Source organism: Enterobacter sp. CFEC122 (assembly GCF_052983755.1).
The window spans coordinates 1-55,054 of the sequence record NZ_JBRIQR010000027.1 but is presented as its reverse complement, the minus strand read 5'-3'; the positions used below and the strand labels follow the sequence as shown (position 1 = coordinate 55,054).

The 55,054-nt window shown below is 53.4% G+C and carries 62 protein-coding genes (1 of these 62 cut by a window edge); 38 read left to right on the top strand and 24 right to left on the bottom strand.

Going from position 1 to position 55,054, the window contains the following annotated elements:
• The 9 genes from ptsG to ACVCAM_RS17990 form a co-directional block, all read left to right on the top strand.
• On the top strand, positions 1 to 348 hold the final stretch of the coding sequence (gene ptsG, locus ACVCAM_RS18030) for a PTS glucose transporter subunit IIBC (RefSeq protein ID WP_008500788.1). It extends 1,086 nt beyond the left edge of the window; the window shows 348 of its 1,434 coding nt (coding positions 1,087-1,434); its start codon lies off the left edge, out of view; its stop codon occupies positions 346 to 348.
• 246 nt (positions 349 to 594) lie between these two features.
• Entirely contained in the window at positions 595 to 954 is a 360-nt protein-coding gene (hinT, locus tag ACVCAM_RS18025) for a purine nucleoside phosphoramidase (RefSeq protein ID WP_008500786.1), read from the top strand.
• Between the two features lies 1 nt (position 955).
• Positions 956 to 1,330 carry a YcfL family protein gene (locus ACVCAM_RS18020; RefSeq protein WP_008500785.1) on the top strand — a complete coding sequence of 125 codons (375 nt, stop codon included), beginning with the start codon at positions 956 to 958 and terminating at the stop codon, positions 1,328 to 1,330.
• A gap of 10 nt (positions 1,331 to 1,340) precedes the next feature.
• Positions 1,341 to 1,988 carry a penicillin-binding protein activator LpoB gene (lpoB, locus tag ACVCAM_RS18015; protein ID WP_008500784.1) on the top strand — a complete coding sequence of 216 codons (648 nt, stop codon included), beginning with the start codon at positions 1,341 to 1,343 and terminating at the stop codon, positions 1,986 to 1,988.
• The gene (thiK, locus tag ACVCAM_RS18010; RefSeq protein ID WP_032667300.1) at positions 1,969 to 2,781 is read left to right on the top strand and encodes a thiamine kinase; all 813 of its coding nucleotides are present in this window, start codon (positions 1,969 to 1,971) and stop codon (positions 2,779 to 2,781) included. Before lpoB ends, thiK begins: the two co-directional genes overlap by 20 nt.
• A gap of 23 nt (positions 2,782 to 2,804) precedes the next feature.
• Complete coding sequence (gene nagZ, locus ACVCAM_RS18005; RefSeq protein ID WP_407223787.1) at positions 2,805 to 3,830, top strand: beta-N-acetylhexosaminidase; 1,026 nt, start codon at positions 2,805 to 2,807, stop codon at positions 3,828 to 3,830.
• 34 nt (positions 3,831 to 3,864) lie between these two features.
• Positions 3,865 to 4,407, top strand: coding sequence for an alpha/beta hydrolase YcfP (gene ycfP / locus ACVCAM_RS18000; protein ID WP_008500781.1), 543 nt, complete (start codon positions 3,865 to 3,867; stop codon positions 4,405 to 4,407).
• Between the two features lie 237 nt (positions 4,408 to 4,644).
• Entirely contained in the window at positions 4,645 to 5,949 is a 1,305-nt protein-coding gene (locus ACVCAM_RS17995) for an NAD(P)/FAD-dependent oxidoreductase (RefSeq protein ID WP_008500780.1), read from the top strand.
• A gap of 193 nt (positions 5,950 to 6,142) precedes the next feature.
• Positions 6,143 to 6,682 carry a glycine zipper 2TM domain-containing protein gene (locus tag ACVCAM_RS17990; RefSeq protein WP_008500779.1) on the top strand — a complete coding sequence of 180 codons (540 nt, stop codon included), beginning with the start codon at positions 6,143 to 6,145 and terminating at the stop codon, positions 6,680 to 6,682.
• A 60-nt stretch (positions 6,683 to 6,742) separates the two neighbouring features.
• On the opposite strand, the gene comR is transcribed toward ACVCAM_RS17990, so the two are convergent.
• Positions 6,743 to 7,378: a TetR family copper-responsive transcriptional repressor ComR gene (gene comR, locus ACVCAM_RS17985; protein ID WP_008500778.1), complete on the bottom strand. Its 636-nt coding sequence runs from the start codon at positions 7,376 to 7,378 to the stop codon at positions 6,743 to 6,745.
• Positions 7,379 to 7,622: 244 nt separating this feature from the next.
• Here comR and bhsA point away from each other — a divergent pair, with 244 nt between their 5' ends.
• Positions 7,623 to 7,880, top strand: a complete 258-nt coding sequence (gene bhsA / locus ACVCAM_RS17980; RefSeq protein WP_008500777.1) for a multiple stress resistance protein BhsA — start codon at positions 7,623 to 7,625, stop codon at positions 7,878 to 7,880.
• 75 nt (positions 7,881 to 7,955) lie between these two features.
• Here the strand turns inward: bhsA and ldtC are convergent, their stop codons facing one another.
• The 3 genes from ldtC to ACVCAM_RS17965 all read right to left on the bottom strand — a co-directional run bounded on the left by ldtC (position 7,956) and on the right by ACVCAM_RS17965 (position 13,734).
• Positions 7,956 to 8,921, bottom strand: a complete 966-nt coding sequence (gene ldtC, locus ACVCAM_RS17975; protein WP_025911795.1) for a L,D-transpeptidase LdtC — start codon at positions 8,919 to 8,921, stop codon at positions 7,956 to 7,958.
• A gap of 144 nt (positions 8,922 to 9,065) precedes the next feature.
• Complete coding sequence (gene mfd, locus ACVCAM_RS17970) at positions 9,066 to 12,512, bottom strand: transcription-repair coupling factor (RefSeq protein ID WP_447093637.1); 3,447 nt, start codon at positions 12,510 to 12,512, stop codon at positions 9,066 to 9,068.
• A 148-nt stretch (positions 12,513 to 12,660) separates the two neighbouring features.
• Positions 12,661 to 13,734 carry an acyltransferase family protein gene (locus ACVCAM_RS17965; RefSeq protein WP_407223237.1) on the bottom strand — a complete coding sequence of 358 codons (1,074 nt, stop codon included), beginning with the start codon at positions 13,732 to 13,734 and terminating at the stop codon, positions 12,661 to 12,663.
• A 256-nt stretch (positions 13,735 to 13,990) separates the two neighbouring features.
• Between ACVCAM_RS17965 and lolC the strand changes: the two genes are divergently transcribed.
• From lolC to cobB, 5 genes are read left to right on the top strand one after another with little or no spacing between them, the layout of a single operon-like run.
• Entirely contained in the window at positions 13,991 to 15,190 is a 1,200-nt protein-coding gene (gene lolC, locus ACVCAM_RS17960; protein ID WP_025911790.1) for a lipoprotein-releasing ABC transporter permease subunit LolC, read from the top strand.
• Positions 15,183 to 15,884, top strand: a complete 702-nt coding sequence (lolD, locus tag ACVCAM_RS17955) for a lipoprotein-releasing ABC transporter ATP-binding protein LolD (protein ID WP_008500772.1) — start codon at positions 15,183 to 15,185, stop codon at positions 15,882 to 15,884. The genes lolC and lolD overlap by 8 nt, the downstream gene beginning before the upstream one ends.
• Positions 15,884 to 17,128, top strand: coding sequence for a lipoprotein-releasing ABC transporter permease subunit LolE (gene lolE / locus ACVCAM_RS17950; RefSeq protein WP_008500771.1), 1,245 nt, complete (start codon positions 15,884 to 15,886; stop codon positions 17,126 to 17,128). Before lolD ends, lolE begins: the two co-directional genes overlap by 1 nt.
• A 53-nt stretch (positions 17,129 to 17,181) precedes the next feature.
• Positions 17,182 to 18,093: an N-acetylglucosamine kinase gene (gene nagK, locus ACVCAM_RS17945; RefSeq protein ID WP_407223238.1), complete on the top strand. Its 912-nt coding sequence runs from the start codon at positions 17,182 to 17,184 to the stop codon at positions 18,091 to 18,093.
• Positions 18,094 to 18,107: 14 nt separating this feature from the next.
• On the top strand, positions 18,108 to 18,929 hold the full coding sequence (gene cobB, locus ACVCAM_RS17940) for a Sir2 family NAD+-dependent deacetylase (protein WP_008500769.1): 822 nt from the start codon (positions 18,108 to 18,110) through the stop codon (positions 18,927 to 18,929).
• A 45-nt stretch (positions 18,930 to 18,974) separates the two neighbouring features.
• Here the strand turns inward: cobB and ACVCAM_RS17935 are convergent, their stop codons facing one another.
• The gene (locus ACVCAM_RS17935) at positions 18,975 to 20,906 is read right to left on the bottom strand and encodes a methyl-accepting chemotaxis protein (RefSeq protein WP_407223239.1); all 1,932 of its coding nucleotides are present in this window, start codon (positions 20,904 to 20,906) and stop codon (positions 18,975 to 18,977) included.
• Positions 20,907 to 21,142: 236 nt separating this feature from the next.
• On the opposite strand from ACVCAM_RS17935, the gene ACVCAM_RS17930 reads away from it, so the two are divergent.
• Positions 21,143 to 22,372 carry an EAL and HDOD domain-containing protein gene (locus ACVCAM_RS17930; protein ID WP_025911783.1) on the top strand — a complete coding sequence of 410 codons (1,230 nt, stop codon included), beginning with the start codon at positions 21,143 to 21,145 and terminating at the stop codon, positions 22,370 to 22,372.
• A 47-nt stretch (positions 22,373 to 22,419) separates the two neighbouring features.
• Here ACVCAM_RS17930 and potD read toward each other — a convergent pair whose 3' ends face one another.
• From potD to potA, 4 genes are read right to left on the bottom strand one after another with little or no spacing between them, the layout of a single operon-like run.
• Positions 22,420 to 23,454, bottom strand: a complete 1,035-nt coding sequence (gene potD, locus ACVCAM_RS17925) for a spermidine/putrescine ABC transporter substrate-binding protein PotD (protein ID WP_008500766.1) — start codon at positions 23,452 to 23,454, stop codon at positions 22,420 to 22,422.
• Complete coding sequence (gene potC / locus ACVCAM_RS17920; protein ID WP_008500765.1) at positions 23,451 to 24,242, bottom strand: spermidine/putrescine ABC transporter permease PotC; 792 nt, start codon at positions 24,240 to 24,242, stop codon at positions 23,451 to 23,453. The genes potD and potC overlap by 4 nt, the downstream gene beginning before the upstream one ends.
• Positions 24,239 to 25,096, bottom strand: coding sequence for a spermidine/putrescine ABC transporter permease PotB (gene potB, locus ACVCAM_RS17915; RefSeq protein ID WP_023343772.1), 858 nt, complete (start codon positions 25,094 to 25,096; stop codon positions 24,239 to 24,241). Before potB ends, potC begins: the two co-directional genes overlap by 4 nt.
• Positions 25,080 to 26,228 carry a spermidine/putrescine ABC transporter ATP-binding protein PotA gene (potA, locus tag ACVCAM_RS17910; protein ID WP_186436501.1) on the bottom strand — a complete coding sequence of 383 codons (1,149 nt, stop codon included), beginning with the start codon at positions 26,226 to 26,228 and terminating at the stop codon, positions 25,080 to 25,082. Before potA ends, potB begins: the two co-directional genes overlap by 17 nt.
• Before the next feature lie 237 nt (positions 26,229 to 26,465).
• Between potA and pepT the strand changes: the two genes are divergently transcribed.
• Together pepT and ACVCAM_RS17900 are read left to right on the top strand one after the other, a co-directional pair.
• Positions 26,466 to 27,689 (top strand): peptidase T, encoded by a 1,224-nt coding sequence (gene pepT / locus ACVCAM_RS17905; protein ID WP_023292767.1) that lies wholly within the window; start codon positions 26,466 to 26,468, stop codon positions 27,687 to 27,689.
• A 99-nt stretch (positions 27,690 to 27,788) separates the two neighbouring features.
• Entirely contained in the window at positions 27,789 to 28,280 is a 492-nt protein-coding gene (locus ACVCAM_RS17900) for an REP-associated tyrosine transposase (protein ID WP_032651359.1), read from the top strand.
• Positions 28,281 to 28,370: 90 nt separating this feature from the next.
• Here the strand turns inward: ACVCAM_RS17900 and ACVCAM_RS17895 are convergent, their stop codons facing one another.
• The 8 genes from ACVCAM_RS17895 to rluE form a co-directional block, all read right to left on the bottom strand.
• The gene (locus ACVCAM_RS17895) at positions 28,371 to 29,492 is read right to left on the bottom strand and encodes a ribosomal protein uL16 3-hydroxylase (protein ID WP_407223241.1); all 1,122 of its coding nucleotides are present in this window, start codon (positions 29,490 to 29,492) and stop codon (positions 28,371 to 28,373) included.
• A gap of 91 nt (positions 29,493 to 29,583) precedes the next feature.
• Positions 29,584 to 31,047, bottom strand: a complete 1,464-nt coding sequence (gene phoQ / locus ACVCAM_RS17890) for a two-component system sensor histidine kinase PhoQ (RefSeq protein WP_008500759.1) — start codon at positions 31,045 to 31,047, stop codon at positions 29,584 to 29,586.
• Positions 31,048 to 31,719, bottom strand: a complete 672-nt coding sequence (phoP, locus tag ACVCAM_RS17885) for a two-component system response regulator PhoP (RefSeq protein ID WP_039024729.1) — start codon at positions 31,717 to 31,719, stop codon at positions 31,048 to 31,050.
• Between the two features lie 123 nt (positions 31,720 to 31,842).
• The gene (purB, locus tag ACVCAM_RS17880; protein ID WP_045284973.1) at positions 31,843 to 33,213 is read right to left on the bottom strand and encodes an adenylosuccinate lyase; all 1,371 of its coding nucleotides are present in this window, start codon (positions 33,211 to 33,213) and stop codon (positions 31,843 to 31,845) included.
• A 19-nt stretch (positions 33,214 to 33,232) separates the two neighbouring features.
• Positions 33,233 to 33,862, bottom strand: a complete 630-nt coding sequence (gene hflD, locus ACVCAM_RS17875) for a high frequency lysogenization protein HflD (protein ID WP_008500756.1) — start codon at positions 33,860 to 33,862, stop codon at positions 33,233 to 33,235.
• A 28-nt stretch (positions 33,863 to 33,890) separates the two neighbouring features.
• The gene (mnmA, locus tag ACVCAM_RS17870; RefSeq protein WP_021241033.1) at positions 33,891 to 35,003 is read right to left on the bottom strand and encodes a tRNA 2-thiouridine(34) synthase MnmA; all 1,113 of its coding nucleotides are present in this window, start codon (positions 35,001 to 35,003) and stop codon (positions 33,891 to 33,893) included.
• Between the two features lie 40 nt (positions 35,004 to 35,043).
• Positions 35,044 to 35,517, bottom strand: coding sequence for an NUDIX hydrolase (locus ACVCAM_RS17865; RefSeq protein ID WP_025911756.1), 474 nt, complete (start codon positions 35,515 to 35,517; stop codon positions 35,044 to 35,046).
• 9 nt (positions 35,518 to 35,526) lie between these two features.
• Positions 35,527 to 36,180, bottom strand: a complete 654-nt coding sequence (rluE, locus tag ACVCAM_RS17860; protein WP_039024695.1) for a 23S rRNA pseudouridine(2457) synthase RluE — start codon at positions 36,178 to 36,180, stop codon at positions 35,527 to 35,529.
• Positions 36,181 to 36,297: 117 nt separating this feature from the next.
• Here rluE and icd point away from each other — a divergent pair, with 117 nt between their 5' ends.
• Together icd and ACVCAM_RS17850 are read left to right on the top strand one after the other, a co-directional pair.
• Complete coding sequence (gene icd, locus ACVCAM_RS17855) at positions 36,298 to 37,548, top strand: NADP-dependent isocitrate dehydrogenase (RefSeq protein WP_407223242.1); 1,251 nt, start codon at positions 36,298 to 36,300, stop codon at positions 37,546 to 37,548.
• 162 nt (positions 37,549 to 37,710) lie between these two features.
• Positions 37,711 to 38,442, top strand: coding sequence for a hypothetical protein (locus ACVCAM_RS17850; RefSeq protein WP_407223243.1), 732 nt, complete (start codon positions 37,711 to 37,713; stop codon positions 38,440 to 38,442).
• Positions 38,443 to 38,485: 43 nt separating this feature from the next.
• Here the strand turns inward: ACVCAM_RS17850 and ACVCAM_RS17845 are convergent, their stop codons facing one another.
• The 4 genes from ACVCAM_RS17845 to ACVCAM_RS17830 form a co-directional block, all read right to left on the bottom strand.
• Positions 38,486 to 39,853: a phage integrase Arm DNA-binding domain-containing protein gene (locus tag ACVCAM_RS17845; protein ID WP_407223244.1), complete on the bottom strand. Its 1,368-nt coding sequence runs from the start codon at positions 39,851 to 39,853 to the stop codon at positions 38,486 to 38,488.
• A 52-nt stretch (positions 39,854 to 39,905) separates the two neighbouring features.
• Entirely contained in the window at positions 39,906 to 42,389 is a 2,484-nt protein-coding gene (locus ACVCAM_RS17840) for a 3'-5' exoribonuclease domain-containing protein (RefSeq protein WP_447093636.1), read from the bottom strand.
• 176 nt (positions 42,390 to 42,565) lie between these two features.
• The gene (locus ACVCAM_RS17835; RefSeq protein ID WP_447093638.1) at positions 42,566 to 42,685 is read right to left on the bottom strand and encodes a DUF1482 family protein; all 120 of its coding nucleotides are present in this window, start codon (positions 42,683 to 42,685) and stop codon (positions 42,566 to 42,568) included.
• Positions 42,686 to 42,726: 41 nt separating this feature from the next.
• Positions 42,727 to 42,867 (bottom strand): hypothetical protein, encoded by a 141-nt coding sequence (locus ACVCAM_RS17830; protein WP_447093635.1) that lies wholly within the window; start codon positions 42,865 to 42,867, stop codon positions 42,727 to 42,729.
• Between the two features lie 120 nt (positions 42,868 to 42,987).
• Here ACVCAM_RS17830 and ACVCAM_RS17825 point away from each other — a divergent pair, with 120 nt between their 5' ends.
• On the top strand, positions 42,988 to 43,512 hold the full coding sequence (locus ACVCAM_RS17825) for a hypothetical protein (protein WP_438369066.1): 525 nt from the start codon (positions 42,988 to 42,990) through the stop codon (positions 43,510 to 43,512).
• Positions 43,513 to 43,837: 325 nt separating this feature from the next.
• Here ACVCAM_RS17825 and ACVCAM_RS17820 read toward each other — a convergent pair whose 3' ends face one another.
• Positions 43,838 to 44,275: a helix-turn-helix domain-containing protein gene (locus tag ACVCAM_RS17820; protein ID WP_080317437.1), complete on the bottom strand. Its 438-nt coding sequence runs from the start codon at positions 44,273 to 44,275 to the stop codon at positions 43,838 to 43,840.
• An 89-nt stretch (positions 44,276 to 44,364) separates the two neighbouring features.
• Here ACVCAM_RS17820 and ACVCAM_RS17815 point away from each other — a divergent pair, with 89 nt between their 5' ends.
• The 8 genes from ACVCAM_RS17815 to ACVCAM_RS17780 all read left to right on the top strand — a co-directional run bounded on the left by ACVCAM_RS17815 (position 44,365) and on the right by ACVCAM_RS17780 (position 48,586).
• Positions 44,365 to 44,595: a transcriptional regulator gene (locus tag ACVCAM_RS17815; protein WP_023292755.1), complete on the top strand. Its 231-nt coding sequence runs from the start codon at positions 44,365 to 44,367 to the stop codon at positions 44,593 to 44,595.
• A gap of 2 nt (positions 44,596 to 44,597) precedes the next feature.
• Complete coding sequence (locus ACVCAM_RS17810; protein ID WP_182278777.1) at positions 44,598 to 45,152, top strand: toxin YdaT family protein; 555 nt, start codon at positions 44,598 to 44,600, stop codon at positions 45,150 to 45,152.
• Positions 45,153 to 45,188: 36 nt separating this feature from the next.
• Positions 45,189 to 46,247, top strand: coding sequence for a DnaT-like ssDNA-binding domain-containing protein (locus ACVCAM_RS17805; protein WP_407222055.1), 1,059 nt, complete (start codon positions 45,189 to 45,191; stop codon positions 46,245 to 46,247).
• A complete protein-coding gene (locus ACVCAM_RS17800) occupies positions 46,159 to 46,704 on the top strand; it encodes a replication protein P (RefSeq protein ID WP_248211908.1) in 546 nt (181 codons plus the stop codon). The genes ACVCAM_RS17805 and ACVCAM_RS17800 overlap by 89 nt, the downstream gene beginning before the upstream one ends.
• A gap of 14 nt (positions 46,705 to 46,718) precedes the next feature.
• A complete protein-coding gene (locus tag ACVCAM_RS17795; RefSeq protein ID WP_248211907.1) occupies positions 46,719 to 47,138 on the top strand; it encodes a PerC family transcriptional regulator in 420 nt (139 codons plus the stop codon).
• Positions 47,139 to 47,141: 3 nt separating this feature from the next.
• Positions 47,142 to 47,393 carry a DUF977 family protein gene (locus ACVCAM_RS17790; protein ID WP_248211906.1) on the top strand — a complete coding sequence of 84 codons (252 nt, stop codon included), beginning with the start codon at positions 47,142 to 47,144 and terminating at the stop codon, positions 47,391 to 47,393.
• A 182-nt stretch (positions 47,394 to 47,575) separates the two neighbouring features.
• Positions 47,576 to 47,995 carry an ASCH domain-containing protein gene (locus ACVCAM_RS17785; RefSeq protein WP_126303413.1) on the top strand — a complete coding sequence of 140 codons (420 nt, stop codon included), beginning with the start codon at positions 47,576 to 47,578 and terminating at the stop codon, positions 47,993 to 47,995.
• A gap of 123 nt (positions 47,996 to 48,118) precedes the next feature.
• A complete protein-coding gene (locus ACVCAM_RS17780) occupies positions 48,119 to 48,586 on the top strand; it encodes a GNAT family N-acetyltransferase (RefSeq protein WP_447093634.1) in 468 nt (155 codons plus the stop codon).
• Between the two features lie 140 nt (positions 48,587 to 48,726).
• Here ACVCAM_RS17780 and ACVCAM_RS17775 read toward each other — a convergent pair whose 3' ends face one another.
• Positions 48,727 to 49,269 (bottom strand): GNAT family N-acetyltransferase, encoded by a 543-nt coding sequence (locus ACVCAM_RS17775; RefSeq protein WP_248211904.1) that lies wholly within the window; start codon positions 49,267 to 49,269, stop codon positions 48,727 to 48,729.
• 208 nt (positions 49,270 to 49,477) lie between these two features.
• Between ACVCAM_RS17775 and ACVCAM_RS17770 the strand changes: the two genes are divergently transcribed.
• The 9 genes from ACVCAM_RS17770 to lysC all read left to right on the top strand — a co-directional run bounded on the left by ACVCAM_RS17770 (position 49,478) and on the right by lysC (position 54,831).
• Positions 49,478 to 49,711, top strand: coding sequence for a DinI-like family protein (locus ACVCAM_RS17770; protein ID WP_232960494.1), 234 nt, complete (start codon positions 49,478 to 49,480; stop codon positions 49,709 to 49,711).
• Between the two features lie 415 nt (positions 49,712 to 50,126).
• Positions 50,127 to 50,327 carry a hypothetical protein gene (locus tag ACVCAM_RS17765; RefSeq protein ID WP_047174588.1) on the top strand — a complete coding sequence of 67 codons (201 nt, stop codon included), beginning with the start codon at positions 50,127 to 50,129 and terminating at the stop codon, positions 50,325 to 50,327.
• Positions 50,318 to 50,686, top strand: coding sequence for a RusA family crossover junction endodeoxyribonuclease (locus tag ACVCAM_RS17760; protein ID WP_447093633.1), 369 nt, complete (start codon positions 50,318 to 50,320; stop codon positions 50,684 to 50,686). The genes ACVCAM_RS17765 and ACVCAM_RS17760 overlap by 10 nt, the downstream gene beginning before the upstream one ends.
• A complete protein-coding gene (locus tag ACVCAM_RS17755; RefSeq protein ID WP_447093632.1) occupies positions 50,686 to 51,705 on the top strand; it encodes a DUF968 domain-containing protein in 1,020 nt (339 codons plus the stop codon). The genes ACVCAM_RS17760 and ACVCAM_RS17755 overlap by 1 nt, the downstream gene beginning before the upstream one ends.
• Positions 51,706 to 51,717: 12 nt before the next feature.
• Positions 51,718 to 52,323 carry a hypothetical protein gene (locus tag ACVCAM_RS17750; protein WP_048962524.1) on the top strand — a complete coding sequence of 202 codons (606 nt, stop codon included), beginning with the start codon at positions 51,718 to 51,720 and terminating at the stop codon, positions 52,321 to 52,323.
• 1,228 nt (positions 52,324 to 53,551) lie between these two features.
• Positions 53,552 to 53,767, top strand: a complete 216-nt coding sequence (locus tag ACVCAM_RS17745; RefSeq protein ID WP_023292747.1) for a class II holin family protein — start codon at positions 53,552 to 53,554, stop codon at positions 53,765 to 53,767.
• On the top strand, positions 53,767 to 54,303 hold the full coding sequence (locus ACVCAM_RS17740; RefSeq protein ID WP_074172825.1) for a lysozyme: 537 nt from the start codon (positions 53,767 to 53,769) through the stop codon (positions 54,301 to 54,303). Before ACVCAM_RS17745 ends, ACVCAM_RS17740 begins: the two co-directional genes overlap by 1 nt.
• Positions 54,300 to 54,689, top strand: a complete 390-nt coding sequence (locus tag ACVCAM_RS17735; RefSeq protein ID WP_032637667.1) for a DUF2570 domain-containing protein — start codon at positions 54,300 to 54,302, stop codon at positions 54,687 to 54,689. The genes ACVCAM_RS17740 and ACVCAM_RS17735 overlap by 4 nt, the downstream gene beginning before the upstream one ends.
• Positions 54,577 to 54,831 carry an Rz1-like lysis system protein LysC gene (gene lysC / locus ACVCAM_RS17730; protein ID WP_227010006.1) on the top strand — a complete coding sequence of 85 codons (255 nt, stop codon included), beginning with the start codon at positions 54,577 to 54,579 and terminating at the stop codon, positions 54,829 to 54,831. The genes ACVCAM_RS17735 and lysC overlap by 113 nt, the downstream gene beginning before the upstream one ends.
• Positions 54,832 to 54,870: 39 nt before the next feature.
• Here lysC and ACVCAM_RS17725 read toward each other — a convergent pair.
• The coding region (locus ACVCAM_RS17725) for a hypothetical protein (protein ID WP_447093631.1) at positions 54,871 to 55,054 on the bottom strand (184 nt) is incomplete at its 5' end.

Below are 55,054 nucleotides of genomic sequence, written 5' to 3'. Positions count from 1 at the left end.
TGCTATGCCGTTGTTTACTACACCATCTTCCGCGTGCTGATTAAAGCACTGGACCTGAAAACCCCAGGCCGTGAAGATGCGACAGAAGACAGCAAAGCGGGCGCGACCAGCGAAATGGCTCCGGCACTGGTTGCCGCGTTCGGCGGTAAAGAGAACATCACTAACCTGGACGCGTGCATCACTCGTCTGCGTGTGAGCGTTGCCGACGTCGCGAAAGTAGACCAGCCGGGTCTGAAAAAACTGGGCGCAGCGGGCGTGGTTGTTGCAGGTTCTGGTGTACAGGCAATTTTCGGTACGAAATCCGATAACCTGAAAACCGAAATGGATGAATACATCCGCAACAACTAAGCTGTGACCTGGGGAGACTAAGGCAGCCGAATGGCTGCCTTTTTTATTTCTGTCTTAAAAAAATGCAGCAGCACGCTTTAACGGTCACTCTTCGTTCAGCTGATGAACATTCAGGAAAGAAATCGAGGGAGGAGGTTGAAAGGACAGGAGAAACTCGCTCATACTCTTGAATTGTGTCACGCACTCAACCAGAGCGTGTGTTAACAGCAATTGCTCGCGCCAGATTAAACAAAAAAGGAAAAGGTCATGGCTGAAGAAACGATTTTCAGTAAAATTATCCGTCGCGAAATCCCGTCGGATATCGTCTATCAGGATGAACTGGTAACGGCTTTCCGGGATATTTCCCCTCAGGCCCCGACGCACGTCCTTATCATTCCCAATATTCTGATTCCGACCGTAAACGACGTAAAAACCGAGCATGAAGTGGCGTTAGGTCGTATGCTGACGGTGGCCGCGAAAATCGCTGAACAGGAAGGCATTGCAGAAGACGGTTACCGTCTGATCATGAACTGCAACCGTCATGGTGGCCAGGAAGTTTATCATATTCACATGCATCTGCTGGGTGGACGTCCTCTGGGGCCGATGCTGGCACATAAAGGTCTTTGATATGCGTAAAGGGCGTATTGCAGCGCTGGTATTGACGATGATGATTGTGGGGTGCAGCTCGCGCCCGGCGATCCCCGTGAACGATGAACAGACGCTGGTGATGGAATCCTCCGTGCTTGCCGCGGGCATCACGGCGCAACAACCCGTGCTGACCATCAGTGAAATCAATTCCTCTGCCTCCTCTACGCTCTTTAATGAAAGACATGAACCCGTGACGGTCCACTACCGTTTTTTCTGGTATGACGTAAGAGGTCTTGAAATGCATCCGCTGGAGGCGCCGCGCAGCGTCACCATTCCGGCCAGATCGTCGGTAACGCTCTATGGCAGCGCCAACTATCTGGGTGCGCATAAGGTGAGACTTTATCTTTATCTCTAAGGGGTGAACCTTGATTAAAAACTTGAGCCGCTATGCGCTCGTGACAGCTTTCGCGCTGTTCCTGGCGGGGTGTGTGACCCGAACTGAACAGCCAGCGCCTGTGGAAGAGGCGAAACCGGGCACTGAACAGCCGACACAGCCAACGCAGCCGCAGCCAACCGTGCCGTCTGTGCCGTCTATTCCGTCACAGCCTGGCCCGATTGAGCATCCGGACCAGACGTCGCAGCCCACGCCGCGCGTGCGCCATTACGACTGGAACGGCGCAATGCAGCCCATGGTCGGCAAAATGCTGCAGGCACAGGGCGTGACGGCAGGCAGCGTGTTGTTGGTCGATAGCGTGAACAACCGTACCAACGGTTCGCTGAACGCGGGTGAAGCGACAGAAACGCTGCGCAATGCGCTGGCAAACAACGGTAAGTTTACGCTGGTCTCGGCTCAGCAACTCGCGGTAGCCAAACAGCAGCTGGGCCTGTCGCCGCAGGATAGCCTCGGCACACGCAGCAAGGCGATCGGCATTGCCCGTAACGTTGGCGCACAGTATGTGCTGTACTCTAACGCCACCGGTAACGTGAATACACCGGCCCTGCAGATGCAGCTGATGCTGGTTCAGACAGGCGAAATTATCTGGTCAGGTAAAGGTGCGGTTACGCAACAATGACAGCACGCGTGAAGAGATTCTGACGCGCTATTTTCCTCAGTACCGCCTTATCGCGCCGCAGGCCCACTCCGGGCTTGGCGGCGCGAGTTGCATTATAGCGCAGGGGGAACGACGCCTGGTCTTGCGGCAACATCACGACCCCTATGCGCCTGCCTCCCATTTCCGTCGTCAGTTTCGCGCCCTGAGGCGTCTTCCGTCAGATCTCGTGCCTGCCCCCCGTTTTTTCAGAGAGAGCTGGATGGCCGTCGACTATCTGGACGGTGACGTGAAAAGCGCGCTGCCGGACACGCCGACGCTCGTGGCAATGCTGTATCATCTGCACCGGCAGCCACGTCTGGGATGGCGAATCACGCTATACCCGCTGCTTGAACGCTACTGGCAGCAGGCCGCGCCAGACAGACGCACTCCAGTGTGGCTGGCACATCTCAAGCGGTTGCGTAAAGCAGGCGAGCCGCAGCCGATTCGGCTATCGCCGCTGCACATGGATGTTCATGCCGGAAATATTGTGCATACGGCAGAGGGCATCAGGCTCATCGATTGGGAATACGCCGGAGATGGCGATGTGGCGCTTGAGCTGGCAGCAGTCTGGACGGAGAGTGACGACGCGCGGCAGACGCTTATCAGGAACTACGCCGAGGTGGCGCACATTGACGCCGACGCGCTGAGGCGTCAGGTCAAACGCTGGCGGCCATGGGTCGTCATGTTAATGGCTGGCTGGTTTGAAATGCGCTATCAGCAGTCAAGAGACAAACATTTTATTGCGCTGGCAGACGATGCCTGGCGTCAGTTATAAACGAAAGGATAAGAGAGGTGGATGTGGGTCCAGTCATGTTGGATGTAGAAGGGTTTGAACTGGATGCGGAGGAGCGTGAAATTCTGGCGCATCCGCTGGTGGGGGGCCTGATCCTGTTTACCCGCAACTATCACGATCCGGCGCAGCTGCGCGAGCTGGTGCGCCAGATCCGCGCCGCGTCGCGCAACCATCTGGTGGTCGCCGTCGATCAGGAAGGCGGCCGCGTGCAGCGCTTTCGCGAAGGGTTTACCCGCCTGCCGGCAGCCAAGTCTTTTGCCGCGCTGCTCGGCACGGAAGAGGGCGGGACACTGGCGCAGGAGGCCGGCTGGCTGATGGCCAGTGAAATGATTGCCATGGATATCGACATCAGTTTTGCCCCGGTTCTGGACGTGGGGCATATCAGCGCCGCCATTGGCGAGCGCTCGTACCATGACGATCCGCGCATTGCGCTGGCCATGGCGACCCGCTTCATTGACGGCATGCACGATGCCGGGATGAAAACCACCGGGAAACACTTCCCTGGCCACGGGGCGGTAACGGCGGACTCGCATAAAGAGACCCCGCGCGATCCGCGCCCGGAAGCGGAAATTCGCGCCAAAGATATGTCGGTGTTCAGGTCGCTTATCACCGACAACAAGCTGGATGCCATCATGCCTGCGCACGTGATTTACAGCGACGTTGACCCACGTCCTGCCAGCGGCTCTCCGCACTGGCTGAAAACCGTTCTGCGTCAGGAGCTGGGCTTCAATGGCGTGATTTTCTCTGACGATCTATCAATGGAAGGGGCGGCGATTATGGGCAGCTACGCTGAACGCGGCCAGGCGTCGCTGGATGCAGGTTGCGATATGATCCTGGTCTGCAATAATCGTAAAGGTGCCGTTAGCGTGCTGGATAACCTGTCGCCGATCAATGCAGAGCGTGTTACACAATTGTATCATAAAGGTTCATTTAGCCGTCAGGAGCTGATGGATTCGGCGCGCTGGAAGACGGTCAACGCCCGGCTTGAAGACCTGAATGAGCGCTGGCAGGCACATAAAGCCAGCCTGTAAACCCTCCCGGAAGGCGTAGCGTGGTGAGAAGACGATGATTATCTATTTACACGGTTTTGACTCAAACAGTCCTGGTAATCATGAGAAGGTGTTGCAGCTGCAGTTTATCGATCCGGATGTCCGGTTGATCAGCTACAGCACGCGCCATCCGAAGCATGATATGCAGCACCTGCTCAAAGAGGTGGACAAGATGTTGCAGCTCAACGTCGACGATCGCCCGCTGATTTGCGGCGTGGGGCTGGGCGGCTACTGGGCGGAGCGGATTGGCTTCCTGTGTGACATCCGCCAGGTCGTATTCAATCCCAACCTTTTCCCGAACGAGAACATGGAAGGCAAGATTGACCGCCCGGAAGAGTATGTCGATATTGCGACCAAGTGCGTCAGCAATTTTCGGGAAAAAAACCGTGACCGCTGCCTGGTGATCCTGTCGCGTAACGATGAGGCGCTCAACAGCCACCGGGCGGCAGAACTGCTGCATCATTACTATGAAATTGTCTGGGACGAAGAACAGACCCACAAGTTTAAGAATATCTCCCCGCATCTGCAGCGCATCAAAGCCTTTAAAACGCTGGGCTAAACCACAGCCTGCCACTTCAGAAACCCGGTCGCGAACGCGCACCGGGTTTCTTTTTGTCCAGAATTGTCTACTTTTAAGCCATCAAAACTTGATGCATATCAATTTTGGTATGACCAATGCGCCTGACGTGGTATTCTCAATGCACCTGAATGGTTTCAGTGCTGTAACCTGTTGTTAATTAAGGGTTATTTTTATAACTTTTAATTAACAATTGGTTAATAATTTGAGGGGGTCACGTTGACTACGCCATTGAAAAAGATAGTGATTGTAGGCGGTGGTGCTGGCGGGCTGGAGCTGGCGACACAGTTGGGTAAGAAGCTGGGGCGCGGTAAAAAAGCCAAAATCACGCTGGTGGATCGTAACCACAGCCACCTGTGGAAACCGCTGCTGCACGAAGTAGCGACCGGCTCTCTGGACGAGGGCGTGGACGCGCTCAGCTATCTGGCACACGCGCGCAACCATCATTTCCAGTTCCAGCTGGGCTCGGTGGTGGACATCAACCGTGAAAGCAAAACCATCACTCTGGCAGAACTGCGTGATGAAAAAGGGGAGCTGTTGGTTCCTGAGCGCAAGCTGCCGTACGACACCCTGGTCATGGCGCTGGGCAGTACCTCCAACGACTTCAACACGCCGGGCGTGAAAGAGCACTGTATCTTCCTCGATAACCCGCACCAGGCGCGTCGTTTCCATCAGGAAATGCTGAACCTGTTCCTGAAGTACACCAGCAATATGGGTGCGAACGGTAAGGTCAATATCGCCATTGTCGGCGGCGGTGCGACGGGTGTTGAGCTGTCCGCTGAGCTGCACAATGCGGTGAAGCAGCTGCACAGCTACGGTTACAAAGGGTTAACGAACGAAGCGCTGAACGTCACGCTGGTCGAAGCCGGTGAACGCATTCTGCCTGCGCTGCCTCCGCGTATTTCCGGTGCGGCGCACAATGAACTCACCAAGCTGGGCGTGCGGGTGCTGACGCAGACCATGGTGACCAGCGCCGACGAAGGCGGCCTGCACACCAAAGACGGCGAGTATATCAAAGCGGATCTGATGGTCTGGGCGGCAGGTATCAAAGCGCCTGACTTTATGAAAGATATCGGCGGCCTGGAAACCAACCGCATTAATCAGCTGGTCACGGAGCCAACGCTGCAAACCACGCGTGACCCTGAAATCTTTGCTATCGGTGACTGCGCCTCCTGCGCCCGTCCTGAAGGTGGATTCGTGCCGCCGCGCGCCCAGGCTGCACACCAGATGGCAAGCCTGGTCCTGCACAACATTCTGGCGCAGTACAAAGGCAAGCCAATGAAGGCCTATGTTTACAAAGACCACGGTTCTCTGGTGTCTCTGTCAAACTTCTCAACCGTCGGCAGCCTGATGGGCAACCTGATGCGCGGCTCGATGATGGTAGAAGGGCGCATTGCCCGCTTCGTGTACATCTCCCTGTACCGTATGCACCAGATTGCGCTGCACGGCTACTTCAAAACCGGGCTGATGATGCTGGTGGGCAGAATCAACCGCGTGATCCGTCCGCGTCTGAAGCTGCACTAATCTTTCACTCCCTCCGGGCTCTCCGGAGGGAGTTTTTAGCATGTCATGCTGTAGATCACAGTTTGACTGCTTAAGAGTTCTCCTAAATAGAATATATCTCCTCGCTATGCCCCTTTTTTGATCCTTTATCTGATTGGCGAAGCCGTGCCTCCATTGCAAAATTGTTACCAATAGCAACAAAGGAGGAAGTCCCGTGAATAAATCAATGTTGGCGGGTATAGGGATTGGCGTCGCGGCTGCGTTAGGTGTGGCTGCCGTTGCCAGTCTCAACGTATTAGACCGCGGCCCGCAGTATGCGCAGGTGGTTTCTGCTACACCGATTAAAGAAACGGTAAAAACGCCTCGTCAGGAGTGCCGTAACGTCTCCGTGACGCATCGTCGTCCGGTGCAGGATGAAAACCGTATCGCCGGTTCTGTTCTGGGTGCGGTAGCGGGTGGCGTGATTGGTCACCAGTTTGGCGGCGGCCGGGGTAAAGATGTAGCGACCGTGGTCGGCGCGCTGGGTGGCGGCTATGCCGGTAACCAGGTGCAGGGCGCGATGCAGGATAATGATACCTACACCACGACTCAGCAACGCTGCAAAACCGTCTATGACAAGTCGGAAAAAATGCTGGGTTATGACGTGACGTACAAAATTGGCGATCAGCAGGGCAAAATCCGCATGGATAAAGACCCGGGCACGCAAATTCCGCTCGATGGAAATGGCCAGCTGGTTCTGAATAACAAAGTGTAAAAAAGATGTTCTCTGAATTTAGCTCCTCATGCGCTCAGGCTGAGGAGCTTTTTTTTTGCTTCAGATTTTGAGGAGCTCAGGCCACAGCCGCAGCGTGGTGTCGCTGATATTCTGCAGTTTTTCCAGCGTTGCCCCTTCACGGGCGCTGATCGACATCCCCTGCAAAATACAGCTCAGGTATTGCGCCAGCAGCTGAGGGTTGCACTGTGCAGGGATTTCACCGCGCTGCTGCCGCTGAGCCAGAAAGGCGCTCAGCGTCTCCTCCTGCATGGCATGACGCGATTTCACCGTATTGGCAATCTCTTTCGAGGACGCCGCCAGGGTGGCAGAGGTGTTAATCATAAAGCAGCCCGCAGGCGTGTCCTTACTGGTGAAGCAGGTCGCGACGGCGGTGAAGTAATCCCGAAGCGCCTGTTCGACGCTTTTCTCTTCACAAAACAGCTGGGCTTCGTGTTTCGCCGCAAAGCGCGAAATGTATCTGTCCAGCACTGCCCTGAACAGCCCCTCTTTATTGGTAAATTCGGCATAGAGCGTCGGCGCTTTGGCGCCGGTGGCTTCTACCAGATCGGAAAGCGAGGTTGCTTCATACCCATGTTGCCAGAAGAGAGTCATGGCCTTATCAAGCGCTGCATCCCTGTCAAACACTTTTGGTCGGCCACGGCTTTTCTTTGCACAACTCGTGACGTCGGTTGTCATGTGCCGTTGGTCCTCTGTTGGTTTGTTGAATGACCATTATAAAAATAAACGCAAGTCACCACCAGCGCTGAATGCTTAAAAATAAATTAATCATATGAGTATGAAAAATAACGACTTTAAAATTAAGTTAACGACCATTATAAAATTATGTTGACGTGTGAGATTGATCACATTTATGATTTACCTATCGATCGTTAACTAAATAGCTAACGACCTCCAAATTCATCTGCTAAAGGTAAACATCATGAAAAACGTAAAAACCCTCATCGCTGCTGCTGTCCTGAGTTCACTCTCTTTCGCAAGCTTTGCGGCTGTACAGGTACAGTCCACCCCGGTCGATCAGCATAAAGTCGGGACGATCTCTGCCTCTGCCGGGACTAACCTGGGTTCACTGGAAGATCAGCTGGCGCAAAAAGCGCAAGAGATGGGTGCAAAATCTTACCGCATCACCTCTGTGACCGGTCCTAACACCCTGCACGGCACCGCCGTCATCTACAAATAAGCCGGGCATAAACCCTCATTTATGCCACTGCAATAAAAAACGCCCTGCTTAGCAGGGCGTTTATTTATTTATGATTTACATCGATTGCTGGATGACATCGTGATGCCGGGTGACGTCGGTCGGCATGCCTGAGCGGGCCTCCATTGCGCGCTCCATCACCTCGCTGTTGGTATTCGCATTCGTTTTAAAGCTTACCATCGCGGCATTCAGGTTGATGGGCAGCGTCTGCGGGTCATCGCCAATGTTTTTCGATAGCGGCTGGTGAATTTCAACCAGCCGCACGCCGCCCGGCTCCTCAGAAACCTTGATCGGCGTATTGATAATATTGACTTTCGTACCCGGCGTAACGACGTTAAACAGCGTTTTGATATCGTCATCGCGCAGACGAATGCAGCCGGAGCTGACGCGCATGCCGATGCCAAAGTCCGCGTTCGTTCCGTGCAGCAGGTAAACGCCGCCGTAGGCCGCCAGACGGATCGCGTGGTGACCCATCGGGTTATCCGGGCCTGCTGGCACCACGGCTGGAAGATCGATGCCCTGAGCTTTATACCGGGCACGAATATTGGCCGTTGGTGTCCAGGTTGGATTCGCGCGTTTATCCGAGACGGTCGTGACCATCGTCGGCGTCAGGGTGTCGCCGCCCAGCTGACCAATACCAATCGGGTAGACGGTCACCTCATTTTTACCCGGCGGGTAATAGTACAGACGCAGCTCCGCCAGATTTATGACGATCCCCTCACGCGGAGCGTCCGGCAGGATAGTCTGTAACGGGATAGTCAATACGCTGCCCGCGCGCGGGACGTAGGGGTCGACGCCAGGGTTCGCCTGCAGCAGGGCCAGAAAACCAACGTTATATTTTTTGGCAATGGCTTCCAGCGAACCGCCATTATTTTCAACCACATGAAAGCGGTTTTCCCCCACCACCTTGCTGCCGGGCGGAGGAAGGGGCCAGGTATTTGCGCGAGCGGGAAGTGCAACCGCAACGGTGGCTGCCAGCGCAAACAGGGTTAACCAGCGAGTCATACGCGAAGAGATCATCACCATAATCCATATAAATGATAAGGTTATTGTTTTATAAGGCGTTAACGATAATTATGGCGAATGGGTGTGTCGGGAAGATCGGGTGAAGTGCAAAGAGTTTGTAAATTGTCCCCCGTTAGCGCTGGGCTAACGGGGGAGGGGAGGTCAGGCGATCGCGTTCTCTTCCAGTTGGCGCATAAAGTTACGCACCCAGTCCATGCGGGTTTTGCGCTCCGTCAGCTCCTGGGTAAATTTCAGCCGCGTTGGGCCATCCAGACGGAAATGCTGCGGCTGTTTTTGCAGCAGACCGATGAGCCACATCGGGTTGACGTGGTTCTTCTCCGCGAACTCAATCACGCCGCCTTTTTCGTTGCCTTCAAGCTTGCGAATGCCCAGCTTCTGCGCCTGCTGGCGCAGGCGCGCGATATCCAGCAGATTTCGCGCCGCATCGGGCAGCAGACCAAAGCGGTCGATCAGCTCAACCTTAATCTCTTCCAGCTCGCTTTCCGTCTTCGCGCTGGCGATGCGCTTGTAGAACGACAGTCGGGTATTTACATCCGGAATGAAATCGTCCGGCAGCAGGGAAGGCATACGCAACTCGACCTCGGTCTGCTGGCTGGTGAGATCTTCCAGCGACGGCTCGCGCCCGGCCTTCAGGGCATCAACCGCGTTTTCCAGCAGTTCCATATAGAGCGAGAAGCCGATGGTCTCCATCGAGCCGCTCTGGTCCTCACCCAGCAGTTCACCGGCACCGCGGATCTCGAGATCGTGCGTGGCCAGCGCGAAGCCTGCACCGAGGTCTTCCAGCGAGGCGATGGCTTCCAGACGCTTCTGCGCATCGGTGGTCATCGCTTTCGGATGCGGCGTCAGCAGCCAGGCGTAGGCCTGATGGTGCGAACGCCCGACGCGGCCGCGCAGCTGGTGAAGCTGCGCCAGGCCAAAGTGATCCGCACGTTCAATGATGATGGTGTTCGCCGTCGGAATGTCGATCCCGGTTTCGATGATGGTGGTGCACACCAGCACGTTAAAGCGCTGATGGTGGAAGTCGTTCATCACCCGTTCCAGCTCGCGCTCGCGCATCTGCCCGTGACCGATAGCAATGCGCGCTTCCGGCACCAGCTCCGCCAGCCTGTCGGCGGCTTTCTGGATGTTTTCCACGTCGTTGTACAGGTAATAGACCTGACCCCCGCGCAGCACTTCACGCAGAATGGCCTCACGCACCACCAGATTATCGTATTCGCGGACGAAGGTTTTTACCGCCAGACGGCGCGCCGGCGGCGTGGCAATAATCGACAGATCGCGCATGCCGCTCATTGCCATGTTCAGGGTTCGCGGGATCGGCGTCGCGGTCAGGGTCAGGATATCGACGTCGGCGCGCATCGCTTTGATGCGTTCCTTATGACGCACCCCGAAGCGGTGCTCTTCGTCGACGATCAGCAGCCCCAAATCTTTCCACTTCACGTCGCTTTGCAGCAGCTTGTGTGTACCGATCAGAATGTCAATTTTGCCTTCGCTTGCCTGCTCCAGGATCTGCGTCTGCTCTTTGGTGCTGCGAAAACGTGACAGCATCTCGATGCGTACCGGCCAGTTGGCGAAGCGGTCGCGGAAGTTGTCGAAGTGCTGCTGAGCGAGCAGGGTGGTTGGCACCAGCACCGCCACCTGCTTGTTGTTTTCCACCGCAAGGAAGGCGGCGCGCATCGCCACTTCGGTTTTGCCGAAGCCGACGTCGCCGCACACTAAACGGTCCATCGCCAGCGGCTGGCACATGTCGCTCAGCACGGCGTTAATAGCCTGAGCCTGATCCGGCGTGGTTTCAAACGGGAAGCTGTCGCAGAACAGCTGATACTGTTCCTTATCATGCTTAAAGGCGAAGCCCTCTTTGGCCGCGCGCTGGGCGTAGATATCCAGCAGCTCGGCGGCCACGTCACGCACTTTTTCCGCGGCCTTCTGGCGCGCGCGCGCCCAGGCGTCGCCGCCCAGCTTGTGCAGCGGCGCGTTCTCTTCGGCACCGCCCGCGTAGCGGCTGATCAGATGCAGGGACGACACCGGGACATACAGTTTGGCGTCGTTAGCGTAGGTCAGCATCAGGTATTCACCTTTAATGCCGCCCGCCTCGAGCGTGGTCATCCCCTGATAGCGTCCAACGCCATGCTCCAGGTGAACAATCGGCTGGCCCGGATGCAGTTCGGCCAGGTTGCGGATCAGCGTGTCCGGGTTGATGGTTCGACGGCTGTCCTGACGACGGCGCGCGACGCGCTCGCCCAGCAGGTCGCTTTCGCAAATCAGCGCCAGGTTGTTGAGCGTGTCGATGAACCCATGCTCGGCGGCGCCAATCATCAGGTAACGGCCGTTTCCGGTCGCTTCGCTCAGGCGCAGGATGCGCTTCGGCGCCACCTTAATGCGTCCCAGCAGCTCACCTAACGCTTCGCGACGGCCTTCACTCTCAACGGAGAACACCACCGGGCCGGTAAAGGACTCCAGGAACTTGCGCAGATTATCCAGCGGGGATTTCTGCTGCGCCTGGACGGCCAGGTCCGGCAGCGTCCGGAAGGCGAGGTTGGTGTTGGCGGCCTTATCGGCAAGCGAATCGGTTTTCAGCTGCATGCGCGGCCAGCGCTTCAGCTCGGCGTTGAGCTCGTCGGTACGCAGCCACAGCGCTTCCGGCGGCAGCAGCGGACGCATCGGGTCAACGCCCCGGTTTTCGAAGCGAGCGCGGGTTTCGCTTTCAAAGCGGCTGGCGCTGGCGTCGATATCCCCGGTGTTAACAATCAGGGTATTCGCCGGGAAGTAGCTGAACAGGGCAGGGAGCGGCTCGCTGAAGAACAGCGGCTGCCAGTATTCAATCCCGGCAGGCAGCGTGCCTTTGCTGACCTGCTGATAAATATGTTCCGCGTCGCGCTTCACCTCGAACTTATCGCGCCACTGGCTGCGGAACAGTTCGATAGCGGTTTTGTCCGTCGGGAACTCATGCGCGGGCAGTAAATTGATGGACTCCACTTCCTCCAGCGTGCGCTGCGTATCGGCGTCGAAGACGTGCAGGCTGTCGATTTCATCATCGAAAAAGTCCAGACGATACGGCTGGTCGCTGCCCATCGGGTAAAGGTCGAGCAGCGCGCCGCGGGTCGCATATTCCCCGTGCTCCATCACCTGATCGACGTGGCGATACCCGGCGCCGTCAAGCTGCGCCCGCAGGGCATCACGGGACAGGCGCTGACCTTTTTTCATTACCAGCGCGTGACCGTGCAGGTAGCTGTGCGGACAGACGCGTTGCATCAGGGTGTTTACCGGCACAATCAGCACGCCGCGCTGCATGGTCGGGAGTTGATACAGCGTCGACAGGCGCGAGGAGATGATCTCCTGGTGCGGAGAGAAGCTGTCATAGGGCAGCGTTTCCCAGTCGGCTAGGCTGAACACCAGATTATCGGTGAACTGGCGAATTTCATCGTGCAGGCGCAGGGCGTTTTGCATATCCGGGGCAACCAGGATCACCGGGCCAGGATGACGCTCAGCAATTTCCGCCACCAGCGTGGCGCACGCTGCGCCCGTGAGTTCACCCAGCTGGCGCTGGTCGCCCGCTTTGACAGGCAAGGAATAACGATAGTGTTCAGGCATGGCTATGTCAGAGTCTCTTATGGATATACCAACAGTATTGGGGCATATCACTGATACGCAATGTCTTTATTATCCTCGATCGTTTTACATAAGCAAATCGTAACCGCACGGCGGGGTTATACGCCCCCGAAAGGGGGCGGAGAGGGCATTAACGGGTGGTCGGCGAGAGCGTAAGCGTCGAAGGCGGAGAAAAGAAAATGTCCCCGAACAGCGCGGTGGAGAGTTTACGCACCCCCAGCCCGGCCAGGGTACAGATAAGCAGGCTGGCAAACGGGTAGACCAGAATTAAGGTGAGTTCAGCCCAGAGCGGCCAGTACGCGGCATTCATCTCGCCAATCAGGAACAGGCTAAAGGCCTCAATGAGGATGCGGTGGGTGGTATAAATCGCAATGGTATTGGAGCCAATCACGTTCAGCAGGTTGTCAGGGTGAACGGCATAGCGCTGCTCAACGCTGTAGAACAGCTTCATGATCAGCACAATCGACAGCAAGGAGAGCAGCAGCGGAACGTTAGCAAACAACAGCACCACGGAGACGGCGGCGAAAGCGCCCGTTGCCAGCCAGGTGCGGCGCAGGTTTAGATTTTTCATCCATGCCATCAGCTCAGCGCCATACCACGCCCCGAGGCTGTAGTAGATCATGTTGCGGACCACGCTGTTCATTCCCCACCACGGCAGCGGCAGGAAGTTGATCGCGATGCTTGCCAGCGCCAGCAGTCCCAGCATCGGCAGCTTCCAGCGGCTCAGCAGTTTACACAACGTGAAGTAGACCACCAGGGCATACAGATACCACAGGCTGGTGCTGGCGGTGAGCATCCCTTGCACAAATCCCAGGAGCGAATCGGCGTAGGCCGCGTTCGACGAGGTGGTAACCTCGCGATCGGGCGCCAGCCAGGCGTTCAGGTGGGTCAGCGCCTGCCATTGCAGAATCCCCCACAGCGCCAGAACCCAGACAATGCTCCAGATTCGCTTGTCGAGGCTGGTTCGCCAGTCCACCTCGTCAATATAACGACGGATCAGATAGCCGGAGATAAAGAAAAAGACCGGCATACGGAAGGGGGCGAGATAGAGATTAAAATAGATCCAGCATTTGGCGAGAAGGCCAGAGAGCGGGCGTTGCAGCCCGATCAGGTGCGGATAAAACGTGATAACTGAATGGTAGATAACCACCAGGCAGATGCACAGCCCTTTTATCTGGTTAATCCATAATGCTTTTTGCTTCATTGTTCGCAACTACCTTATTGCCATAGACGAACGAGCAATTGTTGTTAAACGAAACCGGGCTGTAATGGGTAACAGTCTGTATCAGGAGGTTTTTCGGAAAAGGTGGAGGTTACGAGGTGCGGTTTCAGATATTAGTATCCTGATTTATCTGAATTTTTTGGAAAAATGATTACCAAAGCTTACGGTTTCAGTCATTTACGCTTAACGGATTCGCTTATATACTCGTGGGTCTGCTATCAGCAAACAGACGGACTTCATGTATCAACCTGTCGCACTCTTCATAGGCTTACGCTACATGCGTGGGCGCGCCGCGGACCGCTTCGGTCGCTTTGTCTCCTGGCTTTCGACTATTGGCATTACGCTTGGCGTGATGGCACTGGTGACGGTGCTTTCCGTCATGAATGGCTTCGAGCGCGAGCTGCAAAACAACATCCTGGGGCTGATGCCGCAGGCCGTACTCTCATCGACTAACGGTTCGGTTAACCCACAGCAGCTGCCGGAAAGCGCGGCGAAGTTACAGGGCGTCACGCGCGTTGCGCCACTGACCACCGGCGACGTGGTGCTGCAAAGCGCCCGCAGCGTGGCGGTCGGCGTGATGCTGGGTATCGACCCGGCACAAAAAGATCCGCTGACGCCGTATCTCGTTAACGTGAAGCAGACCGACCTGGAAGCCGGGAAATACAACGTGATTCTGGGTGAGCAGCTTGCCGGTCAGCTTGGCGTCAACCGTGGCGACCAGCTGCGCGTGATGGTGCCTTCAGCCAGCCAGTTTACGCCGATGGGGCGCCTGCCAAGCCAGCGCCTGTTCACCGTGATTGGGACCTTTGCCGCCAACAGTGAAGTCGATGGTTACCAGATGCTGGTTAACATTCAGGACGCGTCACGCCTGATGCGCTACCCGGCCGGCAATATCACCGGCTGGCGCCTGTGGCTCGACGCGCCGCTGAAGGTCGATACCCTCAGCCAGCAAAAACTGCCGGACGGCACCAAATGGCAGGACTGGCGCGAGCGTAAAGGCGAGCTGTTCCAGGCCGTGCGGATGGAGAAAAACATGATGGGGCTGCTGCTGAGCCTGATCGTCGCCGTGGCTGCTTTTAACATCATCACCTCGCTAGGGCTGATGGTGATGGAGAAGCAGGGCGAGGTCGCTATCCTGCAAACCCAGGGGCTGACGCCGCGGCAGATCATGGCCGTGTTTATGGTGCAGGGGGCCAGCGCCGGTATCATCGGCGCGCTGCTCGGGGCGGTGCTGGGTGCGCTGCTTGCCAGCCAGCTCAACAATTTAATGCCGATCATCGGCGCGCTGCTTGACGGCGCGGCGCTGCCGGTGGCCATCGAGCCGCTGCAGGTGGTCGGTATTGCGCTGGCCGCGATGGCCATTGCGCTGCTTTCTACGCTTTATCCTTCCTGGCGCGCTGCCGCCACTCAACCCGCTGAGGCTTTACGTTATGAATAAGATCCTGTTGCAATGCGACAACCTGTCCAAACGCTATCAGGAAGGCACTGTGCAAACCGACGTGCTGCACAATGTGAGCTTTAGCGTGGGTGAAGGCGAGATGATGGCGATTGTCGGCAGCTCCGGCTCCGGTAAGAGTACCTTATTACATCTGCTGGGCGGGCTGGATACCCCAACCAACGGCGACGTGATTTTCTCCGGCCAGCCGATGAGCAAAATGTCCTCGGCGGCGAAGGCAGAGCTGCGTAACCGCGAGCTGGGCTTTATCTACCAGTTCCACCACCTGCTGCCGGATTTCACGGCGCTGGAAAACGTGGCGATGCCGCTGCTGATTGGCAAAAAGAAACCGGCTGAGATTAACGCCCGCGCCAGCGACATGCTGAAAGCGGTAGGGCTGGGCCATCGCGGAAACCACCGTCCGTCGGAGCTGTCCGGCGGCGAGCGTCAGCGCGTGGCGATTGCCCGTGCGCTGGTCAACAACCCGCGTCTGGTGCTGGCGGATGAGCCTACCGGTAACCTGGACGCCCGCAACGCGGACAGTATTTTCCAGCTTCTGGGCGAGCTGAACGCCTCGCAGGGCACCGCGTTTCTGGTGGTGACCCACGATCTGCAGCTGGCAAAACGCATGGGGCGCCAGCTTGAGATGCGCGACGGCCATCTGAACGCGGAACTGACCCTGATGGGAGCAGAGTAATGGCGTCACCGTTATCGTTACTCATCGGTTTACGTTTTAGCCGCGGCCGCCGTCGCGGCGGCATGGTGTCGCTGATCTCCGTTATCTCGACCATCGGTATTGCGCTGGGTGTGGCGGTGCTGATCGTGGGCTTAAGCGCCATGAACGGCTTCGAGCGCGAGCTGAATAACCGTATTCTGGCGGTCGTGCCGCACGGGGAGATCGAACCGGTTAACCAGCCGTGGACTAACTGGAGCGACGCCCTGAACAAAGTGGAAAAAGTGCCCGGCATCGCCGCGGCTGCGCCCTACATTAACTTTACCGGGCTGGTGGAGAGCGGGGTAAACCTGCGCGCTATCCAGGTGAAAGGGGTGAATCCGACGCAGGAAGCGCGCCTCAGCGCGCTGCCGAACTACGTGCAGAACGGCGCGTGGGCCAACTTCAAGGCGGGCGAGCAGCAGATCATCATGGGTAAAGGCGTTGCTGATGCCCTGAAGGTGAAGCAGGGCGACTGGGTGTCAATCATGATCCCGAATGCCAGCGCCGATCACAAACTGCAGCAGCCAAAGCGCGTGCGCCTGCACGTTACCGGTATTCTTCAGCTGAGCGGTCAGCTTGACCACAGCTTTGCGATGGTGCCGATGGAGGATGCACGCCAGTATCTCGACATGGGCGACAGCGTGACGGGCATTGCCATTAAGGTGAACGACGTCTTTAACGCTAACAAACTGGTGCGCGACGCGGGCAGCGTGACCAATAACTATGTCTACATCAAAAGCTGGATCGGCACTTACGGCTATATGTACCGTGATATCCAGATGATCCGCGCCATTATGTATCTGGCGATGGTGCTGGTGATCGGTGTCGCGTGCTTTAATATCGTCTCGACGCTGGTGATGGCGGTCAAAGACAAGAGCGGCGACATCGCCGTGCTGCGTACCCTTGGGGCAAAAGACGGTCTTATTCGCGCCATTTTCGTCTGGTACGGTTTGCTGGCAGGACTGTTCGGCAGCCTGTGCGGCGTGGTGATTGGCGTGGTGGTTTCCCTGCAGCTAACGCCGATTATCAACGGGATTGAAAAGCTTATTGGTCACCAGTTCCTGTCGGGTGATATCTATTTTATTGACTTCCTGCCGTCTGAACTGCACTGGCTGGATGTTTTTTATGTGCTGCTTACAGCACTTTTACTGAGTCTGCTGGCAAGCTGGTATCCGGCGCGTCGCGCAAGCCGAATTGATCCGGCGAGGGTATTAAGTGGCCAGTAATTACGTCACGATCTAGCGGCTTTCGGGTCGCCAGATCGAAAGAGGAATGCGTTATGTATTATGGATTTGATATTGGCGGCACCAAGATTGCGCTCGGCGTGTTTGATAAAGACCTCAAACTGCAGTGGGAAACCCGCGTTCCCACGCCGCGCGACAGCTACGACGAATTTTTAACCGCCATTGCCGCGCTGGTGGCGCAGGCTGATGAACGCTTTGGCGTGAAAGGCAGCGTCGGCATTGGTATTCCGGGCATGCCGGAAACCGACGATGGTACGCTTTATGCGGCCAACGTGCCTGCCGCCAGCGGTAAACCGCTGCGCGCCGATCTCTCCGCGCTCCTTGAACGCGACGTGCGTTTAGATAACGACGCCAACTGCTTTGCGCTCTCCGAAGCCTGGGATGATGAGTTCCGTCAATATCCGCTGGTGATGGGGCTGATCCTCGGTACCGGCGTCGGCGGAGGAATCGTCATCAACGGTAAGCCCATCACCGGCCGCAGCTACATCACCGGCGAGTTTGGTCATATCCGCCTGCCGGTTGATGCGCTGGAGGTCGTCGGCCGTGATTTCCCGCTGACCCGCTGCGGCTGCGGGCAGCACGGCTGTATTGAGAACTACCTGTCAGGCCGCGGGTTTGCATGGCTTTACGAACACTTCTATCATCAGAAACTTGAGGCCCCTCAAATCATTACCCTGTGGGAGCAAGGGGATGCGCAGGCGCGTGAGCACGTCGAGCGCTATCTGGATCTGCTGGCGGTGTGTCTGGGCAATATTGTCACCATCGTCGACCCGGATCTGCTGGTGATCGGGGGAGGGCTCTCAAACTTTACCGCGATTACGGAACGGTTGTCCGGGCGTTTGCCCCGACATTTATTGCCGGTTGCCCGCGTGCCGCGTATTGAACGCGCGCGACACGGGGACGCAGGAGGCATGCGCGGAGCCGCATTCCTTCATCTCACCGATTAGTTTACGAGGTTTCTATGCTGTCGCGTCGCCAGGGTCGACTCAGCCGTTTTCGCAAAAATAAACGCCGCTTGCGTGAGCGCTTGCGTCAGCGGATCTTTTTTAGAGACAGAATGATGCCAGAAGCGATGGATAAACCCAGAGTGGTGGTGCTGACCGGGGCGGGGATCTCCGCCGAGTCAGGTATTCGAACCTTCCGCGCGGCGGACGGGCTGTGGGAAGAGCACCGCGTGGAGGATGTCGCCACGCCGGAAGGCTTTGCCCGCGACCCGGATCTCGTGCAGGCGTTTTACAACGCCCGCCGTCGTCAGCTTCAGCAGCCTGACGTCGCGCCGAATGCCGCGCATCTGGCGCTGGCGAAGCTGGAAGAGGCGCTGGGCGATCGTTTTCTGCTGGTGACGCAGAATATCGACAACCTGCATGAGCGAGCCGGTAACAGGAACATCATCCATATGCACGGCGAGCTGCTCAAGGTTCGCTGCGCATGGAGCGGTCAGGTGCTGGACTGGAAAGAGGACGTGCTGCCGGAGGATAAGTGCCACTGCTGCCAGTTCCCGTCGCGCCTGCGTCCGCACGTGGTCTGGTTCGGCGAAATGCCGCTGGGAATGGATGAGATCTACAGCGCGCTGGCGATGGCCGACGTGTTTATCGCCATCGGCACATCCGGCCATGTTTATCCGGCGGCGGGGTTTGTCCACGAAGCGCGGCTGCACGGTGCGCATACGGTTGAACTCAATCTTGAGCCGAGCCAGGTGGGCAGCGAGTTTGAAGAAAAACACTACGGCCTGGCAAGCACGGTTGTTCCGGAATTTGTCGACAAGCTGCTGAAAGGGCTGTAACGCTCATCGCGTGAAAAGGCACCCGTCCAGCGGGTGCTTTTTTATTTAAGAATGAAAGAACGCCAGCGTCTTCTCCAGCGATTTAGCCTGCTCGTCCAGCGAGAGCGCCGCCGCTGAGATCTGCTGAACCAGTGAAGCGTTCTGCTGGGTGGTGCTGTCCATCTGGTTGACGGCGGTACTGACCTGGCTAATCCCCCGATTCTGTTCGTCCAGCGCCTGAACAATGTCGTTGATGACCAGATGCACGTGCGACACCGCCTCAATCACCTGTTTCATCATTACGCCGGTCTCATTGACCAGCTCAACGCCTTTGCTGACGCGGCCTGAGGACTCGGCAATCAGCTGAGAGATCTCTTTGGCCGCGTTGGCGCTTCGCTGCGCAAGGTTGCGTACTTCACCTGCGACTACCGCGAAACCGCGTCCCTGTTCACCCGCGCGCGCCGCTTCAACGGCCGCATTCAGCGCCAGGATATTGGTCTGGAAGGCGATGCCATCGACGATACTGTTAATCTCACCGATCTTGCGCGCGCTCTCATCAATCTCGCCGATCACCACGACCACATCGTTCACCAGCGTTTCGCCATGCCCGGCAAGGCTCGCGGCGCGATCGGTCAGGGTGGTCGCCTTGTGGGCGTTGTCGGCATTGTTCTTCACCGTAACCGAAATCTCTTCCATGCTGGCAGCGGTTTCAACAATCGCCGCCGCCTGTTCCTCGGTACGCGAGGCGAGGTCAAGGTTGCCCGCCGAAATTTCGCTGGTCCCGCCGTGCACGGAGTGGCTGGCTTCGCTGATGTTGTCGACGATGCGCTTGAGCTGCGTCTGCATGGTGTGCAGGGCATAAAAAATGCTGTGGGTATCCCCGGATCGCACCGGGATGGTGTTGTTCAGATCCCCGCGGGCGACGGCCAGGGCGATCCCGGCGGCCTCGGAAGGTTCTCCCCCCACCGGACGATCAACCTTGCGGGTAAAGATCTGGGCCATCACCAGGCTAACCGCAACGATGCTTAACACCATCATGACGATGGCCTTCAGTAAAAATGCGCGCGCTTCGGCCATCACTTCGCTGACCGGGGTGATGATGGCGAGTTTCCACGGCGTCTGGCTATTGCCGACGGCGATCGCCTGCCAGGTGATAAATACCTCTTCTTTCAGCAGCGGATCGTTTACCCGAGTGACGTCATGTCCTGCAATGTGACCCGCGTAAGGCTTGCCTGCCGCACCTTTGTCCGGGCTGGACACCACGTTATTGCCCGCAGACAGGAGCAGGGCGTAGCCTGTGCCGTTCCACGGTTTAATGGCGCCAATCATGGACTGCAGTGTGGCGAGCGAGAAGTCAGAGGTGACTGAGCCCAGAAACTGACCGTCACGCATGATGGGGGCGGCAATTGAGGTGAGCATCACGTCCACGCCGTTGTAGGGGTAAATATAGGGTTCGATGATCACATCTTTATGCCGCTGTTTCGGCAACAGATAGTAATCGCCGCTGCCGGGCGTTTCGATGTCCGTCAGCAGGTGCAACGCCGGTTTGCCGGTGGCATCGCGGTCGACGTAGCGGGCGTAGCGCCCGGCAGGATCTTCACCGCTCTGACCGGCAAAGACGGCATCTTTATCGTCAAACGCGTTGGGCTCAAAGGCCATCGACATGGAGAGAAACGACGGGTGAGCCGAGAGGAAGTGGACGAGCAGCTGGTTCAGGCTCTGGCGGTCGGAAATGCCCGCTTCGCGCAGCGCGAGGCCACTGTTGCCCATATCCCGGGCGGCAGTCAGGGCAGAATCCAGCTGTTTGCTGACCTGTAAAGCGTGTACCTCGGCTATCTGGCGGATATGGTTTTTGGCCAGCACCTCTTGCTGCGCCATCCATTGCCACATCATAAACCCGATCGTTGCCGTAAAGCCCACCGTCACGGTGAGGAAAATGGACAATAGCATCAACGTCTTGACTCTTATTTTTTGTCTTCGGACCATGGCGTCTTTCATTCTCATCTCCCGTAATGTCGTGCATGTCGGGCAGGCACAAAGTACTTATCGGATATTTCATCCCCTTTCTGTAGAGCGAAGGATATATTTAATTTAAATCCAGACGGTTAATTCCCGTTAATTAGTGTGGATGCTTTTATTTTGTGCATTCAATCAAAATAGTGCTCGATAAAACTCGTTATCGTCGTGTAGAAAGAGGATGCTAATAAATATAAAGTGGTAGAGGAGGATGGGATATGTACGGATTTATCGCGCGACAACCCATTTTTAACCCTGAAATGAATACCGTAGCCTATGAGCTGCTTTTCAGAGACGGGATGACAAATCGTTTTCCGGATGTGTCGGCAGAATATGCCACGTCCAGGATGATATCAGATCAGTTCTTATGTGTGCCGTCCCAGCGCATTGCCGGGGCACATACGTCGTTTATTAATTTCCCTTCAAGGATGGTTATTGACCGCAGTGGAGAAGCGCTTGATAAAGAGAGCGTGGTGATTGAGATTCTTGAAGATGCTGTGCCGGGGGCCGAACTGCTGCAGGCCGTCAGGGAGATGAATGCGCACGGCTATCAGTTTGCGCTTGATGATTTCACCCTTGCGCCAGAATGGGATGTTTTTTTACCCTTTATTTCAATCCTGAAATTTGACGTCAGAAATTATACCTTAGCGCAAATTAAAGCGTATCTGAAAGTACGTAAACATCTGACCGGTCACATTAAATATCTTGCTGAAAAAATTGAGACTAAAGAAGAATTCAACCAATACAGAGACGAGGGATTTTCCCTTTTTCAGGGCTATTTTTTCTGCCGTCCCGAGGTCATTAAATATAAACGGCTGTCGCAAAATCAGCTGGCGATTTTTCGGCTGCAAATGGAGGTCGGACGCAATAAACCTGATTTTCGAATCATCGAGTCGTTGATAAAAACCGATCTCACGCTCTCTTATAAAATCATGCGCTATATGAAGCATACGGCGTTTAAACATGTCGGCGCCTGTAATTTCAGCAAGTTAACCCTGAGCGAGGTGCTCAGGTATCTTGGCGAAAACCAGCTCCGACGGTTTGTTGCCGTCGTGGTCCTCGCCAGTGCGGGCAATGACACCGTCAGCGAGCTTTACCCGCTGAGCATGATGCGCGGCAAATTCTGCGAACTGCTAGCTGAGACGATGAACGAACCTACTCTGGCTGAAAATGCGTTCATGTGCGGCCTGTTTTCTCTGCTCGATACCCTCCTGGAGCTTCCGATGGCAGAGCTGATGAAGCAAATTGCGGTGCCGCAGAGCGTGAGCAACGCGCTGTGCCATCAGGAGGGACGGTTAGCCGACATGATTAACCTCTGCCGTTACTATGAACAGCAGCGGTGGGACGAGGCGACCCGGATTCGACAGGCGCTGGGCCTGTCAGATGAAGAGGTGGTTGAGGCGATGCGAAAAGCGACGCTCTGGGCTGGAGAGAATACGGTCAGTTAATCCTTCCTCACGCCGCGCAGGCGGCGTGAGGAAGAACGCGATACCGGTTAGCGGCCCGCTTTTAACTTCTGGTAATACTCTTCGTAGAGCCGGCTGGCGTCGCCGACATCGTTCTGCCACTCACCTTTGCTGATGGTTTCCGCATCCGGGTAGAGCGACTTATCGTTAGCCACTTCAGGCTTCAGCAGCTTGCGTGCGGCCAGGTTTGGCGTCGGGTAGCCAATCGTCTCGGCAACCTGTTTCGCCACATCCGGGCGCAGCAGGAAGTTAATCAGCTTCAGCGCCCCATCCACATTTTTCGCGTTAGCCGGAATGGAGAGGCTGTCCATCCAGAAGATCCCGCCTTCTTTTGGCCAGACTACCTCAAGCGGCGTACCGGCCTGGCGGGCCACATACGCGGAGCCGTTCCACACCATCCCCAGGTTTACTTCGCCTTCCATATACGGGTTTGCAGGGTTATCAGAGTTGAATGCCGCCACGTTAGGCATCAGCTTTTTCAGCTCGGCATATGCCGCTTCAATCTCTTTAGGATCCGTCGTGTTGCCAGAGTAGCCAAGCTTGCGCAGCGCCACCTGGAAGACTTCGCGCGCGTCGTCGGTCAACAGCAGGCTGCCTTTGTATTGCGGTTTCCACAGATCGGCCCAGCTTGTCACCGATTTCGGATCGACGGCCTCGCTGTTAACGCCAATCGCGGTTGCCCCCCAGATATACGGAATGGAGTAGTCGTTATTTGGGTCAAACGGCTTGTTGAGCATCTCAGGATCGAGGTTTGAAAAATGGGTTAGCTTCGTTTTGTCGATCTTCTGGATCATGCCCTCTTTGCGCATTTTGTCGACAAAATAGGTGGACGGAACCACCAGATCGTACGCGCCATCTTTGTAGGTTTTGAGCTTGGCGTACATGGTTTCATTCGACTCGTAGGTCGAGTAGATCACCTTGATGCCCGTCTCCTTGGTGAACTGCTCCAGCAGGCCCGGCGGCACGTACTCGGTCCAGTTGTAGAAGTAGAGCGTTTTGCTGTCATCAGCGTGTGCGGCACCCATACCAAGCACCAGCGCCGCAGCGGCGAGCATTTTTTTCATTTCATTGTCCCCTGAGATTTTGTTTTATCACGAGCAATAACCTGGCTGGCGATCACCAGAACCAGCGAAAACACCAGCAGAATGGTCGCCAGCGCGTTCACCTCAGGTGAAACGCCGACTTTCACCATCGAATAAATTTTCAACGGCAGAATTTCATAGCTCGGCCCGGTCACGAAGGAGGAGACCACCACGTCATCCATCGACAGGGTAAAGCTCAGCAGCCATCCGGCCGCCACGGCGGGCATCGCCAGCGGCAGGATGATTTTGCGCAGGATGGTCATCTCGCTGGCGCCCAGATCCTTCGCCGCCTCCAGCATACGCACGTCGAACCCTTTCAGGCGTGCAAAGACCGTCACCACCACAAACGGCAGGCAGAAGGTGATATGGGAAAACAGCAGTGACCAGAAGCCAAGCTGAACGCCCAGCAGCATAAACAGCACCAGCAGCGAAATCGCCATCACGATGTCCGGGGACATCATCACCACAAACAGCATACCGCTGACGAACGGTTTTCCGCGGAATCGGTAGCGATACAACGCCACGGCGGTGAGCGAACCAATCAGCGTGGCGAAGGTGGCGGAGAAGATCGCCATCGTCAGTGAGTGCTGTGCGGCCTGCAGCAGGCTGTCGTTGTTCATCAGCAGGCTGTACCAGTCGGTGGTAAAGCCCTGCCAGTTAATCCCAAAGCGCGAGCTGTTAAACGAGTTCACGATCAAAATAATGATCGGGATATACAGGTAAGCGTAAATGGCGGTCATAAAACCGCCGCGAAGCAGTCGACCGATCATTCGAGTTCCACCTTCTTGTTCAGCAGCCGTGAGGCGCGCCAGTAAACCAGCAGCATCAGACCCATCACCACCGTCAATGTAATGCTGGTGGCGGAGCCGAACGGCCAGTCGCGAATGTTGAGGAACTGACTCTTGATCACATTCCCAATCAGCAGGTTTTTCGCGCCACCCATCAGGTCCGAAACGTAGAACAGACCCATGGCCGGAAGCATGACCAGCAGACAGCCCGCGATAATGCCGGGCATGGTCAGCGGAATGATAATGCGGATAAAGGTCTGGAACTTGCTGGCACCCAGATCTTTTGCCGCTTCCAGCAGCGGTTTATCCAGCTTCTCAATGCTGGAGTAGAGCGGCATCACCATAAACGGCAGCAGGATATAGACCAGACCCACAATTACCGCGCTCGGGGTAAACATGATGCGGATCGGCGTATCAATCACCCCCAGCCACAGCAGAAATTCATTGAGGTAGCCTTTGGTGCTGAGGAAGATTTTCAGCCCGTAGATGCGAATCAGCGAGTTGGTCCAGAACGGCACAATCAGCAGAAACAACAGCAGCGGACGCACCTTTTGCGGCAGACCCGCGAGGAACCATGCGAACGGATAACCCAGCACCAGGCAGGCAATGGTGGCAATCAGCGCCATATTGAGCGAATGCAGCAGCACGTCAAAATAGAGCGGATCGAGCAGGCGCGCGTAGTTGTCCAGCGTAAAAACCAGCGAAACGAAGTTTGTGTCGTCACGGGTCAGGAAGCTGGTGGCGATGATCATCAGGTTGGGTAAAAAGACAAACAACACAAGCCAACCGACGATCGTGGCAATCACCACATTCTGGAACTTACTTGTGTTCTTCATCAGCCAGTACAACCTCCCAGCTTTCTACCCAGTTGATAACCATTTTCTGGTCGAGAGAGTGGTCGAAGTCCGGGTCGTCCTCGTTAAAGAACTCGCTGACCATCACCATTTTGCCGTTCTCCAGCTCGACGACAGACTCCAGCGTCATCCCTTTGTAGTTGCGCTCGCGGATATAGCCGATTAACCCTTCGGCCTCGGCATTGCCGTGGATTTCATCGACGCGCAGATCTTCCGGGCGCAGCAGAACGTTGAGCTTTTGTCCCTTTTCGACGGGGAAATGCACCGTGATGGCGCACTCGCGTCCTTCGACGCACGCGCGAACGCGCTGGTCATCCAGACGCTCAATCACCGTGGCGTCGAAGATATTGATCTCACCAATGAAGCTGGCGACAAACAGATTTTTCGGCTCTTCGTAGATTTCACGCGGCGTGCCGTCCTGCTCGATTTTGCCGTCGCGCATCACCACGATGCGGTCGGACATGGTCAGGGCTTCTTCCTGGTCGTGGGTGACGAAGACAAAGGTAATGCCGAGCTTGCGCTGCAGGGCTTTAAGCTCGTTCTGCATCTGCTTGCGCAGCTTGTAATCCAGCGCGGAGAGGGATTCATCCAGCAGGAGCAGACGCGGCTTGTTGACCACGGCGCGGGCGATGGCCACGCGCTGCTGCTGGCCGCCGGAAAGCTGATGCGGTTTTCGCTGGGCAAACGTCTCGAGCTGCACCATGCGCAGGGCTTCGGTGACGCGCGGTTCGATCTCACTCGCCGGGGTTTTTTGCATCCGCAGGCCAAACGCCACGTTTTCAAACACGGTCATGTGCGGGAAGAGGGCATAGCTCTGAAAGACAGTGTTGACGTGGCGGTCTTCGGCGGGAACCTGGGTGATGTCCTGACTTTCAAGATGGATATGGCCGTTATCGACGCTTTCCAGCCCGGCGATAAGGCGCAGTACGGTGGTTTTGCCGCAGCCGGAGGGGCCAAGCAGCGTCAGAAACTCACCGTCATTGATGGTGAGAGTGAGGTCGGAAATGACGTCTTTGCCATCAAAACTTTTACGAATTCGTTCCAGTTGCACCAGCGGTGAACGTGAACGGGATTGTGTATTCAATTTTTGCGCTGTCCCATATAGACGCCTCAGGCAGCAGACTGAAGCGGGGTTTGTGTGTAACCACCTTGGTGACTCGTAATGAGGGCGGACATTCTACGGCAATCCCCCGCAATCGCCAATCCTTGTCACTGATTCATAAGCTACATTTACTAACGCACAACGATATAAACGGAAAATATTCTCGTTTGCGGGATAAAAGTGACCTGACGCAATATTTGCGTTTTGATGCTTATTGATAATGTTGTCACAAAAAGTGAGGGTGACTGCATGGATAAATTACTTGAGCGTTTTTTACAGTACGTTTCGCTGGATACCCAATCTAAGCCGGGTGTTCGCCAGGTGCCGAGCACCGAAGGCCAGTGGAAGCTATTAAACCTGCTTAAAGAGCAGCTTGACGCCATGGGGCTGGTCAACGTCACGTTAAGCGAGAAAGGCACTGTGATGGGAACGCTGCCGGCGAATGTCCCAGGCGACATTCCGGCGATTGGCTTTATCTCCCATGTCGACACCTCTCCGGATTTTAGCGGTAAACATGTGAACCCGCAGATTGTTGAAAACTACCGCGGCGGCGACATTGCGCTGGGCATTGGCGACGAAGTGCTCTCGCCCGTGATGTTCCCGGTGCTGCACCAGCTGCTCGGTCAGACGCTGATCACCACCGATGGTAAAACGCTGCTGGGGGCGGATGACAAAGCGGGCATCGCGGAGATCATGACGGCGCTGGCGGTGCTGAAGGGCAACGATATTCCGCACGGTGATATCCGCGTGGCCTTTACGCCGGATGAAGAGGTCGGCAAGGGCGCGAAGCACTTCGACGTGGACGCCTTTAACGCCCAGTGGGCCTACACCGTCGACGGTGGCGGCGTCGGTGAGCTGGAGTATGAAAACTTCAATGCCGCGTCAGTCACGATCAAAATTGTCGGCAACAACGTTCACCCAGGCTCTGCCAAAGGCGTCATGGTCAACGCGCTGTCGCTGGCGTCGCGTATTCATGCAGAAGTCCCGGCGGAAGAGAGCCCCGAACAGACCGAAGGGTATGAAGGTTTCTATCACCTGACCAGCATCAAAGGCACCGTGGACAGCGCGCAGATGCACTACATCATCCGCGATTTTGACCGTAAAGCCTTTGAGGCGCGCAAGCGTAAGATGATGGAGATCGCCAAGAAGGTGGGCAAGGGCCTGCATCCTGACTGCTATATTGAGCTCATTATCGAAGATAGCTATTACAATATGCGCGAGAAGGTGATGGCGCATCCGCATATTCTCGATATCGCCCAGCAGGCGATGCGCGACTGCGATATTGAACCGATATTAAAACCGATTCGCGGCGGTACCGACGGTTCTCAGCTGTCGTTTATGGGACTACCGTGCCCGAACCTCTTTACCGGTGGCTATAACTACCACGGTAAACATGAGTTTGTGACGCTGGAAGGGATGGAAAAGGCGGTGAAGGTGATAGTGCGGATCGCGGAGTTGACCGCTAAGCGGTAGCCGCTTTAAGCCGGGTGGCGGCTACGCCTTACCCGGCCTACGTTCAAATTGTAGGCCCGGTAAGCGCAGCGCCACCGGGCAGAAAGGCAAGGAGTGCCCATGTCAAACTACCGTCGCCATTACGTCCCCGGTGGCACCTGGTTTTTCACCGTTAACCTGCAAAACCGTCAGAGCGATTTGCTTACCCGCCATATCGATAGCCTGCGTTCCGCCACCTCAACGGTTAAGCGTGCGAAGCCCTTCACCATCAACGCGTGGGTTATTTTGCCTGAACATATGCACTGTATCTGGACCCTACCGGACGGGGACAGTGATTTTTCCGCCCGCTGGCGGGATATCAAAAAGACATTCAGCCGCAGCATCGACATGCGCTATATCTGGCAGCCACGATTCTGGGAGCACACTATCCGCAACGAAGAGGACTACCGGCGACATGTGGATTACATTTATATCAATCCGCTGAAGCACGGCTATGTGGGTAAAGTCAGCGACTGGCCGTATTCAACGTTTCATCGGGACGTGGCTGAAGGGTTGTATCCGGTGGATTGGGCAGGAGAGATTGAGGATTTTGCCGCGGGGGAGCGGAAGTGAAAAGCCGGGTGGCGGCTACGCCTTACCCGGCCTACAAAAGCTCGATCCCGTAGGCCCGGTAAGCGCAGCGCCACCGGGCACTAAAGCGACTCAGTCCTCAAAGAACCAGTACCCGCTGTTGACCAGCGCGGCCAGCATCGCGAGGAAGGACGGGTCTTCCAGCGCATCGCCAAAGGTATCAGCAGTCAGCACCAGATGGCTGGCAATCGCTTCCAGCGCCGGTCGGTGCGGTGAGTCCAGCTTCTCGCCGTTGACGAACACGTCCTCACCAATGCGCAGCACGCGCAACCCGCCCAGGCGCGTCAGCTTGTCGCCTTGCTGAAGCGCATCGTAAATCTCGTCCGCCTGATACGGCGGCTCCGGAGGCGCAACGTCCAGCTCGTGGCGGGACTGGCTAATAAACTCGCCAAACCACTGACGGAAATGTTCCGGCTCGTTGATCAGATCCAGCATCATGCCACGAAGCTTATCCAGCTCCGCGGGCAGGATGTCTCCCGGGTGCTCACGCGCAGGCACGTCGGGATCGCTGTAACGATAGCTGCCCAGCTCGCGCTGCAGAACATAGTCGGCAAATCCGCTGATCATCTCGCGGCCGCTTGGCGCGCGGAACCCGACGGAGTAGTTGAGGGAGTTCTCCAGGGAGTAGCCTTCATGAGGGAATCCCGGCGGGATGTAGAGAATGTCGCCCGGCTCCAGCTCTTCGTCGATAATCCCTTCAAACGGATCAACCTGAAGCAGGTCCGGATGCGGGCAGTGCTGCTTCATCGGCACTTTTTCGCCCACGCGCCAGCGGCGGCGGCCCGTACCCTGAATGATGAACACATCGTACTGGTCCAGATGCGGACCCACGCCGCCGCCCGGCACGGAGAAGGAGATCATCAGATCGTCCATGCGCCAGTCGGGCAGGGCGCGGAACGGACGCATTAATGCGGCCGTCGGCTCATGCCAGTGGTTGACAGCCTGTACCAGCAGCGACCAGTTGTTTTCACCGAGGTGATCGTAGCTTTCGAAAGGACCGTGGCTAACCTGCCATTTCCCGTCCTGGTGGCTGACCAGGCGGCTGTCGACTTCGTTTTCCATGGCCAGACCGGCCAGCTCGTCAGGCGAGATAGGGTCGACAAAATTGCTGAACCCGCGTTTCAGAACGACCGGGCGTTTTTGCCAGTAACGTTCAATAAACTCGGGCCAGTTAAGCGTTAAGTGATAATCCATATTTTTTTATTCCGCAGGCTCTTACTGACTCGGATTATAACGGAAGCTCAGCCCCCCGGCTGCGAGATCCTCGCATTTTTCACATAACGGGTTAACTATCGTTCGATGTGGGCTGCTGGCGACCAAAAATGACCTCCATTCGCGCGCCGCCCAGCAAACTTTCGCTGGTTTCGATTTTCCCGTCGTACTGGTCGACAATCTCCCGGGCGACGGCTAATCCAACGCCCTGGCCAGGACGTAGGGTATCGGCGCGTTGACCGCGATCGAACACCACATCACGTTTATTGCGCGGGATCCCCGGGCCATCATCCTCCACGATGATATGCAGTTCGTTATCCGTCTGGCGCGCCGACACTTCCACGAACTCCAGACAGTATTTGCAGGCGTTATCCAGCAGGTTGCCCATCACTTCCATGAAGTCATTTTTTTCACCCACAAAGCTTATCTCTGGCGAGATATCGAGGCTGATATTCACCCCTTTACGCTGATACACCTTGTTGAGGGCGGACGTGAGGTTATCCAGAAGCGGGGCGACCGGATGCAGCTCGCGGCTCAGCAGGGCGCTGCCGGAACGCATGCTGGCGCGGTGGAGGTAATAGCCAATTTGCTGGGAAATACGGCTGATCTGCTCCAGCATCACCGGCTCGGCATCGTCGACGCTCAGCTTCGAACTGCGCATGGAACGCAGGGTGCTTTGCATCACCGCGAGCGGGGTTTTCAGGCTGTGGGTCAGATCGGTAAGCGTCGTACGGTATTTATCATAGCGTTCGCGTTCGCTTTTCAACAGGCGGTTGAGGTTTCGCACCAGGCTGGTGAGCTCGCGGGTGGTTTCCGGATTAAGCTTTTCGCGATGATGTTCTTCCAGCTCGCGAACCTCTTTCGCCAGTGATTCAATGGGGCGCAGGCTCCACCACGCCGCTATCCACAGCAGCGGGATCACCAGCAGCAGATTTGCCGCCAGAACGTAGATGAACCAGCTCCAGACCATATAAGAACGCTTCAGCTCGACCGGAATGGTGTCGATCACCACGATGGTCAGCTGCGGCATGTTTAGCGTCGCCGGATAAAGGTTAATCGCAACGGAGTGCGTCATCTCCGTTTCCGCGTCGTCGGCGCGGATCTCGTTCAGCTTTTGCTGCAGGGAACGATCTTCACGGATCAGCGAGCTGGTGGTGTTGAGATCGGCTTCAATTTCGTGAAACCCGTTGGTTTTAAGCCACTCCGGACGAATGCTTTTGACCAGCCACGGAATGTCGCGCTGCGCCCACAGCAGCTTTCCCTTTTCGTTGTAAATCAGGGCGAGGGTGGGGCTTTGCTGATTAAGGTTTTCCGGCATTTCGACGGTGATTCGGTTGTCTTCCCATTTCGCCAGGGTATAAAACAGATTGCTTTCGCCGCGTAAGAGACGAAAGGTCGTTTTATCGAAGCTGACGCTGTACCCCACCAGGGCGACCATGCCGTAGGAGAGCGACAGCACCAGCACCACCGCAGCCGTTGCCAGTAAAAAACGAACCCGCAGTGAGAGGGGCAGAAGATGACGCAAAATCCGTCTCATTTAGCGTAATTCAAACAGGTAGCCCTGACCGCGGACGGTGGTAATCACATCCTGCGGGTACTGGGCCTGAATTTTCTTACGCAGTCGTCCCATCAGCACGTCAATGGTATGGCTCTCGCGCAGTTCAGCGTCAGGGTAGAGCTGAAGCATTAAAGAATCTTTACTCACCACCTTGCCGCTGTTGCGGATCAGCGTTTCCATAATCGTATATTCGAATGCGGTCAGCTTGATGACTTCATCGTTAATTGAGAGCTCGCGGCGGGAGAGATCGACCTGGAAAGGCGGGATGGAAATAACCTGCGACGCTAGCCCGCTGTTGCGACGGAGCAGCGCCTGCATGCGGGCCGCCACCTCTTCAATATGGAACGGCTTAGTGACGTAATCATCTGCGCCCGCGCTCAGCACTTCAACCTTATCCTGCCAGCCTTCACGGGCGGTCAGCACCAGAACCGGCAGGGAAACATCGTGGCTGCGCCAGCGACGAATCAACGACAGGCCGTCCTCGTCGGGCAACCCTAAATCGACAATGGCGATATCCGGCAGGTGTTCATTGAGATAATAATCGGCTTCTTTTGCATCTTCAGCATCGTCCACCTGATGTCCCATCACCTGAAGCTGAACCTTCAGGTGATGGCGTAGCAATGCGTTATCCTCAACAACCAGTACGCGCATCATCTTTTCTCCCAGAATAAATAGTATGAATAGTTTAACGCTGATTATGTTGCTGTGGGGATAAACATTGAGTAAACCGGGGAAAAGCAACCCCCTTTCCGGGCGGAAAGGGGGGAGAGGGGATTACTTCAGCTCGTCAACCATGGTGATGGCGCGGCCAATGTAGTTCGCCGGTGTCATCGCCTTCAGGCGGGTTTTCTCTTCTTCCGGCAGCGCCAGACCGTCGATAAACTGCTTCATACCTTCGGCATCAACGCGTTTGCCGCGGGTCAGCTCTTTCAGCTTCTCGTACGGTTTTTCGATGCCGTAACGACGCATCACGGTCTGAATCGGCTCCGCCAGCACTTCCCAGTTGTGATCCAGTTCATCCAGCAGACGGTCACGGTTCACTTCCAGCTTGCTCACGCCTTTCAGCGTGGACTGGTACGCGATCAGCGCGTAGCCGATGCCTACGCCCAGGTTACGCAATACGGTGGAGTCGGTCAGGTCGCGCTGCCAGCGGGATACCGGCAGTTTGCTGGCCATATGCTGCAGCACGGCATTCGCCAGACCCAGGTTGCCTTCGGAGTTTTCGAAGTCGATAGGGTTCACTTTGTGCGGCATGGTTGACGAGCCGATTTCACCGGCGATGGTTTTCTGTTTGAAGTGGTTCAGCGCGATGTAGCCCCACACGTCACGATCGAAGTCGATCAGAATGGTGTTGAAGCGTGCGATGCAGTCAAACAGCTCCGCAATATAGTCATGCGGCTCAATCTGGGTGGTGTACGGGTTCCACTGAATGCCCAGCGAGGTCACGAACTCTTCGCTGAACTGGTGCCAGTCCACTTCCGGGTACGCGGCGATGTGGGCGTTATAGTTACCGACCGCACCGTTGATTTTGCCGAGGATCTCAACCTGCTCCAGCTGACGATACTGGCGCTCCATACGGTACGCCACGTTCGCCATCTCTTTACCCATTGTGGAGGGGGTAGCTGGCTGACCGTGGGTACGGGAAAGCAGCGGGATGTCGCGGTATTCCACAGACAGCGCTTTCACCGCGTCGATGATTTTACGCCAGTATGGCAGCACCACCTCTTTACGTGCGGTGGAGAGCATCAGGGCGTGGGACAGGTTGTTGATGTCTTCTGAGGTACAGGCGAAGTGAATGAACTCAGACACGGCGTGCAGCGCAGGAACACTTTCCACTTTCTCTTTCAGGAAATACTCAACCGCTTTTACGTCGTGGTTGGTGGTGCGCTCAATGGTTTTAATGCGCGCAGCATCTTCTTCGTTGAAGTCAGCGACGATTTTATCAAGGTAATCGTTTGCCTGGGCGTCAAAAGCAGGAACTTCCTTGATTGCTGCCTGGGCGGCCAGCTTTTGCAGCCAGCGTACTTCAACCTGAACACGGAACTTCAGCAAACCATATTCGCTGAAGATCCCGCGCAGCGCGCTGACTTTATCGCCGTAGCGTCCATCGACAGGGGATACGGCGGTCAGTGAGGATAATTCCATAATTCGCAACTCCGGGAGGTTAACAATGAGCAAGAATTTGTTTTGCCTGAGTGGTCAGGCGATTACGAGAAAACATTAGCTGCAGGCGGCCACCGCCAACCTGGTGCCACAGCACGGCAGCGCGGATCCCTGCCAGCAGGGAGGCGCGTACTTTTGCCTGTACCTGCGGGCTTTGCAGCACGGCAGGGGAGCCGGTGACCTGAATCCGTGGGCCCAGCGGGCTGATGACGTCAACATAAATGCCGGCCATGGCGCTCAGCAGCGTGTCGGACTGCAGGTCAAAATGGTCAAGCTGACGCTGTAACCCGGCAATGCGATCGCCCAGGGTATTAAGCGCGCCTTTTGCTGCGCTCAGCTTACGCTCCAGCACCATCAGGCTCAACGTGTAGCGGGTCAGCTCTGCGTTTAACCCCTGACGGCTGCTGGCGTTAAGCACGCCAAGCAGGGTTTCAAGACCGAGACGAAGATTGGTTTCACTACCACCGAACACGCCCAGGGTCGAACCGGGGTTGAGGTCGATAACGCTATTGAGTGAAACGTGCAGGGCATCAGCGTCGCAATGACCCTGATGCGCCAGCTGTTGCACCAGACGGGCTGACTGGCAAATTCCCGCCAGCGCCAGGGTGATGTCATAGTAGTTCTTCGCCACACGGTCTCCTTTATGTGTGCAAACGCTGTTAAACAGCGGGCAGCGGCAGGCGCTGTTCAATGATCCCGCCGCCCAGGCAGATTTCGCCGCTGTAGAAGACAGCGGACTGACCCGGGGTGACGGCGGCGACCGGCTCGTCGAAGCGCACGTCAATGCGGTCGTCATCAAGCGCGGTAACGGTGCAAGGAATATCGGTCTGACGGTAGCGTGTTTTCACCGTGCAGCGCAGCGTGCCTTTCAGCGGCTCACGATCGACCCAGTGCAGCTGCTGCGCGATCAGGCCAACGGACATCAGACGCGGATGGTCATGGCCCTGAGCAACAACCAGAATATTGTTTTCGACATCTTTGTCGACCACGTACCACGGATCTTCGCTACCTTCTTTCGTCCCGCCGATACCCAGGCCTTTACGCTGGCCTAAGGTGTGGTACATCAGCCCCTGATGCTGGCCAATCTCTTCACCATCGACGGTGACAATTTTACCCGGCTGTGCGGGCAGGTAACGTCCGAGGAAATCGCGGAATTTGCGCTCGCCGATGAAGCAGATACCCGTAGAGTCTTTTTTCTTCGCGGTGATCAGGTCCAGCTCTTCGGCGATTTTACGCACCTGAGGCTTTTCCAGCTCGCCGACCGGGAACAGGCTCTGGGCGATTTGCTCGTGGCTCAGCGTATAGAGGAAATAGCTTTGATCTTTGTTGCCGTCCAGACCGCGCAGCAGCTGGCTTTTACCATTCACGTCTGCGCGACGCACGTAGTGACCGGTCGCAATGTAGTCTGCGCCCAGATCTTCCGCGGCGAATTCCAGGAAGGCCTTAAATTTGATCTCTTTGTTGCACAGAATATCCGGGTTCGGCGTGCGGCCCGCTTTGTACTCTTCGAGGAAGAGTTCAAAAACGTTGTCCCAGTATTCTGCGGCAAAGTTAACGGTGTGCAGTTCAATGCCGAGCTTATCGCACACGGCCTGCGCATCGGCGAGATCCGCTGCGGCAGTGCAGTATTCCTCGCCGTCATCTTCCTCCCAGTTCTTCATGAACAGGCCCTCCACCTTATAGCCCTGTTGCTGTAACAGGTAGGCGGAAACGGAGGAATCGACACCGCCGGACATGCCGACGATCACTTTTTTCTGGCTGTTATCTGACATGGAATACTCACGACATTGAACTTCAAGGCGGCGTATTCTATCACGCCCCCCCACCATTGGCACCCTCTGTAAACGGCCAGTTAAATGCGCCGATGACATCCAGCGGCAGGCGTGCGCCTGACTGCCAGCAGCGGATGCTTTCCGCAACCAGCGGCGAGCGCAGGTTTGGCGCGTTCAGGATCTCGTCGGCGGTGACCCACAGGCAGCGGTCGATATCGTTATCCTGCGGTTCAGTGGCGCACGTTTCGCTAAGCTCAACGGCAAATAAAAAACGCAGGAACGGCGTGTGGTCGGGCGCAATCCACTGGTGCATACGGATGAAGTGCTGGGGCTCGGCGTGAATACCGGTCTCTTCCCACAGCTCGCGTTTTGCCGCCTGCAGGAGGGTCTCATTGGCTTCAAGGTGCCCGGCAGGCTGGTTCCACAGCGCTTTGCCGTTAATGCTCTCTTCGACAACAAGGAATTTCCCCCGGGCGTGGACCACGCAGGCTACCGTGACATGAGGTTTAAACATAGTGACTCCTTAAGAGGTAACGTCCCGCCATTCACCGTTTGCCAGCGTTTCCAGGGTGTAGTTGCCCATGGCGTAACGAATCAGGCGCAGGGTGGGGAAGCCGACGTGTGCGGTCATGCGCCGAACCTGGCGGTTGCGGCCTTCATAAAGGGTGATTTTAAGCCAGCTTGTCGGAATGGATTTGCGTTCGCGGATAGGCGGGTTACGCGGCCACAGCCACGCCGGTTCATTCACGCGTTCAATACCTGCCGGCAGGGTGGGACCGTCGTTGAGCGTGACGCCTTTGCGCAATTTTTCCAGCGTCTCATCATCCGGCTCGCCTTCTACCTGGACGAAGTAAATTTTGCCGGTGCGTTTCCCCGGCTGTGTGAGTTTCGCCTGTAAGGCGCCATCGTTGGTCAAGACCAGCAGGCCTTCGCTGTCGCGGTCCAGACGCCCGGCCGCGTAGACCCCCTGAACCGGGATATAGTCCTTAAGCGTGCTGCGCCCGGCTTCGTCGGTGAACTGCGGCAAAACATCGTAGGGTTTATTGAACAGAATCACCCGCTTTGGCTGGGTTTCTTGCGGTCGTCTGGCGGCTTGTCGCGAGCTGAATCGCTCAACCCGGTGTTTTGTAAAAGAAGTTTTCTTCATGGTATTTTCAGGCGTTATCAATTGCCGCATTATAGCCTAATAACGAAGACCTTTCATGGCGTCGGACAATCAGGTACTATCGAAGGGCTCATTACAATTTATTAACATAAGATCAGTAACAACCAGAAGCGCTCGAAGGAGAGGTTAATGGAAAGCAAAGTAGTTGTTCCGGCGGAAGGTAAAAAGATCACCCTGCAAAACGGCAAGATTATCGTTCCTCACAATCCGATCATTCCATTCATCGAAGGTGATGGTATCGGTGTAGACGTTACCCCGGCAATGCTGAAAGTGGTTGATGCCGCTGTTGAGAAAGCCTACAAAGGCGAGCGTAAAATTTCCTGGATGGAAATTTACACCGGTGAGAAATCGACGCAAGTTTATGGCCAAGACGTCTGGCTGCCAGCCGAAACGCTGGACCTGATCCGCGACTACCGCGTTGCTATCAAAGGCCCACTGACGACGCCAGTTGGCGGCGGCATCCGTTCCCTGAACGTGGCACTGCGTCAGGAGCTGGACCTGTACGTCTGTCTGCGTCCGGTTCGTTACTATCAGGGCACCCCAAGCCCGGTTAAGCACCCAGAACTGACCGACATGGTCATCTTCCGCGAAAACTCAGAAGACATCTACGCGGGTATCGAATGGAAAGCGGACTCTGCTGATGCAGAGAAAGTGATTAAATTCCTGCGCGAAGAGATGGGCGTGAAGAAAATTCGCTTCCCTGAGCATTGCGGTATCGGCATTAAGCCGTGCTCCGAAGAAGGGACCAAGCGTCTGGTGCGCGCGGCCATCGAATATGCGATCACCAACGACCGTGACTCTGTGACCCTGGTTCACAAAGGCAACATCATGAAGTTCACCGAAGGCGCGTTCAAAGACTGGGGCTACCAGTTGGCGAAAGAAGAGTTCGGCGGTGAGCTGATCGACGGCGGCCCATGGCAGAAGATCAAAAACCCGAACACCGGCAAAGAGATCATCATTAAAGATGTGATCGCCGATGCGTTCCTGCAGCAGATCCTGCTGCGTCCAGCGGAATACGACGTGATTGCCTGTATGAACCTGAACGGTGACTACATCTCTGACGCCCTGGCAGCTCAGGTTGGCGGTATCGGTATCGCCCCTGGCGCGAACATCGGTGACGAGTGCGCCCTGTTCGAAGCTACCCACGGTACTGCACCTAAATACGCAGGCCAGGACAAAGTGAACCCGGGCTCTATCATCCTGTCCGCAGAGATGATGCTGCGTCATATGGAATGGTTCGAAGCCGCAGACCTGATCGTTAAAGGTATGGAAGGCGCGATTAACGCGAAAACCGTAACTTACGATTTCGAACGTCTGATGGAAGGCGCTAAGCTGCTGAAATGCTCAGAGTTTGGCGACGCGATTATCGCAAACATGTAATCCAGACTCTAGGTTAAACAAGAACGGGAATCTGATGGTTCCCGTTTTTATTATTAGTTTTCGAACGGTTATCAAAATTTTATCAAAATAAATTATCAAAATGTCACGAACATAAAGGTATACTTGGACTGAAAAACAATGCCTACATAAGGACATGATATTATGGCTTGCAAAAAATGTGGTAAAAAAGAAACAATTAAGGCCCATCTCATCCCAAAGGTGTTTTGTAGAGAGATTCAGGTCGGAAAAATGCATGCCGCAGGTGTAATCAATAGTAATAAATTTACTCCAACGCAATCTGGTGTTTTTGATAAGCAAATTCTTTGTGCAAAATGCGATGGAGAGCTTGGTGAATTAGAAAATTACGCAGCGAAGACATTCAGAATAATCAGGACAAACTATGTAAATGATGCTGATGGTATTAAAAAAATCCCGTCTAGGGATCCTGATTTAATTTTTCGATTTGCTGCAGGAATACTATGGAAATATAGTATCGCTGCAGAGAATCTCGGCAAGATAGACTTAGAAGATTTCAGTGAAGATATAAAAAAATATGCTTACGGTGAAATAGCACGACCGTCATTTTTTGATGGCTTATTCACATGGTTAAGAATATATAAAGGTGTTTCGGATATTTTTGCATACCGAACTCCATTTCCTATAAAATTAGAAGGTGTAAATGCCTTTCGATTTTTATTAGGTGGGATGTTGTTTATTATAAAGGTTGATGCAAATCCTTTTAAACCCTCACCTTTGTCAGATACTTTTTTTAGTAACTCTTCTGAATTGAATTTTTCAATCGCACCCGCACAATTTTTTGAAGAATATACTGATGCAAAAAAACTAGCGTTTGAAGTCGGATCTCTTAGCAATTTCTTGGACAAACATGGTTGATAATTAAACAAGCAGGTTGCAGGTGACAAACCTGCTTGTTTTTTTAAATTATAATAGATGTCCAATTTTTACCTCTATTATCATTATAACGGTCTGTTTGTAATTGGCTCTTATGGCCCAATAGTTTTTGAGTGTTAATTCCTTGTATTTTATAAAGTCTTTCTGCCAAAGACCTTTGTTCATGGAAAGTAGCTGGTGTGCCATCCCCCCAATTTATTCCTGCTTTATCACGGGCCTTACTGAAATTCATTGTTATTGTGTTCGACTTTACCTGTGCACCTCTTTCTGCCATTGAGGTCGCTCGGAAGAAGTGGATTAGGTATGGACTCACTGCATAGTCACGGCAACGCGCAACTACATCCCTCAAACTCCAGTCAATCGCGTTAAGTCTGAGGGATAGCGGAATCGCTAGCTTGCTCCCCGTCTTCTCCTGTACGACATGAAGATGGTCATCCCAAATATCACTAAACTTCATGTTGGAAATATCCCCAAGGCGTTGACCAGTAACTAGCGCCAATAGCATTGCATTGCCCATGTATTGATGGCGGGCATCAGCTATCTCGAAAATCTTTTGCCATTCGTCGAGGTTTAGACGCTGTCGGGTAATCCGCCGGCGCGGCTGTTTTGTAGCAAGAGCTGGGTTATAACCCGGCGGTACCTCGCCAAAATGTTGAGCTTCCTTGAAAACATCGATTAAAACAGAGCGGATCACCTGGGCCATCCTCGGTTGACCTTCTGCAACATAGGACTCCAGTATCTGGGCAACATCCCGAACATCGACGGATGAAATCAATTTCATTCCTACGCTCTCACGAAGTAGGGCTACTGGTTTAGCCTTTTGCTTATGAGTGTTCGGCCTGATATCACCATTCTCCAGTCTTTCATCCTGAATTTTCCAATAGCGATCCAACCATGTATTCGTTGATATCGCTTTTCCTTTGCTGGAAGCGATCTTGTCACTTATTGCCAAAACCTGCCTGGTTCGCTGTTCAGCTAGTCGCGCATTAGCTTCTATTGCTATTGCTGTTGCTTCAGCCTCGTTAGTTCCGAGGCTGTGAAATTTACCAGTAACAGGATGCTTATAGCGCCAGTAGATTTTATTTACCTTCCGACTGTAGAGCGGATAAAGATTAGGTATCTTAACGTTGTTTTTACGTGGTCGGGCAGCCATCAGACAGTATCCTTTGAAGCATAGGTTTTGAAGCATAGGTGAATCAGATTTTTTTATAACGGGCTGGGTTAAATTACCTGTAATCTCGGCATCTTCTCTTACCCGCCAGTATCTTCCTTCTTTGGTGGCCGGGGGAGTGAACATACTCTCTTTAGCGTATCGGCGTAAAGTATTCAAACTTGGAGGATTACTCCGGTATTTTTCCGCAGCCCATTCTTCTAAAGTCAGCATTTGAAGCATGTGATTTACCTCATAATGGCCCATATCAGGGCCATTTTCTGAAATTAAAAAATCAGTGTTCAGTCAGACGCTGCCAGATTGCTGACACGTATTTGACCTGATGAAGAGCATCCGAAATAGCCTTGTGAGGTTCTCCATCAAATGGGATCTCATAGCGAGGCTCGCAGCCAACGGCTTTACCCAACTCGACAACAGTTCTTACATCCCGGTTATTCCAGAATTTCCATGGGCAGGGGATCCCCGTACGGTCATAAGATGCCTCAAGCAGGACATTGTCATAAGTGGCACCATTCCCCCAGACCTTCACAGAATCAGGGCCGTTAGCCGCATGCTCGGTTATAAACTCATTTAGCTGTAGTAGGGCATCATCGAGCGGAATTGCATCATCCATCACTAACTCAGAACGAGCTTCAGGCGAAGCTTTGAGCCAGAAGATTATGGTAGAGGCATCCGGAACCCCGCCGCTGGCCATGGCAGATTCCAGGCTAATCACTTTGTAAAATTCCGAGCCGGTATTACCTGTTGATGGATCAAAAAACACGGCCCCGATAGATACGACTGGTGAGTCAGCCTTTTTACCAAAAGCTTCAATGTCGACCATAAGGTGTGTATAGAGCATTTCTGGCTCGGCATGATTATGATGACCGGAATCACTATTTATGGCAGTTGTGCTGCTATAAGTTCCAGTAGAGCTTGCGCTTGAGATAGTTTCTTCCGTGCCTTCTGATAACGCAGCACCGTCCGGGATTTCATCATTGCCAGTTTCTTCCATCTGCACATTATCAACGTACTCCGCCGCGGTATTTAGTTGGTCGATTACAGCGTTGCTGGTGGTCAGCCCTTCAATAGAAAAAAGACCATTACCAACTTTTTCGAGAACCGGCTGCGTGCCGCCGTCGACTTGTGCCCCTTCATTCTGGCCGCCACTTTCAAAAGCAGAATCAGTCACTACCTCGTTTGTCCAGCTCACCTCAGGGTTATGGCGCGCAGCTGCAAGAGTTTCGTCTGATGGAGCAGAATGATCGCTTTCAGTCAGGTTCGCGTTAATGAATCCGCTGAGACGTGCCGGATACAGGTAATGCTCTGGGTGAGCGCTGCGGATAAGTGCAAAGATAGCTGCACGCGAGTAGTCCAAAACCCCCGGAGTTGCGCGAAGAGCTCTAGACCATTCTTTGAATGGACTTTCTTTTTTACTAACGATCTCTTTTGCCCGACGGAAAACACCACCCGGGATATCATAAATGTTGAAATCCATTGGTAACGTGGCCAGCGCAATCTCTAAATCGAGAGTGTCGAGATCATGTTTAAGGTCAGGGTTTCTGTCGGTCTTGTTGCCTCCGCCAGCATTCGTACCGCTTTCAGTACGCTGTATTTCTGCAATGCGATTGCCTTTGGCCCATTCTTTTACCAGCAGGCCGCGGTCTATGTAATCAGTCGCCGCCCAGATTCTGGTGAATCGGAGAACCAAAGCGAGTTCGTGACGCTTTTCCTGGCTGAACACTTTGCGAATGGCGTCGGTATAGCGCCACAGGTCTTTGGTGTCGTAACCCTTAACCTGTTCGCAGTTTTCTGCCGCCAGCAGCAGGTTCTGGACATAGCTATTGTCAGTGTCCATCTCCAGCGCGCTGATACCTTCGTATTCATCGCGTGTAATGTGGTGGCGCAGTTCGTCGGAGGTGAACTGGGCGAGTAGATGCTTGCGAAAGGGCATGCGAACGACTGGATAACGTGTGGTCTCGTCATCATTCTCGTCAATCTGGATACCGTTATCAGGTTCAAGACCCTGATCTGCTATAACGCCGGTGTCGCTGGTGCTTTCAGATTTCACATGGGTAAATTTGCCGCTGCGCCAGGCTTCCACTAATTGGTTGCGATCGCTGGCATCTGCTTTAGCCCAGTCAGCCATGAATGCAGCGATATTTTCAGTTTCGTGCGCTTCATCTGGCGCGAATACCAGCTTAATCGCCTGAACAAGTTTCCACTCAGCGTTCAGGCTGAGTTCGGCAACTTCAGGGATGTCGCTCTTCGCCAGCAGCAGGTTCTTAAGATAGGTATTGCCTTCATCCAGTGACATTTCGCTGGCAGCCAACTGCTGCTCTTTTGTGATGTGTGATTGATACTTGTCGCTGGTCAGGTGCACGGCAAAACGTACTGCTGGAGTGCGGTTTTCAAGCGGGACACTCTCGACGATGGTTTCAACTGTAGTGGTCGCTTCCGGAGCGGCAGTGTTGTTGTCCACGGCTCCAGTAGACTCTGCACCAGCCTTTGGCAGCCAGGTGCGTCCATCGTCCTGGAGTTCGTAGCGTTTGCACCAGGTGTAATCCACTGTGCATTCTTCCGGTAGGTCGTTGTAAACAGGGAAATCGGTACGGACAGGCTTGCTATAATCCTTGCCCCGGCCGGTTTCAATGCCAGCATCTTCCAGCCCTACATCCAGCTGCAAATTGGCTCGTGCTTCTGATTTAGCCGTGAACCAGATAACGGCATCTTCTTTGCCGGATTTTTGTGTTGCCTTGATTAAATGAAAGAATTCCATATCGGGTCCTTAATTTTGGTTGTAAGATACCCGCAGCTAGTGATTGCCGCCTTGGGTAGTGGTCATTGGTCAAAACTCGATTCCGGAAAGCTTTGGTCGGCTGACCGGGTACTTAACCCGCCTTGCGCGGGTTTTGTGCTTTTAGGGGCTGGTAACAGCCATTGGTCATAACTCGCTTAAAACTTGAAAGCAGGCTGTTGCTCTCCAGCCGGTTTATATGGGTAACACACTCCTTTAATGTGCTGCTCTTTAGCTGCTGCATCACAGCCAGATTCGGTTTTGTATACACCGAGCATGATGTCTGAGGATTCCCCGGTGAGGGCACAGACGGTAACGATTAGGGCAAAGAACGAGCCCATGCCTTTAACTCTGGGTTGCCTTTTTGCGCCAGTAAGTAGCAAAGCTTGCGGACCAGAACTTCAAACAGATTTAAGCGAACGGCTTGGCAGCCAGCTTTTTTGCGTGCGAAATCGATCATGGTTATCTCCATTTTGTTATGCCTGTCTTTTATCCACGTCAGGCTCGGTGGATCCTGCTATTCCCCAACAACAAGGATTCAGTTAATCTGGATATCCCTAATGGCAATGTGCTTAAAACCATGATTTCTGAAATTTCGGCCTCATTATCAGCGCTAAAAACCTCTCTTGACCTACTTGGTGTGATCAAAGATGCAAGGGATGAATCAGAAGTACAAAAGGCGACTTATGAGTTACAGCGCCAATTAATGGATCTTCAGATTGAAAATCTGCGGCTTGCTCAGTTGCTGTCTACGCAGCACGAAGACATAACATCGCTTAAGCGCAAATTGAGCGAAGCTAATAAAGAAAAGCGAAATTTTGAAAGCTATACGGAATACAAAACTGGAGCGGGGCATTTTATTTATGCTGTCCGGGATAGCCTCAACGATGGCGGCACAGGCGAACCCTACGCCTGTCCACACTGTTATCATCAAGGAAAAATATCTTTCCTTCAGGCGATTTATACAAGTAAAAACAGTATCTTTCATAAAGTTCAATGCCCTTCATGCAGTAATCAATTTCGGACGGAATTGAATCAGGAACATGAAACAAACCGGTCTATGAGTGAGCTTGGTAGAGCACTTGGTGGCGGTTCCTTTAGCTAACCAGCCACATAGAGATATCCAGATTTTTAAAGAGCAAGGCGTCCTGATGGGCGCTTTTTTTCTGCCTTTAACGCCAGGCTGGCGGAACGGTAAACCTGCTGCGCGATTGTCTTGCCATCTCATCCGGTGTTTCGTATGCCGCCGGCAGCTACTTCATGGGCGTCCTGCCTTGATGACTGATTTTCTAAATTCAGATTACAAATAAATATGTCAAAGTTCAACATTTAATTGATATATATAATTGCAATGATGATTTTTGAAGGGGGTAGAGGAGATGCCAGGGTCAAAAAAAGGCCGCTAAATGCGGCCCTTAGAGTGTTCTTTATCAGTCTTTGGTTGGAGCGGGCTCAATCTTCCTTTTGCTGAGAAATTCAGCCATAAATTTATCGAGCTCTTCGAGGCGGTCGCTGGCCAGCTGTATGAACCTGGTTTGTTCAACTTCAGGTAACTGATCAAAAACTTCCAACAACGCAGCTTGTTTCTCGTTCAGTACCGTTTTGCTTTCGCTGGTTGCCTTAAGATGCGCCTCTTCTTCATCAGATAAAAAGAACCAATACAGTGGTTTACCTAATGCTTCCGGGAATAAAGCCAACTTTTCCTTGCGAGGAAAATTACCTGTATTGCACCAGTTACTAACCGTTTGTGAGTTTACCCCCACTCTGCGGCCCAGCTCAGATTGAGATATCCCGGCTTCATCAAGAGCTCGTAACAGTCTTTCTTCGAAGTTCATGTTCGTATCCAAATCAAACCCATAAGCAAGCATACAAACTTTCTTATCAGATGTGATTGATTAAGTTTCTTGACATTGACAAATTATTTATCAATCATGTGATTCATAAATTGGGAGGAAGCATGAAAGAACACATTCAACAAAAAATTATTTCGCTGTGTGGCAGCCAAACAGAACTGGCTCGCCGCTTAGGTAAAAACTCGCAGACTGTATCTGTCTGGTTCCGTACTCAGGTAGCAAGCACAGAAGTTTTAAACGCATGCAGAGCTTTGGATTGGGAAGTCACCCCGCATGAATTACGTCCAGACCTCTATCCCAACGCAACAGATGGATTACCTCAGAAGGAGGCTTAATCATGCAGTCAGCTACATATCAACATCATAACCAACGCCTGGCCGGACCGCTGAAAACACAAAATCAATTTATGGCGCATCGGCGAGATAGCTTTAAGCACCGTTCAATACAGGTTGCAGTTCGGGAGTGGGAATCCACTTTGCCCGGCCAGGCGCAGGAGAAAATCGCTCAGATGGTGGCTGAGCAGTGGGCGAAGGAAGGGGGCCGCGGTATCGCGGTCAACAAGCAGAATTTATTCCGGTATCTGAAAAACGAAGGTGGTTCGGAAAAATACACCGCATACATCATGCAACTGTCGGGGGCAATCGTCGCCGCTATGCCCATTGAGATCGCCAGAAAGCATGGACTCAGTAACGCCAGAACGGAAGCCGAGCTGGTGGCGAGCGCTATCAAAGAATGCAGTGAGGCGCATCAGGCGAAGTTGCTGGGCGCACCGCTGCAAAAGCTTGAAAAAGAAATCCGCGAGGCGGCAATCGCATTATTCAACATGTTACCTGCTGACGCGGCGGGACCACTACTGGCGAGTATCAGCGCCGTAGCGCCGCAATTTTTTTAATCGAGTTGTGACCAATGAATTCTACCCGGAGGCTTCATGAGCATTGATGCAATGCGGTGGGCCAAGAAAGTTAAGACCGGAAAATCCTCCAGTAAGGCGATCCTGACCTGGCTGGCTGATATGTGCGGCGCTGACTTGTGCGCTTACCCGTCCGTCGCTGCGCTTGCAGAGGCTACTGAGATGGACAGAAAGACGGTGCTTGCAGGCTTGCAGCATCTGCAGGAAATCGGCTTGGTTGTCGATACAGGTGAACGGCGCGGCAGGACAAAGCAAATTCCTGTGTACAAGCTGGTCGGTGTTGAGGAAAGCATCCCCGATGCCGAACAGACCCAAAACCGGAACTCTTTAAAGGCTCCCAAAAACGGGACGGTTAATTTGAACCGTACCGAAAACGGAACTGTTAATACAAACAGTGCCATTAACGGGACTATTTCAGGCGATAAGGGTACCAAAAACGGGATTGTTAACAGTTCATATTTTAACCAAAGAGTACCGTTTTTCCCTTTAAACAGTCCCAAAAACGGGACACGGAATCTACCAAGGAACCATAAAGATCTAAACCCCACACATAGAGAACTGGTCGAACCTGTTATTCCTGATTATCCGGATCAGCCAGGTATCGGAATTGGGCAACAGCAGCCATTCGGCAAATTCCGGATGTTTAAAAACTGGAATCCAACAGCCGACTTTGCACGACAGGCAAACCTGTGGGGCATGCCGATCAAGGCGGGCATAAATATTGAAGCCGAGCTCAGCAGTTTCATCGCTTACTGGCAAGCCGAAGGGAAAGTGTTTCATCAAATTCAGTGGGAGCAGAAGTTCGCTCGCCACCTGGATCGCGCAAAGGTTCTGAAAGCACCACAAACGGGAGGTACCGAGAATGCATCAGTTCGACCACAGCCAGCAGCATCCCGAGCTGTCCAGCAAATACAGTCAGCACACGCAGAGTGGCGACGCCGGAACGGACTTGATGGCGACGGAGACAGCGTGGCGCTTATGGCATGTGATGGGGGAAATCTTCTCGAACCGCTGGACGCAGAAGAATGGGGCAGAACCCACGGCCCTTTGGATAGCTCAGATAGGTTCGATGACTGAGGCACAGATCAAACTGGTTTGTCAGCAATGCATGGACCGTTGCGCAGTAGGTAATACATGGCCCCCGGATCTTGCTGAGTTCGTTTCGCTGGTTTCAGAGAGTGGTGCCAATCCGTTTGGGCTGACATCTGACCGCGTGATGAGTGAATACAGTCGCTGGCGTAACGAGTCGTATCGTTTTTCGGGTAGTGACAAATATCCGTGGCCGCAGCCGGTGCTGTATCACATCTGCATCGAAATGCGCAGAACTGGTGTTGAGCGTCAGATGACCGAGGGGGAACTTAAAAAACTGGCAGAGAAGTTATTAACCAAATGGACGAAGAACGTAAGCAACGGGCTTTCGGTTCCTCCAATCCGTCGCCAGCTAGCTGCACCGCAGCATCCGGCAGGGCCAACTCCGGCACAGCTGCTGATGGAAGAGTACCAACGCCGTAAAGCGGCAGGTTTAACCAACTAATCGAGTATTGACCAATGACCAAAGCATTAACACAAAAACAGCAGGTAGCAGTGTTTGTGCGCTACCAACCGAACTGCGCCGTAGGCGATGTTGCAGAGGCACTGGATATGTCAGGTGCAACAGCTGGCAAATTGCTTCGTGACTTAAGCGACCAAGGAGTGATCGTTCGTTCCCGGAATAGTGTTCAGTACACATACGAGGCGGTACCACACGCGGATATTCCGGATGTAATCCTTCCGTGTATGGCGGAAAAAAGCGATCCAGTCAGGATGCAGGCCGCAGAGGAGAAAGCGAAGGCGCTTGAGGCAAAAGGCCTATGGCGAAGAGCAGCTGCGGTGTATTCAGAAATGTTTGGCATAGCTGGTAGTGCTGTTGAGGTTGCCCGTATCGCCAAGCGTCGTAAAGACTGCCTGCACATGGCGGGGAGGGCGTAACCGATGCCAAGACCAAAAACACAGAGTGAGCGCGCTCAAATCATTAGCAGGATCACTGAGTTAGTGAAAGAGCGTGGTCGTATCACGACGAAAGAAGTTGCTTCAATGTTCGATCTGCATCGCACCACCGCAGAGAAATACATACGAATAGTCCTTGCACGGGGCGAACTGATTCGATACGGTCGTTGCGGCATTTTCCGTGACCAACGCACAATAATCGATTTCGATCTGAAACGCTTTTCACATACCAGATAGTAATGTGAACGTAAAAGAAAATGCCGCTTAACCGCGGCATCTGTATGCTCATGAAGGTCCGCTTTGAGCGAGAAGCGGAAGCTCTCAGTAATGGAACAACGGTGAATTTTTGCATTAGATAGTTCATATTGATTGGAAATGGGTCTCTTCCTCTAAGCAAATCAAATTAACAAAGGCTAAAAATGGCAAAGCTCGAAGAATTAAAAAAAATTTATCCCGGTGCACTGACATGGCAATTTGGCGACAGCCCAGAACTTGCTGACGAACTCGTACAACTGGTTTTGAGTGGGAGTAAAACAGCGACATGCTCTTCGATAGTTTCTTTTCAGCATGAGTATGAACGAGGCGAAGCTCCCTGCGTTGGAAGTTATAATATCATTCTTAACGGAGCCGGACAGCCAATGTGCGTGATTAGAACTCTCAGGATGCAAGTCATCCGCTTCAGTGAAATGACGAGTGAACTCGCCAGTAAGGAAGGTGAAGGCGATTTAAGTCTGGAGTATTGGAATGAAGGTCATAAGCGTTATTTTGAACGTGAAGGCACTTTTTCTGAAGAAATGGAACTTATCTTTGAGGAATTTGAACTTACAGAGATTTTGTAACTGTCTGCTCCTGGCACAGAACGGACTGGCTAACTGGGCATGGGCCCACTGTGAGAGAGGAGATGACACCCTGTTTCACAAAAAGTACCATTGTTCTACAAGCAGCTTTCATAATGAGGTTATATGAAAATAAGAAGGTTCCGTAATGGGGATGAAATCTCATTATTTAACGTGTTTTATTCTTCTGTACATACCATCGCATCAGACTACTACACACATGAACAAATTGATGCTTGGGCCCCGGCAGAAATCGACCAGGAACAATGGGCCAATCACATGAGGAAACTATCCCCTATTGTTGTAGAGGTTGATGGCGAAATAGCTGGATATGCAGATCTCCAACCAAATGGGTACATTGACCATTTTTATGTCTCAGGAACCTATTCAGGACAGGGGGTAGGGACATTACTAATGAATTGTATTCATGAGGAAGCGAGGCAACATGGAACTAGAGAGCTTACCTCAAATGTAAGTAAGGCTGCGGAAGCGTTCTTTCTACGACACGGCTTTCATGTAGTGGAGAGAGGTTTTCCTATTTGCCGTGGAATTACATTAGAAAATGCACTGATGCGAAAATATTTGGCAAAATAATAAATAACCTGCAGCAGACAGCATTCTATGCCCGGTTGAACTCAACAAATCAGTACAATGAATGTCCGCTCCTTGCACACAGGGGGCTTATATGGCTCAGCCAAAAAGTTACATCCTGTGATAAGCACTTAAAACATAATTTAAATCGTTGATTTAAATTCTTTTTTTAGTAAGGCATAAACAAATGTATTGTCATATTTTTCCTCGCCTTCATCCGTAATAAATGAAACAAACTCTTTAAAGCAACCCTCCTGTCGCATCCCAAGGCGGGAACACAATCTTTGTGAGGACAGGTTGTAGTCTTCAACGTATGCGTAGAGACGTCTTGCCTGTTTCACGTTAAACAAATATTTAAACAGGGTCCCTACTGATTCTGTGGCGTACCCGTATCCTTCATAACGTTGATTAAAATGCCAACCTACGGACCACGTATTAGCATCTGGTTCGCCACTATTTTCTGCAAACAGATGGCCAATCACGAGGTCGGTTTCTTTGAGGCAAACAGCAAATTGGCTTGGATCATTTGCTCTTCTGCATACTTCGTCTACGGCATCCTCAACTGAGTTGAGCGTTTCGTCCTGAAAACAGGGAGTACGTGGCGAAGACAGATAATCCAGAAGTGCTAAAGCATCACTCTCTTTAAATGAACGAAGAATGAGTCTGGGTGAAGTGGCTATTGTCATGGCTTGTCGATTCCATTAAAGATTAGTTATATGGTGCTGATTTAATGAAGAATTTATTGGGTGAATTATACTTGCTTCGACATTAACGCCCACTGTCCTGTTTGTAAACAACATAATCAAACTTTAACAATTCGTGCTGTTAAGGCGTTGATCAAACCCCTCCATAAGTGTACTGTATATACATACAGCTCTTGCGGTGGAGGCGCTTATGAAAGTTGAATTAACCATTGATCGTACTAAAGAACTTCCAGAGGGTGCAGTCCCGGCACTTGAGAGAGAATTTTTAAAACGACTCCAGAGTCAGTTCGATGAGTGCTGTCTGATTGTGCGTCGCGCAGGTTCCGATGGGTTAAGTGTTTACGGTGGCGAAAAAGAAGCTAAAAAGACGGTTGAGGAAATCCTCCAGCAGACCTGGGAAAGTGCAGACGACTGGTTTTATTGAAACAGCATGCAGAAATTTTCCAGTTTGGAGGGGAGATTGGTGGAACAAAAAGAAGAATTACCTAACAAGGGCTATGCGGTCATCAGATGCAACGATGGGGTTATCGTTGCGCGACTGCACTCATTTCCTGATAGTGGTCGCGCGCTCATGTACAGACGTGGGGATGAAGTATCATTTATGCCGTTACAGGATGATGAGATAGTAGGAACACCGACACTCTTTACGCAAATGCTTGAACGGGCTGGTTATCGCGTTTCCAGGAATTCTGTTACACTCCCGTCATAGGCCTGAACACCCTATACCTGCTGCGCCACTGGAGAGAAACCATGGCGCAAACACCAAACCCGAATAAATCCCTACTGACCCCTCAACGGGCCAGCATTTTTCTTTTGATGTCACTCCTGCAGGAGGCGGCATGAAGAAAAGCTGGTTCACTCACACCGGGCTGACAACCGAAGAAGCCAATGAACTGGTGGCTCGCTACAAGTCTAAAGGCGTCCCCGTCGAGAAAAGCCTCGATATTGACCCTCGTCTTTGGATAGTCAGCGCATTACTACCTCAGCAAAAATCCTCAGCTAAGACAGCGCAAAGTATGCGTTCCCGGGCATGGGGGTGATCGTGACAGTCTACAACATCCTCCCGATGGGTAAGCCACGCATGACGCTTGCAGACAAATGGAAAAAGCGCCCTGAAGTTATGCGTTACCGGGCCTTTTGCGATCACGTCCGGCTGCTGGGCATTTACATGCCAGAGTCAAATTCACACGTTACCTTCGTTCTTCCGATGCCTAATAGCTGGAGCAAAAAGAAGCGCGCAGAGATGAACGGGCAGCCCCATCAGGGTAAACCCGATCTTGATAACCTGATGAAGTCTTTGATGGATGCGCTCTTCGAAGACGACACGCATATATGGGATTCAAGGATAACAAAGCTCTGGGGCGAGAACGGGCAGATCATTATCAGGGAGAGCGAGTGATGCGTGCGCTTCTTCAACCTGTGATTGCACGGGAGCTGGGTGTCGTACTTTTGAAGCCAGAAAGAGAGCTGATGGAGTTGTTCACCGCAGGTAGAGTATTAATCGAGCGCCAGCCAGAAAGTATGGCTGGATATCAAACTGGTCGCGTTTCGGACGTGCGGCAGCCACTGGCTGAAAACGAGCAGCTGCGAAGCTTCTTTCTGAATGAAAAGGTCCTGACTGCAGCTGGTGGTATAAGTGGGCTTGATTACTGGTTGCTAAAGCACGGCGCCGGAAATTGCCAGTTCGCTCACAGTGAATACCACTATCACGAACTAACCATTATGCACCATGAGCCTGGCTCCATCCTGCTTTGTGGCTATTGTGATAACCACTTGCGAGAGCAGCGTACCGAAGCACTGGCAGAGCTGGCACGCAGAAATGTAATTGCCTTTGTTCTGGATTCGGTTCGTATTTCACTCGCTATCGACAAAAGCCGCGAGATTTCCCTCGCTGAACTCTGCTGGTGGGCAGTTCGTAAAGGGGTTACGGATGCACTTCCAGAATCCTGCGTTCGTGAAGCGCTTCGTTTACCTCAAGAAAGCAGGATTGGTCGTGAAAGCGATATTACGCCTTCAGTATCGGCCACCAGCATCCTCGGGGAATTAGTTTCATCCGCTGACCTGCCTGATGCGCTGACCGAACCTCTGGTGGGGGTGATGGAGGATCCGGCGCCGCCTCAGTCTTTCATGCGTCGACCAAAGCGTCTTCGCTGGGAAAGTCGCGATTATCTGAATTGGGTGAAAACACAGCCCTGTGAATGCTGCCAGCAGCAATCAGACGACCCACATCACTTAATCGGATGGGGGCAGGGTGGCATGGCGACAAAAGCGCATGACATCTTCTCCATACCACTTTGCCGAAAGCATCACACCGAACTGCATAACGACCGACTGGCATTCGAGCGCAAATATGGCTCGCAGCTGGAAATGATCATTAGAGTGCTGGACCGGGCCTACGCGCTCGGCGTTCTGGCGTAAGGAGCGAACAGGATGACACCACGTCAACGCCGTAATCATATTGAAGCGCTGGGTAAAGCAGCGAGTGCGCCGCGTAAAAGCTGGCTGGGTAAAAGCATGCTTCTTACAGGTATTCAGTCGGCATGGATTAAATCATTGCTGACAACATGGGGCGAGGGGGTAAGCGGTGGAACAGCCCCACGATTGCCTCGCGCTCATGCATGCTGGGATGTTCTTAAGGGCGGGCGATGGTCGGATAAGGCATTGTCTCGCTTTACAGCTGCACTGGAACAAGCTCGAGCAGAGGGATTCAGAGGGCCGCAGGCGTTAAATCGTGCTCACGCAATTTTGTGGCCACAGCCCGCCACCAGCATCATTGATAAAGCTATGCACGATGATGACGTTGATTTTGTCGAGCAGTCAGTGCTGCAGGCGCTTGATGTAAATGACCCGGTTTATATCGTCGGTCTGCAGTATTACACCACACGCAAAAAAATCTCAGACATTACGAGGGAACTACAGTCTATCGCACCGTGGCTAACGGACTGGGAGGCCAGAAAACGAGTTCGCTGGTGCCTGGAGATATTCAGGGCGAAGGTCTTTTTATCTACGCGGAAGCTCCTGGCTGAGCAGAGCTGAATGATTGGGTTTTAACTTTTCGTGCTCTAATTCTATTTATATATTGAAAACGAGCCAGGAATTTAGATAATTTATTCATGCTTGGCAGAGCTGCGCCGCGATGGCAGCGAACTTAAGCGACAATTTGAATATAACGAAAGCCCCGCCGGTCGGGGCTTTTGTTTTACGGCGATACGACAGGGGTATTCGCGAAGGTGCATTCCACCAGTACCCCTGTCATATCGCCGAACTCACCAGACATATTCGACGTAAAAAAAATTTTAAGGGCCCGGTGTTGCAAGCTATGGTTTATCCCTTGTGTTGACAGTTTGTTGATCCAGTTTGAATTAAACTGCGTACAATAAATGTACAGGGAGAATGTATTGTTAAAGATACTCAAAACGCTGGCGTTGGTAATCTGTTTTGTGGTTAGCTGTGCAATGTACTTTCATCTCTATGTAGTGATGAATAAGGATTGTATTGGGAATACCACAGAAGAGGTGACCTATGGGCGTCTGGATGATTGCCCTGATACTGATTGCCAGCCTTATAGCTGGAGTTGTTATTTACATTGATGTTATCTCGGATTTCATTATCGATGCCAATTTCCTTCATCTCCCATAGATGTTTTTGCGTGAGCGCTGCTTTTCGCAAAATTGCTGTGTGAAAATACTGACCCTTGGGTTCAGCGCTCATCCAAAAGCATCTCGTCAAAATCCAACTAACCGGGGTGGTTTGTTGGATGAGGTGCCTCAAATTCAAATAGCCTCGCTTCGGCGAGGTTTTTTCATTTGTAAGACCTCCATCAGGTGGCGATGTCTAATACCATTGACCGAAGGAATAAGTTCAGCGTAATTTATTTCTGTGGTGAATCCTTTCTAAGCGAAAGGGCGTTCCAGTCGACTGCTATCTGCAGGTATGCGCGCGGCTTTGCTGACTGGGGTAGAGTCACCGGGAGGCACCCGGCACCATGACAACAATAATACAAGCTTCAAATTCCTTGAGAGCCTGCTATAAAAAGCAGGCCTTTTTTTATGGTTTTGCAAACTGCTGCTACTCTTTGAGTTGTGGGAAGTAACTGAATGCCCTGTGGTTCTCCTGGACCGATAGTGAATCAGCCGATACAGCTTCACTCCTGAGCATAGGCCTTACTCACACCTACCTTACAAATAGTCAACTCATTAGCCCGCCTTCAAAAGCGGGCTTTTTTTATTCTCACGACAGCACCCGCATAGAGCGAGGTGAGAGCATGTATCGAATGGACAAAATAACTACTGGCATTTCCTACGGCGCATCGGGAGGTAGTGCCATTTACTGGTTTAGAAGACTTCTTGACGGTTACTCCCCAGAGCAGTGGGCGGCTATAGGTGTGATCGGTAGTTTACTGTTCGGCTTGCTCACCTTTCTCACCAACCTCTATTTCCAAATCAAAGCAGACCGTCGAAGAGCTGCGCGAGGTGAATGATGTCTAATAAATCAAAACTCAGCGCAGCAGTTCTGGCACTAATCGCATCAGGTGCATCTGCTCCACTCATTTTTGACCAGTTCATCAGCGAGAAAGAAGGCAATGTGCTGGTGGCCGTTGTTGATCCGGGTGGGGTCTGGTCTTTATGTCACGGCGTGACCGTCATCGATGGCAGGCGTGTTGTTAAAGGCATGACGGCCACTGAAGAACAATGTCGCAAGGTTAACGCTATTGAACGCGATAAGGCATTAGCCTGGGTTGATCGCAATATCAAAGTGCCTCTGACAGAGCCACAAAAGGTAGGCATTGCGTCCTTCTGCCCGTACAACATTGGTCCCGGGAAATGCTATCCATCGACATTCTACCATCGCATCAACGCTGGTGACCGTAAAGGGGCATGCGAAGCAATCCGCTGGTGGATTAAAGACGGTGGCCGTGATTGCCGACTAACCAAAGGCCAAAAGAACGGCTGTTACGGTCAGGTCGAGCGGCGCGTCCAGGAAAGCGCACTGGCATGCTGGGGGATAGATCAGTGAACCGCCTTACCGCCATTATCTCCGCGGTGTTGGTGTGCCTGATTGTCTGCCTTGGCTGGCTGGCAATGCACTACCACAACGCTGCCAGTCAGCAGCAGACGCGCGCAGAAACCGCAGAGCAGCAGATTAACGCCGCTGAGTCAGTGACCTCTAACGTCCTGACCAACATGACTATTTTCAACACCATCTCCGAGGTCAACCAGCATGCAAAAGAGCAGATCGCACTGGACGCATCGGGAGCATCGGCAGATATCAAGGTTGCTGTTGCGAACGATGATTGTGCTCGCCGCCCTGTTCCTGATGGCGCAGTTAAGCGGCTGCAGCAATACGCGGACGGTTTACATCAAGGTGCCGGTGGTGCCGCTTCCGGCAAACCTCACGGCTGAGACGCCTTACCCGGCTATCCTGGATCCGATGTCATGGGGGCAAAGTCTTGACCTGAATGTCAGCCTGCTTTCTGCGCTTGGGCAGTGTAACCGCGACAAGGCCGACATAAGGCAGGCTGAGAAAGCAAGAGCCAGCCAATAAAGGCACTTTAGTAGTTCTTCACTGAGTGGCTTAGATTTCTCATCCAATTTCGGCAATTTGTTGTGTAAATCGGGCCTCAGCCTCTTGGAGGGTAGAGCAAGTAATATTACCCTCAAATTTTAGTTTTGTCCCATCGCTACGAACCCAGATATTCGCAGCATCATGTTTGAGGATATCGCCGATCTCAAACGCAACATCCTCTGGTGCGCGTGCCGCAGAAAAA

Excerpts from the sequence above, each read along its gene's own strand:
- hinT (WP_008500786.1), top strand. The coding sequence starts at position 595 with ATGGCTGAAGAAACGATTTTCAGTAAAATTATCCGTCGCGAAATCCCG.
- ACVCAM_RS18020 (WP_008500785.1), top strand. The coding sequence starts at position 956 with ATGCGTAAAGGGCGTATTGCAGCGCTGGTATTGACGATGATGATTGTG.
- ycfP (WP_008500781.1), top strand. The coding sequence starts at position 3,865 with ATGATTATCTATTTACACGGTTTTGACTCAAACAGTCCTGGTAATCAT.
- comR (WP_008500778.1), bottom strand. The coding sequence starts at position 7,378 with ATGACAACCGACGTCACGAGTTGTGCAAAGAAAAGCCGTGGCCGACCA.
- bhsA (WP_008500777.1), top strand. The coding sequence starts at position 7,623 with ATGAAAAACGTAAAAACCCTCATCGCTGCTGCTGTCCTGAGTTCACTC.
- mfd (WP_447093637.1), bottom strand. The coding sequence starts at position 12,512 with ATGCCTGAACACTATCGTTATTCCTTGCCTGTCAAAGCGGGCGACCAG.
- ACVCAM_RS17965 (WP_407223237.1), bottom strand. The coding sequence starts at position 13,734 with ATGAAGCAAAAAGCATTATGGATTAACCAGATAAAAGGGCTGTGCATC.
- lolC (WP_025911790.1), top strand. The coding sequence starts at position 13,991 with ATGTATCAACCTGTCGCACTCTTCATAGGCTTACGCTACATGCGTGGG.
- lolD (WP_008500772.1), top strand. The coding sequence starts at position 15,183 with ATGAATAAGATCCTGTTGCAATGCGACAACCTGTCCAAACGCTATCAG.
- lolE (WP_008500771.1), top strand. The coding sequence starts at position 15,884 with ATGGCGTCACCGTTATCGTTACTCATCGGTTTACGTTTTAGCCGCGGC.
- nagK (WP_407223238.1), top strand. The coding sequence starts at position 17,182 with ATGTATTATGGATTTGATATTGGCGGCACCAAGATTGCGCTCGGCGTG.
- cobB (WP_008500769.1), top strand. The coding sequence starts at position 18,108 with ATGCTGTCGCGTCGCCAGGGTCGACTCAGCCGTTTTCGCAAAAATAAA.
- ACVCAM_RS17935 (WP_407223239.1), bottom strand. The coding sequence starts at position 20,906 with ATGAAAGACGCCATGGTCCGAAGACAAAAAATAAGAGTCAAGACGTTG.
- ACVCAM_RS17930 (WP_025911783.1), top strand. The coding sequence starts at position 21,143 with ATGTACGGATTTATCGCGCGACAACCCATTTTTAACCCTGAAATGAAT.
- potD (WP_008500766.1), bottom strand. The coding sequence starts at position 23,454 with ATGAAAAAAATGCTCGCCGCTGCGGCGCTGGTGCTTGGTATGGGTGCC.
- potC (WP_008500765.1), bottom strand. The coding sequence starts at position 24,242 with ATGATCGGTCGACTGCTTCGCGGCGGTTTTATGACCGCCATTTACGCT.
- potB (WP_023343772.1), bottom strand. The coding sequence starts at position 25,096 with ATGAAGAACACAAGTAAGTTCCAGAATGTGGTGATTGCCACGATCGTC.
- pepT (WP_023292767.1), top strand. The coding sequence starts at position 26,466 with ATGGATAAATTACTTGAGCGTTTTTTACAGTACGTTTCGCTGGATACC.
- ACVCAM_RS17900 (WP_032651359.1), top strand. The coding sequence starts at position 27,789 with ATGTCAAACTACCGTCGCCATTACGTCCCCGGTGGCACCTGGTTTTTC.
- ACVCAM_RS17895 (WP_407223241.1), bottom strand. The coding sequence starts at position 29,492 with ATGGATTATCACTTAACGCTTAACTGGCCCGAGTTTATTGAACGTTAC.
- phoQ (WP_008500759.1), bottom strand. The coding sequence starts at position 31,047 with ATGAGACGGATTTTGCGTCATCTTCTGCCCCTCTCACTGCGGGTTCGT.
- phoP (WP_039024729.1), bottom strand. The coding sequence starts at position 31,719 with ATGCGCGTACTGGTTGTTGAGGATAACGCATTGCTACGCCATCACCTG.
- purB (WP_045284973.1), bottom strand. The coding sequence starts at position 33,213 with ATGGAATTATCCTCACTGACCGCCGTATCCCCTGTCGATGGACGCTAC.
- mnmA (WP_021241033.1), bottom strand. The coding sequence starts at position 35,003 with ATGTCAGATAACAGCCAGAAAAAAGTGATCGTCGGCATGTCCGGCGGT.
- ACVCAM_RS17865 (WP_025911756.1), bottom strand. The coding sequence starts at position 35,517 with ATGTTTAAACCTCATGTCACGGTAGCCTGCGTGGTCCACGCCCGGGGG.
- rluE (WP_039024695.1), bottom strand. The coding sequence starts at position 36,180 with ATGCGGCAATTGATAACGCCTGAAAATACCATGAAGAAAACTTCTTTT.
- icd (WP_407223242.1), top strand. The coding sequence starts at position 36,298 with ATGGAAAGCAAAGTAGTTGTTCCGGCGGAAGGTAAAAAGATCACCCTG.
- ACVCAM_RS17850 (WP_407223243.1), top strand. The coding sequence starts at position 37,711 with ATGGCTTGCAAAAAATGTGGTAAAAAAGAAACAATTAAGGCCCATCTC.
- ACVCAM_RS17845 (WP_407223244.1), bottom strand. The coding sequence starts at position 39,853 with ATGCTTCAAATGCTGACTTTAGAAGAATGGGCTGCGGAAAAATACCGG.
- ACVCAM_RS17840 (WP_447093636.1), bottom strand. The coding sequence starts at position 42,389 with ATGGAATTCTTTCATTTAATCAAGGCAACACAAAAATCCGGCAAAGAA.
- ACVCAM_RS17835 (WP_447093638.1), bottom strand. The coding sequence starts at position 42,685 with ATGCTCGGTGTATACAAAACCGAATCTGGCTGTGATGCAGCAGCTAAA.
- ACVCAM_RS17830 (WP_447093635.1), bottom strand. The coding sequence starts at position 42,867 with ATGATCGATTTCGCACGCAAAAAAGCTGGCTGCCAAGCCGTTCGCTTA.
- ACVCAM_RS17825 (WP_438369066.1), top strand. The coding sequence starts at position 42,988 with ATGATTTCTGAAATTTCGGCCTCATTATCAGCGCTAAAAACCTCTCTT.
- ACVCAM_RS17820 (WP_080317437.1), bottom strand. The coding sequence starts at position 44,275 with ATGCTTGCTTATGGGTTTGATTTGGATACGAACATGAACTTCGAAGAA.
- ACVCAM_RS17815 (WP_023292755.1), top strand. The coding sequence starts at position 44,365 with ATGAAAGAACACATTCAACAAAAAATTATTTCGCTGTGTGGCAGCCAA.
- ACVCAM_RS17810 (WP_182278777.1), top strand. The coding sequence starts at position 44,598 with ATGCAGTCAGCTACATATCAACATCATAACCAACGCCTGGCCGGACCG.
- ACVCAM_RS17805 (WP_407222055.1), top strand. The coding sequence starts at position 45,189 with ATGAGCATTGATGCAATGCGGTGGGCCAAGAAAGTTAAGACCGGAAAA.
- ACVCAM_RS17800 (WP_248211908.1), top strand. The coding sequence starts at position 46,159 with ATGGGGGAAATCTTCTCGAACCGCTGGACGCAGAAGAATGGGGCAGAA.
- ACVCAM_RS17795 (WP_248211907.1), top strand. The coding sequence starts at position 46,719 with ATGACCAAAGCATTAACACAAAAACAGCAGGTAGCAGTGTTTGTGCGC.
- ACVCAM_RS17790 (WP_248211906.1), top strand. The coding sequence starts at position 47,142 with ATGCCAAGACCAAAAACACAGAGTGAGCGCGCTCAAATCATTAGCAGG.
- ACVCAM_RS17785 (WP_126303413.1), top strand. The coding sequence starts at position 47,576 with ATGGCAAAGCTCGAAGAATTAAAAAAAATTTATCCCGGTGCACTGACA.
- ACVCAM_RS17780 (WP_447093634.1), top strand. The coding sequence starts at position 48,119 with ATGAAAATAAGAAGGTTCCGTAATGGGGATGAAATCTCATTATTTAAC.
- ACVCAM_RS17775 (WP_248211904.1), bottom strand. The coding sequence starts at position 49,269 with ATGACAATAGCCACTTCACCCAGACTCATTCTTCGTTCATTTAAAGAG.
- ACVCAM_RS17770 (WP_232960494.1), top strand. The coding sequence starts at position 49,478 with ATGAAAGTTGAATTAACCATTGATCGTACTAAAGAACTTCCAGAGGGT.
- ACVCAM_RS17765 (WP_047174588.1), top strand. The coding sequence starts at position 50,127 with ATGAAGAAAAGCTGGTTCACTCACACCGGGCTGACAACCGAAGAAGCC.
- ACVCAM_RS17760 (WP_447093633.1), top strand. The coding sequence starts at position 50,318 with ATGGGGGTGATCGTGACAGTCTACAACATCCTCCCGATGGGTAAGCCA.
- ACVCAM_RS17755 (WP_447093632.1), top strand. The coding sequence starts at position 50,686 with ATGCGTGCGCTTCTTCAACCTGTGATTGCACGGGAGCTGGGTGTCGTA.
- ACVCAM_RS17750 (WP_048962524.1), top strand. The coding sequence starts at position 51,718 with ATGACACCACGTCAACGCCGTAATCATATTGAAGCGCTGGGTAAAGCA.
- ACVCAM_RS17745 (WP_023292747.1), top strand. The coding sequence starts at position 53,552 with ATGTATCGAATGGACAAAATAACTACTGGCATTTCCTACGGCGCATCG.
- ACVCAM_RS17740 (WP_074172825.1), top strand. The coding sequence starts at position 53,767 with ATGTCTAATAAATCAAAACTCAGCGCAGCAGTTCTGGCACTAATCGCA.
- lysC (WP_227010006.1), top strand. The coding sequence starts at position 54,577 with ATGATTGTGCTCGCCGCCCTGTTCCTGATGGCGCAGTTAAGCGGCTGC.